The sequence below is a fragment of the Lysobacter sp. Root667 genome, assembly GCF_001427715.1.
GTDB lineage: Bacteria > Pseudomonadota > Gammaproteobacteria > Xanthomonadales > Xanthomonadaceae > Lysobacter.
The window spans coordinates 565,758-623,428 of the sequence record NZ_LMHF01000009.1 but is presented as its reverse complement, the minus strand read 5'-3'; the positions used below and the strand labels follow the sequence as shown (position 1 = coordinate 623,428).

Here is a 57,671-nt window from a genome sequence, read left to right as displayed (position 1 = left end):
AACTCGGCCACGAACTTGCGCTCGAGGTCGATCGGGAAGGTTTCGCCGTTGATGGTCAGCTGGGTGTCGCGCGGGATGTCGCGGCCGTAGATGCGCACCCGCGAGCCGTAGATCGGGATGTTCTGGATGCGCAGCGAGCTGCGGCCATAGATCGCGTTCTCGATGCCCTGCGATTCGGCTTCGTCGCCGTCCAGGACTTTGCCGAGCGTGCGCTGGTTCTCGTCGCGCAGCACCTGGATGCCGCGTTCGTAGTCTTCCGGACGCACCAGCTGCACGCGCTTGCCGACGGTTTCGTCGAAGGCGCCGTCCTTGCCGTAGGCGCGGGTGACGTAGATCAATTCGTCGCCCGGCTGCAGGTTGAGGTCGGCCGGCAGAGCGCCGTCCCACGCCTGGTCGGTGACGTTGGCCACCGGCAGCTCGATCCTGGCCAGCGGCGTGACCAGGTCGGCGTCGCTGCCGCGGTACACGGTGACTTCGATCTTGTCGATGAACGAGGCGTAGTTGGTGTAGCCGTGGAAGCGCAGCGGCTTGGCGATGCGGCCGTTCTCGAAGGGCACGGTCGAACCGCCCTGCACGTCGAGCACGGGACGGCCGAGGGTGGGATCTTCGGTCGCCCAGATCACGCCGCCATTGGGCAGATCGATGCTGAAGCGGCCGGCGATCTTGGCGCTGCCGGGCAGCACGTCCTCGCGCACCACATCGACGCGGCGGTTGCGCTGCAGGGCGTCGCTGTCCTCGCCTTGCGCGATCGGGCGTTCCTCGCCGCGGGTGCGGATGCGGAACAGCAGGCCTTCGTCGCTACGGCATTCGCCGCCGTCGCAACGCGCCGCATTGCCCTCGCCTTCGCCGGATTTCGGCGTCGCGTCCTGGGCCAGCGCGGAGCCGGCGCCGGCCGAGAGCAGGCCGATCAGGGTCATGTCCAGAAGCTTCATCTTCATCTTCATGGCCATGTCCTCAGCGCCCGCCCACGCCGACGGGGGCGTTGGTATCGTCAGTTATGTCCACACGCACCTTCTGTTTCACCTTCGGCTCGAGTTCGGCCGATATCGCCTCGAATACGGCCTTGGCGCGGCGCAGGCCGAGCTGGACGTTGTAGGCGTTGGCGCCGCGCGGATCGGCGCGGCCGACGATACCGATCACACCGCGGCCTTCGCGGTTGAGGGTCTTGGCGATTTCCGAGATCAGGCCGCGGTACTGCGGGCGGATCGTGTCCTGGTCGGTGTCGAACAGCAGTTCGCCGAGCTTGATCGCCTGGTCGAGGCTGACCAGCGCCGAGGCGTCGGTGCCGGCGACCACGTCGATGCGAACCTTGGCGGCCAGCGCCGGCTCCAGTTCCTTGCTCAGCGCCGCGCGCACCGCATGGGCGCGGGCGAAGGCCAGGGCCTCGGCTTCGGCCTGGGCGGCGATGGTGACGCTGCCGCCGTCGGCGTCGCGCAGGCTCTGGGCGATCTTGCCGAACATCGGCGCGTAATCGCTCTTCACCTGGTCGCTACCGGCTTCGAACATCACCTCGCCCAGTTCGACGTCGGTCTCGCTGCTGCCGCCGCGGATCTCGCCGGCCGGCAGCTTGACGCCGAAGTCGAAGCGGGTCGGCACGCCCTGAGTCACGCGGCGGACGCGCGGGTTTTCGGTGGTGAACACCGAGCCCGGCGGCAGCGTGGCCTGGTCGACCTTGAGGATGAAGTTGCGGCCGCGTGCGGCGTCGCCGCCCGAGATGCCCTCGAGGTGGTAACGGCCGTAGGCGTCGGTCTGCATGATCAGGCCTTCCACCGAGGCGATACGCACGCCGGGGATGCCGCGCTCGTCGATGCCTTCGTTACGGATGGTGTAGGACACCTCGTAGCCGTCGGCGACCTGGCTGACCTGGCGCGTGACCTGCAGGTCCTGCGCGGTCAGGCCCTTGGCGGCGTCGCCGCGGACGCGGTCGACCGTGGTCTGGCCGGCGGCGTTCATGCGGACGGAGCTGCCCTCGTCGGTGGTCAGGACGAAGTCGTCGCTGAAGTCGAGCGAGCGCAGGGTCTGGCGCACCACGACCTGATGACGCTGGGCGTCGTCGGCGCTGGAGCTGCGGCCGGCGATGTCGCCGATCGCGATGCCGTGCAGCAGCGGCGCGCTGGCGTCGGGCTCCGGTTGCGGCCCGGTGCCACGGTCGACCGTGGTCGAACCGGCGACGTAGGCACCCGGGGCGAAGCCGCCCTGCACGCGCACGCCGCCGGCCTTGGCCGGGTCCTGCCAGCCGTCGCCGTCGCGGTCGTCGTAGACCGAGCCCATGATCAGGCTGTCCTCGAGCAGCGGATCGCCGGCCATGTCGACATCGGCGGTGGCGACGTTGCCGATCGAACTGCCGTTGCTGTCGAGCGCGGTGACGCTGTTGCTGTGCACGCCCTTGCCCACGCCGGCGCCGACGCGCAGGAAGTAGACGATGGTGGCGCGCTGGCCGATGGCGACGTCGATGCCGTTGATGCGCAGCGGGTTGGTGCCGCCGATGCTGGCCGCGTCGTCCTCGTCGTCCACGCTGAGCGAGCCGTCGACGTAGGTGAAGCCCGCGGGCGGCGTGTCGACCAGGGTCGCGTTGCGCGCCGGCGAGTCGCCGACGTTCTCGGCGATCACGGTGTAGCGGACCAGGTCGCCGATCTTGACCGAGCGCTGGGCCGACTGCTTGCTCAGGCGCAGCACCGGGGCGTTGGCGGCCACGGTGATGGTGACCACGGCGATGTCGCAGACCGGGGTCGGCACCGAGGTGTCGCAGACGCGGTAGGTGAAGCTGTCGGTACCGGCGAAGAACTGGTTCGGCGTGTAGGTGCACACGCCCGCGGCGCAGTTCACGGTGCCGTTGGCCGGAGCGACGGTCACGAAGACCGAGGCGGGGTCCAGCGGCGCGCTGGTCACGGTGTCGTTGCCGAGCACGCTGATCGTCACCGGCACCTGCTGGTTGGTGGTGGTGACGTCGTCGGTGGCCACGACCAGGTTGGGCTGGACCAGCACCGAAACGGTGGCGGTGGCGCAGTTGGCCGGGTTGAGCTTCTCGCAGATCGTGTAGGTGTAGCTGTCGTTGCCGCTGAAGTTCGGGTTGGGCGTATAGACGATGGTGCCGTTGCTGTTGACCGTGACCGTGCCGTTCGCCGGGTTGCTGGCGATGGTGATGTTGATCAGGGTCGGGTCGATCGGCGCACCGTTGAGGGTGTCGTTGCCCAGCACGCTGGTGACCAGCGGGGTGTTCTGCGGGGTGACGCCGTTACCGCCGCCGACCGGGTCGTCGACCGCGGTGATCGCAGGAGCGACCACGGTGACCGTCGCCACTGCGGTGTCGCAGTTGCTCGGGTTCAGCACCTCGCAGATCTGGTAGGTGACGGTGTAGGTGCCAGCCGGAGTGTTCGGCGCGACATCGACCGTACCGTTGGCATTCACCGTCAGCGGGCCGCTAGTGACCGGCGTCAGGGTGACGTCGGCCGGGTTCACGGTGCTGCCGTTGAGCGTGTCGTTGCCGAGCACGTTGACCACGGCGGTCGCGCCGGTGCTGCCGTTGACCGGCGTGGCGACCACGTCGTCGACGGCGTCGATCGGTGCGGCGTTGACCGTGACCGTGACTAGGGCGGTGTCGCAGTTGCTCGGGTTGAGCACTTCGCAGATCCGGTAGCTGACGGTGTAGACGCCGGCCGGGGTGTTGGGCGCGACATCGACCGTGCCGTTGGCGTTGACCGTGAGCGGGCCGTTGCTGACCGGCGTCAGGACGACGTTGGTGGTGGTAGCCGCAGCACCGTTGAGGGTGTCGTTGCCGAACACGTTGATCACGCCCGTGCCGCCGGTGCTGCCGTTGACCGGCGTGGCGACCGGGTCGTCGACCGCATCGATCGGCGCGGCATTGACCACCACGGTGATCGTAGCCGGATCGCAGTTGCTGGGATGCAAGGTCTCGCACAGCTGGTACGGAATCACGTAGCTGCCGGCCGGAGTGCCCGCGGCGACCGAAACCGTACCGTCGGACGCGACCGCAACGCCATCGCCCGGGTTCGGGTCGTTGACGGTGAGGGTCACGAACGCCAGATCGATCGCGCCACCGTTGAGGCTGTCGTTGGTCAGGGCGTTGCCGACATTGGCCGAGCCGTTGGTGCCGTTGACCGGCGAGCCGCTGTAGTCGTCGTCGTTGGCGACGATCACCGCCTGCGCCACGGTGATGGTGACGGTGGCGTTCGCGCACACCGGCGTCGGCGTGGAGACGTCGCAGACGCGGTAGACGAAGCTGGTGTTGCCGCTGAAACCGGCGGTCGGCGTGTAGGTGCACAGGCCGGCGCTGTCGCAGCTCACGCTGCCGCTGGTCGGCGGAGTGACGACGCTGACCGAGGCCGGATTGAGCGGCGCGCCGGTGGTGGTGTCGTTGCCGATCACGCTGATGCCCACCGGCGTGTTCTGCGGCGTGCTGGCGCTGTCGTCGACCGCGGTGACGGTATTGCCGCCGACGGTTATGGTCACGGTCGCGGTGTCGCAGACGGTGCCGTTCGGCGCCGGCAGGCAGACGCTGTAGTTGAAGCTGTCCGGACCGCTGTAGTTGGCGTTCGGCGTGTAGACGTAGCTGCCGTCGCTGTTGAAGGCCAGCGTGCCGTTGGCGGTACCACCGACCAGGGTGTAGGCCGCGCCCGCCGGTGCGCTGTCGTTGCCGATCACGGTGGCGTTGAGCGCGGTGTTCTGCGGCGTGGTCTCGCTGTCGTCGCCGGCGTTCGGGCCGACCACGACGTCCACGGTCGCGGTGTCGCAAACGGTGCCGTTCGGCGCCGCCAGGCAGACGGTGTAGTCGTAGCTGTCGACGCCCGCGAAACCGGGGTTCGGCGAGTAGGTGCAGCTGCCGGCCGCGCAGGTCACGTTGCCGTTGGCGCCGTTGGTCGGAACCACCGAGGCCGGATCAATGACGCCGCCGCTGGTGGTGTCGTTGCCGACGGCGTTGGTCGCGACCGGGGTGTTGAAGTTCGTAGCCGCCGTGTTGTCCACGGCAACGATGGTCGCGGCCGCGATGGTGATGTTCACCGTCGCGGTGTCGCAGACCGTGCCGTTCGGCGCCGGCAGGCAGACGCGGTAGTTGAAGCTGTCGCTGCCGTTGAAGTTGGTGTTCGGCGTGTAGACGTAGCTGCCGTCGGCATTGAAGGTCAGCGTGCCGCTGGCCGGGCCGGACACCAGGGAGTAGACCGAGCCGGCGGACGCGGTGTCGTTGGTCGACGCGTTGCCGTTCAAGGCCACGTTCTGCGGCGTGGTCTCGTTGTCGTCGTCGGCGTTCGGGCCGACCACGACCGGCACGTTGGCGTCGTCGCAGGTCGCCGGCGTGGTGGCCGGCAGCGTGCAGATGCGATAGCCGACGGTGTACGCGCCCGGAGCCGTGCCGGCCGGCACGGTGAAGCTGCCGTCCGGGTTGGCGATCAGGCCGGTCAGGCCGCCGTTGCTGACGATGCTGGGCGCGGTGGCATTGACGCCGATGACCACGGCGACGCCGTTGGTGGTGTCGTTGACGGTGACGTTGGGCACGGTGCCGCCGGCGAACGGCAGCACGGTGGCCGCATCGTCGACGGCATCGATCGAGATCGACACCGGGGTGGTCTCGGTATCGCTGTCGTTGCCGCTGTTCGGGTCGGCGGTGGCGCTGCCGACGCTGGCGGTGTTGCTGATCGAGGACGCGCCTGCGTAATTGGCCGGCACGGCCAGGGTCAGGGCGATCGCCGCGTTGCTGCCGGCGGCCAAGGTCGGACGCGAGCACTCGACGGTACCGGCGTTGTTGACGCAGGCCCAGCCGGCGCCGGCGGCGCTGACGAAGTTGAGGCCGGCTGGGATCGGATCGCTGACCACGACGTTCGACGCCGCGGACGGGCCGGCGTTGGCGACGGTGATCGTGTAGGCCAGGTTGTTGCCCGGCACGACCGAGGCGCCGGCGTCGTCCTTGTCGATCGACAGGTCGGCCGAAGCGGTCGGGGTGGTGGTCGCGGTGCCGGTGTTGTTGGCCGGGGTCGGATCGTTAGTCGTGGAACTGACCGTGGCGGTGTTGAGGTAGGTGCCCGTGGCGTTGACGGTTGCGGTGATCTGCAGCGAGGTCGAGGCCGCGTTGGCGAGGCTGCCAATGGTCCACACGCCGGTGCCGGGCACGTAGGCGCCTGCACCGTTATCCGAAACGTAGGTGTAGCCGTTCGGCAGCAGGTCGGCGACCGAGACGCCGGCCGAGGCCGACGGACCGTTGTTGGTCACGGTCAGCGTGAACACGACGTTCGTGCCGACGACCGGATTCGCATTGTCGACCGACTTCGCCATGACCAGGTCGGCCGAAGCCACCGGGGTCGTGGTCGCAGTGCCGGTGTTGTTGCCCGGGGTCGGATCGTTGGTCGTGGAACTGACCGTCGCGGTGTTGAGGTAGGTGCCCGTGGCGTTGACGGTCGCGGTGATCTGCAGCGAGGTCGAGGCCGCGTTGGCGAGGCTGCCGATGGTCCATACGCCGGTGCCCGGCACGTAGGCGCCCGCAGCGTTGTCGGACACATAGGTGTAGCCGTTCGGCAGGAGGTCGGCGACCGAGACGCCGGCCGAGGCGGACGGACCGTTGTTGGTGACGGTCAGGGTGAACACGACGTTCGTGCCGACGATCGGGGTCGCGTTGTCCACCGACTTCGCCATGACCAGGTCGGCCGAAGCCACCGGGGTCGTGGTCGCAGTGCCAGTGTTGTTGGCCGGAGTCGGATCGTTGGTGGTCGAGCTGACCGTCGCGGTGTTGAGGTAGGTGCCCGTGGCGTTGACGGTTGCGGTGATCTGCAGCGACGTCGAGGCCGCGTTGGCGAGGCTGCCGATGGTCCACACGCCGGTACCGGACACGTAGGCGCCCGCGCCGTTGTCGGACACGTAGGTGTAGCCGTTCGGCAGGAGGTCGGCGACCGAGACGCCGGCCGAGGCGGACGGACCGTTGTTGGTCACCGTCAGGGTGAAGACGACGTTCGTGCCGACAACCGGGGTCGCGTTATCGACCGACTTCGCCATGACCAGATCGGCCGAAGCCACCGGAGTCGTGGTCGCCGTGCCGGTGTTGTTGCCCGGAGTCGGATCGTTGGTGCTGGACGAAACGGTCGCGGTATTGAGGTAGGTACCGGTGGCATTGACCGTTGCGGTGATCTGCAGCGAGGTCGAGGCCGCGTTGGCGAGGCTGCCGATGGTCCACACGCCGGTGCCCGAGGCGTAAGCGCCCGCACCGTTGTCGGAGACGTAGGTGTAGCCGTTCGGCAGCAAATCGGCGACCGAGACCGCAGCTGCAGCCGACGGACCATTGTTGGTGACCGTCAGGGTGAACACGACGGTCGTGCCGACGACCGGATTCGCGTTCGACACGCCCTTGACGATGGCCAGGTCGGCCGTCGGGACCGGGCCCGGCGTCGAGGTCGAGGTGTTGTTGCCCGGGTTCGGATCGTTGGTAGTCGAGCCGACCGTTGCGGTGTTCGCATACGGGCCGGCAGCGTTGACGGTCACCACGATGTTCAGCGCGGTGCTGGCGCCGCTGGCGAGGTTGCCGATGGTCCAGGCGCCGGTACCGGGCACGTAGGCACCCGCGCTGTTGTCGGACACGTAGGTGTAACCGGCCGGCAACAGGTCGGCGACGGACACGCCGGCCGCGGCCGACGGGCCGTTGTTGGTCACGGTCAGGGTGAAGGTGATGCTGTCGCCGACATTCGGGTTGGCGTTCGACACGCCCTTGACGATCGCCAGGTCGGCCGAAGCCACCGGGGTCGGGGTCGACGTCGAAGTGTTGTTGCCCGGCGTCGGGTCGTTCGTGGTCGACGACACCGTGGCGGTGTTGGCGTAGGTACCCGTCGCGTTGACCGTGGCGGTGATCTGCAACGAGGTCGAGGCCGCGTCGGCGAGACTGCCGATGGTCCACACGCCGGTGCCCGGCACGTAGGCGCCGGCGCCGTCGTCGGAGACGTAGGTGTAGCCGTTGGGCAACAGGTCGGCGACCGACACCGCCGCCGCGGCCGACGGACCGTTGTTGGTGACGGTCAGGGTAAAGACGACGTTGGTGCCGATAATCGGGGTCGCGTTCGACACGCCCTTGACGATCGCCAGGTCGGCCTGCGCCACGATATTGGTGATGGCCGAGCTGCTGTCGTTGCCCGGGGTCGGGTCGATCGCGCCAGCCGGCACCGCGACCGTGGCGGTGTTGGTGATCGTGCCCGGCGTGGTCGCCGTGCCGGTCACGGTGATGGTGACGAAGCTGGTGTCGGCGCTGGTGCTCGCGCCGGTATCGACCGGCAGATCGACGCCAATGTTGAGGTTGCCGGTGCCCGAGGGTGCGACGCAGTTCGCGCCGCCGGTGCCGACGCAGGTCCAGCTGACCGAGGTGATATTGGTCGGTACGGTGTCTTCGACGCTCGCGTTGGCGACTTCGCTCAGGCCGTTGTTCCAGACCCGGATCGTGTAGGTGACGGCGTCGCCCTGATTGACGGTCGCGGGGCCGGTCTTCTGGATCGCCAAATCCGCCGAAGCGGTCGGCGTGGTGGTCGCGGTACCGGTGTTGTTGCCTGGGGTCGGATCGGTGGTGGTCGAACTGACCGTCGCGGTGTTGAGGTAGGTGCCCGTGGCGTTGACGGTCGCGGAGATCTGCAGCGAGGTCGAGGCCGCGTTGGCGAGGTTGCCGATGGTCCACACGCCGGTACCAGACACGTAGGCGCCCGCGCCGTTATCCGAAACGTAGGTGTAGCCATTCGGCAGCAGGTCGGCGACCGACACCGCGGCCGCGGCCGACGGGCCGTTGTTGGTGACCGTCAGAGTGAAGGTGACATTGCCGCCGACGACCGGGGTCGGGTTGGACACGCTCTTGACGATCGCCAGGTCGGCGGAAGCCGCCGGCGTCGGCGTCGAGGTCGAGGTGTTGTTGCCCGGCGTCGGGTCGGTGGTCGTCGAGGTGACGGTCGCCGTGTTCGCGTAGGTGCCGGTCGCGCGCACGGTCGCGACGATCTGCAGCGCGGTCGAGGCGCCGTTGGCCAGCGCACCGATGGTCCACACGCCGGTGCCCGGCACGTAAGCGCCGGCACTGTTATCGGAGACGTAGGTGTAGCCGTTAGGCAGCAAGTCGTTGACCGAGACACCGGCCGAGGCCGACGGACCGTTATTGGTGACCGTCAGAGTGAAGGTGACATTGGTGCCGACGGTCGGAGTGCTGTTCGACACGCCCTTCACGATCGACAGGTCGGCCGAAGCCACCGGCGTCGGCGTAGAGGTCGAAGTGTTGTTGCCTGGGGTCGGATCGGTGGTGGTCGAGGTCACCGTCGCCGTGTTGGCGTAGGTGCCGGTCGCACGCACGGTGGCGACGATTTGCAGTGCGGTCGAAGCGCCGTTGGCCAGTGCACCGATGGTCCATACGCCGGTGCCCGAAACATAAGCGCCGGCGCCGTTGTCGGACACATAGGTGTAGCCGTTGGGCAGCAAGTCGGCGACGGAGACGCCGGCCGAAGCCGACGGACCGTTGTTGGTCACCGTCAGGGTGAAGGTGACATTGGTGCCAACGACCGGGGTCGCGTTGGACACGCTCTTGACGATCGCCAGGTCGGCCGAAGCCACCGGCGTCGGGGTCGAGGTCGAAGTGTTGTTGCCCGGGGTCGGGTCGTTGGTGGTCGAGGTGACGGTCGCCGTGTTGGCGTAGGTACCGGTCGCACGCACAGTCGCAACGATCTGCAGTGCGGTCGAAGCGCCATTGGCCAGCGCGCCGATGGTCCACACGCCGGTGCCGGGCACGTAAGCGCCGCCAGCGTTGTCGGAGACGTAGGTGTAGCCGTTGGGCAACAGGTCGGCGACCGAAACACCGGCCGAGGCCGACGGACCGTTGTTGGTGACGGTCAGAGTGAAGGTGACGTTGGTACCCACCGTCGGGGTGCTGTTCGACACGCCCTTSACGATCGACAGATCCGCCGAAGCCACCGGSGTCGGGGTCGAGGTCGARGTGTTGTTGCCCGGGGTCGGATCGGTGGTGGTCGAGGTCACCGTCGCCGTGTTGGCRTAGGTGCCGGTCGCACGCACGGTGGCGACGATCTGCAGTGCGGTCGAAGCGCCGTTGGCCAGAGCACCGATGGTCCACACGCCGGTACCAGACACGTAGGCGCCCGCCCCGTTATCCGAAACGTAGGTGTAGCCGTTGGGCAGCAGGTCGTTGACCGAGACACCGGCCGAGGCCGAGGGACCGTTGTTGGTGACCGTCAAGGTGAAGGTGACATTGGTACCGACGGTCGGGGTGCTGTTCGACACGCCCTTGACGATCGACAGATCCGCCGAAGCCACCGGSGTCGGGGTCGAGGTGCTGGTGTTGTTGCCCGGCGTCGGATCACCGGTGGTCGAGCTGACCGTCGCCGTATTGGCGTAGGTGCCGGTCGCGCGCACGGTGGCGACGATCTGCAGCGAGACCGAAGCGCCGTTGGCCAGGCTGCCGATGGTCCACACGCCGGTGCCGGACACATAGGCGCCCGCGCCGTTGTCCGAGACATAGGTGTAGCCGTTCGGCAGCAGGTCGGCGACCGACACGGCTGCCGCAGTCGACGGGCCGTTGTTGGTGACCGTCAGGGTGAAGGTGATGTTGGTGCCCACCGCCGGGGTCGCATTCGACACGCCCTTGGTGATCGCCAGGTCGGCCTGCGCCGCAATCGTGGTGTTGGCCGAACTGCTGTTGTTGGCCGGAGTCGGATCGGTCGTGCCGGCCGGCGCCGCAACGGTCGCGGTGTTGGTGATCGCACCCGGCGTGGTCGCCGTGCCGGTGACGGTGATGGTGACGAAGCTGGTGTCGGCGCTGGTGGTCGCGCCGGTATCGACCGGCAGGTTCGCGGTGAGGCCGATGCTGTTGCCGGTGCCGCTGGGCGCGCTGCAGGTCGAACCCGCACCGGTGCCGGCGCAGGTCCAGCTGACCGCGGTCAGGTTGGCCGGTACGGTGTCGGCGATGCTCGCGCCGGCGACCGCGCTCGGGCCGTTGTTCCAGACCCGGATCGTGTAGCTGACGGCACCGCCCTGGTTGACGGTCGCGGTGCCGGTCTTGGCGATCGCCAGATCGGCCAGCGCGGTGATGGCGGTGTTGGCCGAGCTGCTGTTGTTGCCCGGGGTCGGATCGGTCGCGCCGGCGGGCACCGCGATCGAAGCGGTGTTGGTGATCGCGCCCGGCGTGGTCGCCGTGCCGGTCACGGTCACGGTCACGAACGCGGTATCGGCCGTGGCGGCCGCGCCGGTGTCGACCGGCAGGTTCGCGGTCAGGCTGATGCTGTTGCCGGTGCCGCTGGCGGCGCTACAGGTCGAACCCGCGCCGGTGCCGGCGCAGGTCCAGCTGACCGAGGTCAGGTTGGCCGGCACGGTGTCGGTGATGGTCGCGCCGAGCGAGCTGCTCAGGCCGTTGTTCCAGGCGCGGATCGTGTAGGTGACGGTGCCGCCCTGGTTGACCGCGGCGGTACCGGTCTTGCTGATCGCCAGATCGGACGAAGCGGCCAGGGTGTTGGTGTCGGTCGAGGAGCAGACGCCGGCGCTGAAGACGCGGCCGGCGCCGGTGCACGAGGCGCCGCTGTTGGTGACGCCGCTGGGCGGCGAGATGCTCGCGGTATTGCTCAGCGAAGGCGGAAATGTCTGGGCCAGCGCCAGCGGCGCGGCGAGCATCAGCATCGCGGCCAGCGCGATACGCGACACGGTCCGGGACAAACGCGATCCGGCATGCTCCTCGCGGCAGTTCTGCTGCGGGCGGGCGGTCGGATGGGTGTTGACGGTCTTCATGCGTAAGCCCAGACAGGGTCAGTAAGCGCCGGCGTTGGCGTTGAACGCCACCGGTACGGTGATGGTGGCCGTGCCGTTCGCCAGCAGGTTCACGGTGAGCGAAACGGTGTTGCCGCCGACGGCGCCGCCGTTGGCGGCGCTGCAGCTGGAGCCGGCACTGGCCAGGCAGCTCCACGGACCCGACAAGGTCGCGCCGGCGGGCAGCGCGTCGCTGATCTGCGCGGCGCTGATCGTGACCGCGCCGAAGTTGCGCGCGATCAGCGTGTAGCTGGTGCCGCCGCCCGGCGTGTAGCTGGCGGCGACATCGCTCTTGGCGATCGTCAGATCGGACGTGGTCGCATTGACGAAGGTGCAGGTGATGTTCTGATTGGCGCGGTAGTTGGCCGCGGCGATGGTCAGCGCGTTGCCGGCCAGCGACGAGGTCACGACGGCGTTGCTCTGGTCGCGGCAGATCGCCGACTGCAGCGCGAAACCGGTGACCGCGGATTCGGTGACGGTGATCGGCTGGCTGTGATTGGCGATCGGGAAAACCGCGGACGTCGCCGGATTGAGGGTCGCGGTGTTGAGCGTCACCGGGCCCACTCCGTTGCTGCCGGTGAACGGGAAGCTGCCGGTGTTGGCCAGGGTCTGCTTGACGATGCGCAGGTCCGAGCCGGCGAGCGACCAGATCGCTTCCAGGCCGTCGCCGGCGCTGCCGCCGCCCGGATCGATGGCGGTCACGGTGAAGGTCAGGCTGGTGATGCCGGTACCGTCGAAGCGGATCGAACCGCAACCGGTGCCGTTGGCGGCCGTGGTGTTGCATTCGGTGCTGCCCGCGGCAGCGCCACCGGTCGTGCGCTGAAAGGTGTTGCCGGAGACGATGAAGACCGAGTTTCCGCTGAGCCGGGTCAGACCGACGCTGCCGCCGGTGGAGACGCTGCCGCTCAAGGTCCAAAGCGAGGAGTTGTTCTGACCGCCCGAAGAACCGCCGACGCGGTCCAAATGCAGCACCGGGTTGTCCACGGCTTTGCTGAAGGTGACGGTGATGGTGTAAGTGTTGGGCGGGATCGTCATGTTCAGCGCGTTGGCGCCGGCGACCGTGCCCGTGTAGGGGTTGTTCCAGAAGTTGGTGGTGTTGAACGTGCCGTTGCTATACGGATTGGCGCCGCCGATTGCGCCCGACCAGGTCACCGTGACCCCGACCGCAGGCGAAGTGACGGTCGTGCCGGTGGTGGTCCAGGTGCCGGTGGTCGCGGCCGAAACGCCGCCGGCGACGAGCAACAATGCCGACGACGCGCACAGCGCGATCAACCGGCGGATACGGCGATAGGCGCGTTCGCGAGCGACGGCGCCGGTGAGCACTGTATGGGTCATACGATTTCGAACCTGCGCGCCATCACGCCGACCACGCCCGACTTCCCGTCGCGCGTACTCGAGCTGTGTGACCTTTGCTTGATCCCCTGAGCACCAACCCGGTGCCCCACATATGCCAACGCCGTGCCCGACCCTGTGTTCGAGCTACGGAGCGCGCGGACGCTGCTAGCGACCTTTCCCTCGATCCCCTTCCGCACTGCGTGACCCCGTCAGCCTTGGCTTCGGAGGTCTCTTGCAAATAGTGTGCCATCCATCACATTACTTGCGCAACCAACCGCACACTACCGACCAGAACTGGGCCCCAAATCGAAACGCGCCCCGTTCGGGAGCTTTCGGGTCACATGCGGTCCTTGTACGTCACCTTTGTGTTCCGTTGAATCAGGGAATACCCCCATATCCCACCGATTGCGTAGAGCACGCGGGCGTCAATCGCACATATAAAGCGCATAGAGGACCCATAATCCGGCCGTAGGACCATGGCCCGCGACGGGCCCATGGCGGCCCGGTCATTCGGCTCAGCGCGGCCTCGCCCTATACTTTCTTCCCCCACCGTACCGGCCGTCCCATGCCTTCCAGCGCAGCATCCCTGTCCGTCCCAGACCTGGCGACCATCCAATCCCTGGCGCGAGACGACATGGTGGCGGTCGATGCCCTGATCCGACGCCGGCTGGCCTCGGACGTGGTCCTGGTCAACCAGGTCGCTGAATACATCGTCGGCGCCGGCGGCAAGCGCCTGCGCCCGATGCTGCTGTTGCTGGCCGCCGGCGCCCTCGGCCACCGCGGCCCGGATGCGCACCAGCTGGCGGCCGTGGTCGAGTTCATCCACACCGCCACCCTGCTCCACGACGACGTGGTCGACGAGTCCGACCTGCGCCGCGGCCGCAAGACCGCCAACGCGGTCTGGGGCAACGCCGCCAGCGTGCTGGTCGGCGATTTCCTGTATTCGCGCGGCTTCCAGCTGATGGTCGAACTGGACCGCATGGAAGTGATGAAGATCCTCGCCGACACCACCAACCAGATCGCCGAGGGCGAAGTCCTGCAGCTGCTGCACGTGCGCAACCCGGACACCGACGAGGCCGCCTACCTGCGCGTGATCGAGCGTAAGACCGCCGTGCTGTTCGCGGCCGCGACCCGGCTGGGCGCGCTGCTGTCCGGCGCCGACGTCGCGACCCAGCAGCGCCTGCACGACTGTGGCCTCAACCTGGGCTACGCCTTCCAGATCGCCGACGACGTGCTCGACTACGCCTCCGACGCGCAGACCCTGGGCAAGAATCTCGGCGACGACCTCGCCGAGGGCAAGGCCACGCTACCGCTGATCCATGCCATCGCCCACAGCGACGACATCACCCGTGCACGCCTGCGCGCGGCGGTCGAGCACGGCGACACCGACGCCATGCCGGAAGTGATGGCGGCGATCCACGCCACCGGCGGGCTCGAGTACAGCCGCAAGCGCGCGCACGACTACGCCAACGCCGCCGAAGCCGCGCTGGATGGGCTGGAAGAGAACGACTACACCGCCGCGCTGCGCGGCCTGGCCCATTACGCGGTCAGTCGCGATCACTGATCGCGGCGACGCGTTGCGGCGACGGCACTAACTAGCCGCACCCGGCTAAGCCGGCCGCTCCAGACCGCCACCCGCGACATACGCCCGCAGCGCCCCCAGGCGCCTGCGGGCATGCCGGAGAAACGACCGGTTCAACAGCGGCTGGATCAGCCAGGCCAGCGCACGCGGCCGGGCGACGACGCGGTACTTGAAGCTCACGCGCGTCTCCTGTTCCGAAACGCGCTTGAACGACCAGGCGCCGGCGAACGCCGCAATGAACCAGGGGCCATCGACCATGTCGATCGCGGCGGCGCGCGGGCGGTTGTAGCTGACATAGCGCACCGTCATGGACTGGCCGTTGTGCGCGCGCACCACCACGACCGCACCGACCTCCGGGCCGGTGGCCGGCGCGAGGAAGCGGTAGCTCTGCGGAAACGGATCCCAGCGCAGTCGCACCACGTAGTCCTGGGTCAGATCGAACAAGGCCTCCGCCGAACCAGGCAGCGTTTCGCTGTGCTCGATCACGCTCACCGGCCCGCCCACCCGGGGATCGGAACATGCGCATCGTTTTGCGCCTGCGCCGCGTCCATCGAGGTTACGGGCTCGCGAACCGCTCCGCGAAGAAGTCGCGCATCATGCGCTCGGCGCGCTTGGCCGCACGCTCGTTGTAAACGCAGCCCGGCGGATTGGCCGCTTCCGGCTCGGCGAAGCAGTGCACCGCGCCGCTGAAATTGACGAACTGCCAGTCGGCGCCGGCGGCGTCCATTTCCTTCTCGAAGTTGGCGATGTCCTGGTCGGTGATACCGCGGTCGTCGGCGCCGTTGAGCACCAGCACCGGCGTGCGCACGCCGTCGTCCTTGGCCGGCAGATCGGTCGCGAGGCCGCCGTGGAAGGTCACCACGCCGGCCAGCTCGCTGCCGCCGCGCACCAGTTCCAGTACCGTGCTGCCGCCGAAGCAGTAGCCCAGCGCGCCGATCCTGGACGCGTCCACCGGCGCCTTGCCCGCCTGCGCCTTGAGCACCTTGACCGCCTCCTCGATGCGAGCGCGCAGCTTGGGCCGGTCGGCGCGCAGCGGGGCTGCGACCTTGCCGGCTGCCTTGTCGTCCTTGGGGCGGATCTTGCTGCCGTAGACGTCCGCGACCAGGACCACGTAGTCGTCGCCGGCGATGTGCTTGGCGCGTTCGACGGCGGCCGGCGACACGCCTTTCCAGTTCGGCACCATCACCAGGCCCGGGCGCTTGATCGCATTGACGTCGTCGTAGACCAGCACGCCGGTGAAGGATTCCTTGCCGATCTTCCACGTGACCGGCTTGGCTTGCATCGCCGCGAACGCGGGCGAGGCGCACAGTACGAGAACGATCGCGGCTACGAGACGACGGCGCATGACGGATTCTCCCTGAGGTAAGCGCGCAGCCTACCCCGCGGGAATGACGCCGAGATGTGAAGGCGGTCGCGCCCGGCTCAGGCGATGCCCAGTCCCGGGATCGAGCTGATCGCGTCCGGGTCGAACCCGGCCAGCTCGGCGAAATGACGGCCGCGGGCGACGTAGTCGCGATACGGGCCGAAGCTGGGCGCGCCCGGCGACAGCAGCACGACGCCGTCGCCGGCCAGGGCCGCGCGCGCCTGCGCCATCGCTTCGGCCAGGTCCTGCGCCGCGCTCAGGCGGAAATCGGATTGCGCCGCCAGCGGCGCCAGCAGCTCGTGGATGCGCGGGCCGTTCTCGCCCATGGTCGCGATCGCCAGCGGCGGTTTGCGCCGGATCGCATCGGCGAAGGCGCCCCACTCCACGCCGCGGTCGTGGCCGCCGACCAGGATCGCGATGCGGCGGCCGTCGTAGCAGTCCAGCGCCGCCAGGCTCGCGTGCGGCGTGGTGCTGATCGAATCGTTGACGTAGGTGATGCCGTCGCGCGTGCCCAAGGGCTGCAGGCGGTGCGGCAGCGGCCGGAAGCTGGCGGCGTGCGCAGCGAGCGGCGCGGCGTCCAGGCCCAAGGCTTCGATCGCGGTCAGCACGGCGCACAGGTTGCCGCGGTTGTGGCGGCCCGGCAGCGGCAGCGCGGCGGTGTCCATGATCGGCACGTCGCCGCGATACAGCAGATCGCCGCGCAGGTGCCAGCCGTCCTCGCGACCGAACCAGCGCACTTCGCTGTCGGGCAGGGTCAGCGCGGCCAGGGTCGCGTCGTTGGCATTGAGCACGGCGATGCGCGGCTTGGCCTCGGTCAGCAGGCGCAGCTTGTCCTCGACGTAGCGCGCGTGCGAACCGTGCCAGTCCAGATGTTCGGGAAACACGTTGAGCGCGATCGCGACCTCGGGCCGCACGCCGCCGGCGGCGACGTCGCCGGTCTGGTAGCTGGACAGCTCGATCGCCCAGAACTCGGGCGGCTGCGGCGGCGCCATCAGCTCCAGCAAGGGCAGGCCGATGTTGCCGGCCAGCGCGGTGCGATGCCCGGCCGCGCGCAGCAGATGGGCGAGCAGCGAAGTGGTGGTGCTCTTGCCTTTGGTGCCGGTCACGCAGACCGTGCGCGCATCGGGATGCTCGCCGAACCACAGCGCGGTGCCGCCGAGGAAACGCGTGCCCTGCTCCGCCGCGGCCATGGCCTCGGCGCGATACGGGCTGATCCCGGGCGACTTGATCACGAACTCGAACGCTGCCAAGCGCTCGGCGTTGGCCGCGGTCTCGATCAGCAGGCGCGCATCGCCCAGCCCGCGCGCATCGGCGGCCTCGTCGTGCGAACAGAACAGGGTCAGGGTCTGTTCCGGCAGCGCCGAACGCAGCGCGCGGTAGGCGGCGCGGCCTTCGCGGCCCCAGCCCCACAACGCGGTGCGGCGCCCCTCAAGCTGCGAGATACGCACGCAGGCGCTCCCACAGTTTGGGCGGAATGCGTTGCTCGTCGTCGATCACCAGCAGCGGTTCGATGCGCAGCTCGGCGGCGTCGAGCTGAGGCCGGATCTCGCGCGCGAAACGCTCGACCAGGGTGTCTTCGCGCCATTCGGGGCGCTCGGTCAGCGCCGCCATCGCGGCGCGCGACTCGCGGCCTTCGCCCACGCATTCGAACGGCTTGTGGTCCTGGTATTCCAGCAGGGCGTCGTAGCCGCCGATCTGGCCGGCGTCGTCGAGCAGGTTGCGGCCGAAGATGCCGACCAGACGCGGCTTGGGCATGAACGGCGCCAGCGCCAGGAACACGAAGTGACACTTCGGACAAACGCCGCACCAACGGTTGGCCGGGCGCTCGCCGAGGATATGGAAGTTGCGGTTGCAGCTGCTGAAGTGGGCGTCGTAGCGGTCGCTGCGCGCGAACTGGCGCGCCACCGCGAGCTCGCTCAAGGGACGCAGCAGCGAGTAGTAACGCAGGTCGGCCGCGACATGGCGTTGCAGGTGGTCGCCGAACGCCTGCTCGCAGGCCCAGCCCTTCGACCATTGATGATTCACCTCGCCCGTGCCTTCGATGAGGCTGCCGTAACTGGCCGAGCGCTCGTTCGAGAACACCACCTGATCGACGCCGTGCAGCAACGCGGCCAGCGCCATGATCGCCGAGTTCACCACCGTGACCGGGATATGGCCGTTCCAGGCGCCTTCGCGGTTGTAGTCGAACAATTGCGGCGCCAGCGCGCGGCCGAGGTTCAAGGTGGGCAGGCCGGTGCGCTGCGCGCAGGCGGCGATCAGTTGCGAGCCGCCGATCCAGGTCACGGTCTGCTCGACGTCGAGCGCGCGCAGGGCTTCGATGCTGACCAGCGAATCCTTGCCGCCGCCGATCGCGACCAGGGCATGCTCGCGCAGGCCGAGCGCGGGCGCGGAGGCGTCCGCCGCGGCGTCGACCGGGAAGCGGATCTTGCCGTGCAGGTTCAAGCCGTTGCGATAGGCGAACTCGCCCAGGCCGTTGACGTAGATCAGTTCCAGCAGCGCGGCGGTGTCGGCGTCGATCGCGTAGGAATCGATGCGGATCTGCTCCGGCACCGCTGCCTTGTAGTAGCTCACGCCTGCGATCAGATGCAGCAGCCGCAGCGCGCGTTCGACCGCGGCCGCGCGCGCGCCGTCGAGCGCGAACGGCGCGCCGGGCACGGTGATCGTCTCGATCAGTTCCGGGCCGTCGTCGAACGCGTACACCAGCTGCGCCACGCCGCTCGCCGCGTCGAAACCGCAACGCACGAAACGGAATGCGCGGATCGCATCGCGCTGGAAACGCCAATCAGTCATTACAGATCACCTTCTTGCAGAACTTGCTCGGCGGGCAGCGCCCGCTGGTTGTAGGTGTGCGCCATCGCCATGCCGTAGGCGCCGGCGTCGGCGACCAGCAGCACGTCGCCCTCGGCGGTCGCGCGCGGCAGCGGACGGCCGCGGCCGAGCACGTCGCTGCTCTCGCAGATCGGGCCGACCACATCGAAGACGGCGCTGTCGGCGTCGTCCAGGCGGCTGAGGTTGTGGATGCCGTGGTAGGCCTCGTACATGGCCGGACGCATCAGCGCGTTCATGCCGGCGTCGCCGCCGACCCGGCGCACGCCGTCCTTTTCGACCACCTGGGTCGTGGTCAGCAGCAGCACGCCGCTCTCGGCGACCAGGTAGCGGCCCGGCTCGACGATCAGCCCGTAGCGCGGATACGCGGCCTTGATCTCGGCCAGGCCGGCACGCCAGGCAGCGAGGTCGAACTCCGCCGCCTCCGGGGTGTAGGCGATCGGCAGGCCGCCGCCGATGTCGATGGTTTCGATGGTGCCGATGCCGTCGGCGAGCCCGGCCAGCTGCGCATACACGCCGCGCCAGTGCTGCGGATCGTCGATGCCGCTGCCCAGGTGCGCGTGCAGACCGGCGATGCGCACGCCCAGGCGGCGCGCCTGGTCGACGAAGGCATCGAAACGCGACATCGGCAGGCCGAACTTGGCCGCGACGCCGCCGGTGCGGACCTTTTCGTGATGGCCTTCGCCGTGACCCAGGTCGATGCGCAACCAGATCGCGCGGTCGCGGAATACCTCCGGCCAGCGCTGCAGGGCCTCGATATTGTCGAGGGTGACGGTGACGCCGCGCGCGAACGCGGCCTCGTACTCGCGGCGAGGAGCGAAGCTGGGCGTGAACAGCACCCGCGCCGGTTCGATCTGCGGCAGAGACTCGAACACGCGTTCGATCTCGCCCAGCGACACGCATTCCAGGCCGAAGCCTTCGTCGGCGATCGTACGCAGCACCTCGGGATGCGAATTGGCCTTGATCGCGTAGTAGCAGCGATCGATCGCCGGCGTCTCGCGCAGCGCACGCGCGCGTTCGCGCACCGTCGCCAGGTCGTAGACGTAACGCGGGGTGCCCGCCGCGGCGGCTTCGAGCAGGCGCTCGCGTGCGCCGCGCCACCAGGCCGGCGCACGTGTGGGCTTGCCGTGCGCGATCTCCCGCCAGCTCGGCCCGAACACGCTGCCGTCGCGCACCGGCATCGCGCCGCTGCGGATCAGCTCGTGGTGCAGGTGCGGCAGCAGGCCGTCGGCGTCGGCCTCGTCGATCACGAAGGTCAGGTTGAGGTCGTTGGAGGACTGCGAGATCAGGTGCACGCGCTCGCGCCCGAACGCGGCCCAGATGTCGGACAGGCGGTGCAGCAGCGAACGCATGCCGCGGCCGACCAGGGTGATCGCCGCGCAGGGCGCGATCACCTTGACCCGGCAGACTTCGGCCAGGTCGGCCGACAGCGCTTCGAGCACGTTGCTGTTGACCAGGTTCTCGCTCGGATCCAGCGACACGGTGACGTTGGTCTCCGAGGAACCGATCAGGTCGATCGACAGGCCGTGGCGCTTGAAACGCTCGAACACGTCGGCCAGGAAGCCGACCTGCTGCCACATGCCGATGCTTTCCATCGATACCAGCACGATGCCGTTGCGGCGACTGATCGCCTTGACCCCGGGCACGGTCGCGGCGCTGGCGTCGATGCGGGTACCGGGCAGGTCGAAGCGCTCGGTGTCGAGGATCGCCATCGGCACGCCGGCGTCGCGGCAGGGCGCGATCGAACGCGGATGCAGCACCTTGGCGCCGGTGGTGGCGATTTCCTGGGCTTCGGCGTAGTCCAGGCGGGCGAGCAGGCGCGCGTCCGGCACTTCGCGCGGATTGGCGCTGAACATGCCGGGCACGTCGGTCCAGATCTCCACGCGCTGAGCCTTGAGCAGCGCACCGAAGTACGCGGCCGAAGTATCCGAGCCGCCGCGCCCCAGGACGGCGGTGCCGCCGTCGCCGTGGCGGGCGATGAAGCCCTGGGTCAGCAGCATGCGCGCCGGCTGTTGCGCGAAGCGCGCGGCGAATTCCGGGTCGGGCTCGCGCCGGCAGTTCACCGACAGGCGTCGCGCCCATGCGCTCTGGTTGGGCAGCGACACCGCATCCAGCCAGTCGCGTGCGTCGCACCAGCCGAAGTCGTACCCCTGGCTGCGCAGGTAGGCGGTGCCGATGGTCGAGGACAGCAGTTCGCCCTGCGCCAGTACTTCGGCCTGCCAATCCAGCGCGCGGCTCGCGGCGCGCGCATCCGTGCCCAGCGCCTGCAGCGCCGCCAGACGCGCGCCCAGCACGACGTCGGGATCGAGGTCGAGTTCGGCGCAGAAGGCGCGGTGGCGTTCGACCAGCGCCTGCACGCGTGCGGCGATGTCGGCCTCGGCGCCCGGCGGCGCGCTGGCGATCGCCTGAAGTTCGTTGGTTACGCCCGACAAGGCCGAGACCACGACGACGACGCGAACGCCGTCCTCGTGCATGCGTTTGGAGGCGAGGCGTCCGATGGTGTCCCAACGGTTGCGGCGGGACACCGAAGTGCCGCCGAACTTGAGTACTACCCAACGAGTTGCTTCCGCCACCGCCACTATCCTCGGTTGTTGTCGCTCTTGATCGATGCCCGGCGGTCGCCGGGCGTGTTTTGGGGACCATGCCGCGGCCGGCGGGCGCGACGACCGGGCCCGCGGGCGTGCCAGGGCAGCCGTACTGGGTCGGAGTCGGGAAGTTCGCGCTCGCCCGCATCGCGGGCATGAAGCTGCGATTCTAAACGGATTGTCCAAACGGGATTGCACCGGCGCAGGCCGGCCACGCTTACGCCACACTGGAACCACCGCAGCGGAACGGTTCTACTGACCCGCCCACCCCACGCCCGATGCCACGATGACGCTGCGCCGCTATCTGCAACTGGACGTGTTCGCCGACCGGCCCGGCGCCGGCAACCCGCTGGGCGTGGTGCTGAACGCCGACGGCCTGGACTCGGCCGCGATGCAGGCCTTCGCGGCCTGGACCAACCTCTCGGAAACCATCTTCCTGCTGCCGCCGGTCGAGGGCGCGGACTACCGGGTGCGGATCTTCACCCCGCGCCAGGAGCTGGCCTTCGCCGGCCACCCCAGCGTCGGCGCCGCCTGGGCCGCGATCGATGCCGGCCTGGCCACGCCGCGCGAGGGCGCCCTGGTGCAGGACTGCGCCGCCGGCCTGCTGCCGGTCAAGGTCGCCGGCACCGGTCCGCGCGCCCTGGTCTCGGTGCGGGCGCCGCGCTCGCAGCGCATCGAGGTCGCCGACCTGGCCGATCCGGCCGCGGTCGAGGCCGCCCTGGCCGCGGTGACCGCGCCGCTGCCCCTGGGCGGGCGGCCGCCGGCGCTGTGGGACAACGGCGCGCGCTGGTGGGTGCTGGAGCTGAGCGACGCCGCCGCGGTCCGCTCGCTGAGCCCCGACCTGCCCGCGATCGCTACCCTGAGCCGCGCCTGCAACGCCGTCGGCCTGGCGGTGTACGCGACCGCCGACGCGAGCGACCACCAACTCGCCGTGCGCGCGTTCTGCCCGGCCGACAACATCCCCGAGGACCCGGTCACCGGCAGCGTCAACGCCTCGATCGGCGCGCAATTGGCGGCCAGCGGCGGCCTGCCCGGCGGCGGGTCGCGCTATGTCGCCAGCCAGGGCCGCGAACTCGGCCGCGACGGCCGGGTCGAGGTCGCGCTCGACGACGACGGCGAGATCTGGATCGGCGGGCGGGTGCAGGCGGTTATCCGCGGCCGCGCCGATTGGTAAGCTGCGCGGCCCAGCGGACCCCACGCCGCGACGCGATCTCATGATGAAACGCCGCTACCTGCAACTGGATGTATTCGCCGACCGGCCTGGCGCCGGCAACCCGCTCGCGGTCGTGCTGGACGCCGAAGGCCTGGACGACGCCGCGATGCAGGCGATCGCGCGCTGGACCCGCCTGCCCGAGACCACCTTCGTGTTCGCGCCGGACGCACCGGGCGCGAGCTACCGCATCCGCATGTTCAGCCCGCGCCGCGAGGTGCCGTTCGCGGGACATCCCAGCGTCGGCACCGCGCACGTGGTGCTGGACGCCGGCCTGGCCGCGCCGGTCGACGGCCGTCTGCTGCAGGAAGGCGTGGCCGGCCTGCTGCCGCTGGCGGTGGACGGCGCAGGCGCCGCGCGCACCATCGCCGTGCGCACGCCGCGCGCACGAGTGCTGGAAACCGCCACGGCGGCCGACCCGCGCCTGGCCGCGGCCTTGCGCGACCTGCCCCTGGGCGCCCTGCCTCCGGCCCTGATGGACGGCGGCCGGCGCTGGTGGCTGGCCGAACTGCGCGACGAAACCGCGCTGCGCAACGCCAGCCCGGACTGGGCCGCGATCGGCGCGCTCGCCGAATCCACAGAAAGCATGGGCCTGTGCGCATTCGCGCGTGCCGACGCCGGCCGCGACTACGACCTGGTGGTGCGCGCCTTCGTCGGCGCACCGGCGCAGTTCGAGGACGCCGCCTCCGGCGCGGCCAACGCCACCCTCGCCGCCTGGCTGCAGCACAACGGCGCCCTGCCCGGCCGCGACGGCCGCTACACCGTCAGCCAGGGCCGCGAGGTCGGCTTCGACGCACGCCTGCAACTGCACGTGGATAGCGAGGGCGACGTCTGGTCCGGCGGCCAGGTGCATCCGATCGTGAGCGGGCATATCGATTGGTGAGTCGGCGCAAGGCTCCCGTCGGTCATCCGAGGGGACGCCGACGACCCGATCGACTGCACAGAGCGCTGCCGTGATCCGCAATCGCAGCCCCGGCAAACTCGCTGGCTTTCTCGGCGCGCTGTTGGGAGCCTTCGGTTGGGTGGTTATCAGCGATCGAGCCATCACCGTGCTGCAAAACAACGGCGGCTCTTACGGAAGCGCCGGCATGGCTGCGGCCGTTTGCATACTCGTCGCCGCGGCAGCCTTGGCCCTTGGCATGTGCTTCGGCTCGCGCTGGCGGCAGGCGCGCGTGGAGACTACAGGCGCGTTGCTGGGTCTGACCGTGGCCCTAGTCCTGGTCGTGTGCGTTCGATATGGCGCCTGACCTGTCGCCCGATCCGAGGCAGCAGCGGCGTAGCGAATCCGCGCCGCGGACAAAAAAGGGCCAGCTCGCGCTGGCCCTCGCTCTGTAGCTGATTTAACGGTCGCAGCTGCGTCGCCGCATCCGACCGTCGCGGCGGCCTTACTCCGGACGCACGTCCACGCGCACGCGGATCTTGTCGCCGGGGTGGTAGTTGGTGCGGGTGCGGTAGCTGCGGCCGGCGTACTCGTAGGTCACGTCGTAGGCGCTGACCGCACGGTCGTCGCCGCCGTAGCCGGTGTTCTGCACCGGGTCGCAGACGCGCACCGTGCCGACGCGGTCGCGGCTGCTGTTGCGCTTGTTCTGCTCGTACACGCTGCGGCCGGCCATGCCGCCGACCATCGAGCCGATCGCCGAGGTCGCGTAGCGCGCGCTGCCGCCGCCGACCTGGCTGCCGACCGCGGCGCCGAGGATGCCGCCGATCACGGTCGCCACGGTGCGTCCGGTTTCGGTACCGGCTGAACGGCGGTAGCTGCCGTACTGGTCGTAATAGCCGTCGTCGCGGCGAGCGCTGCCGTAGCCGTCGCTGTAGCCGCGATCGTCGTAGTAGCCGTCGTCGCCGCCGTTGACGTAGGTCGGGCGCTCGTAGCAACGCTGACCGCCGTACTGGTTGTTGGCGTAGGAATCGAACACCGGATCCACCCGCAGCACGCGCGCGTAGTCGTATTGCGAGCCCGAATTGGACGGGTACGAATCCGGATAGGCCGAGCCGTAACCGTTCTGCGGGTAGGACTGCGCCGAAGCGACGCCGGTGGCGGCGGCGAGGACCAGGCTCAGGGCGGTAACGGACAGGCGCTTCATGGCGGGCTCCACACGCCGGGATGGCGTGGATCGCATCCTCGGATCGCAGCGGTCAACGCTGGCTGAATCGGGACGGGGTTTCGGTGCCGGAGCTGGCGGCGTTTACCTGGCCGACAGCCAGTCGGCCACCCGGCCCGCCAATTCGACCGCGCCGCGCCCGAGCAGCGGGCCGACATGGCTGGGCGACGGCGCCCGCAACAGCTCTGCGCCCCAGGCCTGCGCCAGTTCTGCGCTGAGTTCGGGCGGCACGTCCTCGTCCTGGGCCGAAGCCACGCATAGGGTCGGACAGGCCGGCGCGGCGACGGTGACGCCGGCCTGGGCGGCGCGCAGCACTGCGCCGGACTCGTCGCGCCAGCGGCGGTAGGCGTACAGCGCGGTCGCGGCGTCGACGTCGGGCAGGGCGCGTCGGGTCGAGGCCAGGCGCGCATCGCGGCGCCAGGGCACCAGCGCCGGCCAGTCGCGCGCCGGCAAGCGCGTCGACCAAGGCGCGGGCGGCAGCGGATTGACCAGCACCAAGGCGTCGGCGGCCGCGGCGCAATGCAGCGCGAGCAAGCCGCCGAGGCTGGCGCCGATCAGCGCGCGCGGTCGCGGCAGCGCAGCGAGCGCGGCGCGCACCTGGGCGGCGTAGTCGTCGAAACCGGTCGCGGCCAGTCCGGCGGCGACCGGCTGCAGGTCGGGCGCGTGCGCAGCCAGCCCGCGCGCGCGCAGCAGTTCGCACCACAGGTTCCATTCCCAGCCGCCACCGCCCGCGCCGTGGATCAGCAGGACATGGCGGATCGGGGTATCGCGCTCGGGAGGCAAACCTAGGCAGTCCAGCGGATCGAGGTGGTCCTGCCCGCCCGCGACGTCGCGCGGGCAGGCCGCTTGAGGAACCCGACGCCGGCTCAGGCCAGCGTCGCCTCCAGACTGATCGGCACCGCGCTCAGCGCCTTGGATACCGGGCAGTTGGCCTTGGCGTCCTCGGCGATCGCCTGGAACTTGGCCGCGTCGATGCCGGGCACCTCCGCGCTCACCTTGAGCCGGATCTGCGAAAGGCTGGGTCCGCCCTCCATCGACAGGTCGACCTCGGCGCGGGTGTCCAGCCGTGCCGGCGGGTGGCCGGCCTCGGTCAGCTTGGCCGACAGCGCCATGGTGAAGCAGCCCGCATGCGCGGCCGCGATCAGTTCTTCCGGGTTGGTGCCCTTCTCGTCGCCGAAGCGGCTGTTGAAGGCGTAACGCGTGTTCTCCAGCACACCGCTCTGGGGCGTGCTGAGGCGGCCCTGCCCGCTCTTGAGGTCGCCTTCCCAATGCGCGGTGGCGTGACGCGAAATGCCCATGACCTGACTCCGGTGGATGAGGGGCGCCCAGGGTAACCGCGGGTTCGTTAGTTCCACATCGCGAGCGGGCAGCCGTCCCGATTACGCGATGCTGCACCGCAACCCGGACGCGCCGGGCTTGACCCGTCCGCACGCCTGCGGGAGTCTTGCCTCCCGGCCCCCCGAACGCCGGCACCCGCCATGACCGCCCGCCGAGCGCTCCACGCTCGGGCGCGCAGCGCGGACAGCCATGACGGCCTTCCCACCCTCACCCAGGGAGAAGTCCGCTCATGTCCTACAGCACACAATCCATCCGCAACGTGGCCTTGGCAGGCCACCCCGGCGCCGGCAAAACCACGCTCTTCGAAGCCCTGCTGCAAGCCGGCGGCGCACTCCAGACGGCAGGCAGCATCGAACGCGGCAGCACCGTTTCCGATTTCGACCCGATCGAAAAACAGCGCGGCCATTCCCTCGACGCCGCCATCGCCAGCATCGATCGTGCTGCGGGCTCCGATAAGCATGTCCACGTCAACCTGATCGACACCCCCGGCTACCCCGACTTCCGCGGCCCGACCCTGTCGGCGCTGGCGGCGGTGGAAACGGTCGCGATCGTGGTCGATGCCGACACCGGGGTCGAATACGGCACCCGCCGCATGATGGAGCACGCCAAGGCGCGCAATCTCTGCCGGGTGCTGGTGGTCAACAAGATCGACCACGAAGGCGCCGACGCGGCGCGCGTACTCGACGACCTGCGCGAGACCTTCGGCCCCGAATGCCTGCCGCTGAACCTGCCCGCCGATGGCGGCCAGCGCGTGGCCGACTGTTTCGGCGCCTCCGCCGCCGGCAGCAGCGAGACCAGCGATCTGGGTGCGGTCGCCGACTGGCATCAGAAGATCATCGATCAGGTCGTGGAGATCAACGAAACGGTGATGGAGCACTACCTCGACCTGGGCGAAAGCGGCCTGTCCGGCGCCGAGCTGCACGATGCGTTCGAGCAATGCCTGCGCGAAGGCCACCTGGTGCCGGTGCTGTTCTGCTCGGCGCGCAGCGGGGTCGGGGTCAAGGAACTGCTGGACGCGGCCGAGGCTTTGTTCCCGAACCCGGCCGAGGCCAACCCGCCGCCATTCGTGAAGGGCGTGGGCGAGGACGCGCAGCCGATCGTGGCCGCGCCCGATCCCGCGGCGCACGTGATCGCCGACGTGTTCAAGATCATCAACGACCCCTTCGTCGGCAAGCTCGGCGTGTTCCGGGTCTATCAGGGCACGCTCAAGCGCGACACTCAGCTGTTCGTCGACGACGGCAAGAAACCGTTCAAGGTCGGCCACCTGTTCAAGCTCAAGGGCAAGGACCACATCGAGATCGATCAGGCCATACCCGGCGACATCGCCGCGGTGGCCAAAGTCGAGGATCTGCACTTCGACGCGGTGCTGCACGACAGCCACGATGAGGATCAGATCCATCTGGCGCCCCTGAACTTCCCCAAGCCGATGTTCGGCCTGGCGGTGGAAGCGGCCAGCAAGGGCCAGGAGCAGAAGCTGGCGACCTCGCTGTACAAACTGTCCGAGGAAGACCCCTGCTTCCACGTCGAGCACGAGACCGAGACCAACGAAACCGTGGTGCGCGGCCTGTCCGACCTGCACCTGCGGATCAACATCGATCGCCTGCGCGACAAGTACGGGGTCGAGGTGACGTCGCGGCCACCGCGCATCGCGTATCGGGAAACCGTCAGCGGCAAGGCCGAGGGCCACCATCGCCACAAGAAGCAGACCGGCGGCGCCGGCCAGTTCGGCGAAGTGTTCCTGCGCGTCGAACCGCTGCCGCGCGGCAGCGGCTTCGAGTTCGTCGACGAGGTCAAGGGCGGCACCATCCCCGGCCAGTTCCTGCCGGCGGTGGAGAAAGGCGTGCGCCAGGTGCTGCACCACGGCGCCCTGGCCGGCTACCCGATGCAGGACGTGCGGGTGATCGTCTACGACGGCAAGCACCATCCGGTCGACAGCAAGGAGGTCGCGTTCGTCGCCGCCGGCAAGAAGGCCTTCCTGGACGCGATCAGCAAGGCTCGCCCGCAAGTGCTGGAACCGATCGTCGACCTGGAGGTCAACGCGCCCGAGCAGCACATGGGCGACATCAGCGGCGGTCTGGCCAGCAAGCGCGCGCGCATCAACGGCACCGACGCGGCGCGCGGCCACGAGATCGTGGTCAAGGCGCAGGTGCCGCTGTCGGAACTGGAAGGCTACGCCGCCGAGTTGAAATCGGTGACCGCCGGCCGCGGCCGCTATTCGCTGGATTTCAGCCACTACGAGCCGGTGCCGGCGAACGTGCAGCAGAAACTGGTCGAGGCCTTCAAGCCGCGCGCCGAGGAAGACTGAGCGCAGCGCCGGCGCGGTACGGCTTACCGCGCCGGACCGCCGGGGCCGGACGATGCGGAGCGCAGCGCCGGTCGCCGTCGCGGCCGGCGCCGGCTGGGGCATTCCCATCGCCGCTTCCGGCCGAGCTCCGCACGTCGCCCGACCACAGCGAACCAGCAGCGCCCGAGCGCGCCGCGTCGCCGCCGGGGCGCCACGCACAACCCGAATGCGGGAGTAGGATGGCCGCGTGAGCGACACCACCATCCCGCGCTTTTTCTGGACCTTCCCGATGCGGCTGGTGCGCGAGACGAGGCTGGACGAGGCCTTGCCCGACGACGGCTTGCTGCGGATCCTGTTCCTGTGGGGCAAGGACTGCCCGAACTGCGATATCGCCAAGGGCCAGATCCTGCTCGCGCCCGAGCGCTTCCGTTGGCCCGATGTCGAATGGCTGCACGACAACGTCTACGAAGACGCGCAGATGGGCACCCGCTTCGGCCTGCACGGCATCCCCGCCTTCCTGGTGTTCCGCGGTTCCAGAAAGCTGGGCCGGATCGGCCAATGGCCGGGCAGCGACGCCTTCGTCGCCGCGATCGAGAAACTACGCGCCGCCGAACCCGCCAGCCCCGCTTTGGGGTAGGAGCGGCGTGAGCCGCGACCGCCGGCTGCGCGGGCCGACGGTGTTTCGATGGGATGCGAGGGTTCACGGTCGCGGCTCACGCCGCTCCTACCCCAAGGCAATGCGGTGCGCGCAACGCTGCATCCCGCATCGGAGCGCATCGCGCACTTGGCGCCCATGGATGCGCGGCGCAGACTGCAAGTCCGCAACCCCGACCACGCCGCCATGTTCGACACCGCCACCCTCGCCGCCTATCTGGTCGCCGCCGCCGTGCTGGTGCTGATTCCGGGCCCGGGCACGGCCTGGATCGTGACCCAGGCCGCGACCGGCGGCACCGCGCGCGGGGTGCGTGCCGCGTTCGGCCTGGAGACCGCGACCCTGATCCACGCCCTGGCCGCGGGCCTGGGCCTGTCGGCGCTGCTGGCGACCTCGGCGATGGCCTTCGAGGTGCTCAAGTACGCCGGCGCCGCGTATCTGATCTGGCTGGGCATCAAGGCCTGGCGCAGCAAGGAGGACGCCGCGCCGACCGCCGCCGAAACCGACGCGCCGGCCGTCGCCACGTCCGACGTCTACCTGCGCTCGGTGATCACCGGCGTGCTCAACCCCAAGGTCGCGCTGTTCTTCCTGGCTTTCCTGCCGCAGTTCGTGCATCCCGAGCGCGGCTACGTCTGGCTGCAGTTCCTGGTGCTGGGTGCGCTGCTGTCGTTGATCGGCTTCAGCCACAGCCTGATGCTGAGCTTCGCGGTCGGCCGCTTCGGCCGGCGCTTCGGCCGGCATTTCTCGTCCGGCGCCGGACGCTGGAAACAACGCGTGACCGGCAGCGTGTTCATCGCCCTGGGCCTGCGTCTGGCGGTGCAGCAGCGCGGCTGAGCGCATCCGTTGAAGTGAACCGAAGCCGCGCCGCATTCGCCCGGCGCGCTTGAAGCTCGGCACGCGCGCCCTCAACTCGTGGATTCATGACCTAATCCACGGAGTTGCGCGCATGAAGACCCAGGGTTTGCTCGACCAATTGCTGAAAACCGCCCAGAACAGCCTAGGCGGCGCCGGCGGGCTCGAGGGACTGCTGGGCGGCGGCAAACCGCCGGCGCGCTACGATGGCAAAGAGGAAAAGCGCGGCCTGCTCGACGCCGGCTTTCCCGGAGGAGATTTCGGCAAGGGCGCGCTGGCCGGCGGTGCGCTCGGCCTGCTGCTGGGCAACAAGAAGATGCGCAAGATGGGCGGCAAGCTGGCCCTGTACGGCGGCGTCGCCGCGGTCGGCGTGCTGGCCTACAAGGCTTACGGCGAATACCGCAAGCAGCAGGACGGCAGCGCCGCCGAGCCGCAGACCGTCGATCGCCTGCCGCCGCCGCAGGCCGAACTGCACAGCCAGGCCATCCTCAAGGCCCTGGTCGCCGCGGCCAAGGCCGACGGTCATATCGATCAGCGCGAACGCGAGGTGATCGAAGGCGAGTTCACCCGCATCGACAACGACCCAGCCCTGCGCCAATGGCTGCACGCGGAACTGGAAAAGCCCTTGGACCCGGCCGAAGTCGCGCGCGCGGCGAGCACCCCGGAAATGGCCTCCGAGATGTATCTGGCCAGCCTGCTCGCCGCCGACGAGCAGAGCTTCATGGAGCGCGCCTACCTGGACGAGCTCGCGCGCCAGCTCAAGATCGACGATGCGCTCAAGGCGCGCCTGGAAGCGCAGTTGCAGGGCGCTCGCGAGGGCTGAGCCCCGTCCCACGGCGACCTGCCTTGGGGTAGGAGCGGCGTAAGCCGCGACCGCAAGCCGCGCAAACCGGCGTCGTTTGCGTCGGCGACTTAAGGTGAGTGGCCGCGGCATACGCCGCCCTACCGCAGCGCAAGCCGTCGCCCCTGTGTCGCCGTTCACACGGTCCGGGTATCGTGCGCGAATCGACCACGGAACCTGCCGATGCCCGCCCGACCGCGCTTTCGCTCCACCCTGCTGCGCTCCCTGCTGCTGGCCGCCGCCGCCCTGCTGGCGCTGGCGGCCTGCTCGACCCTCAACGCGGTCAGCGCCTACCTCGGCAACGAGGTCGCGTTCACCGCGCCGCAGTTGCAGCAGTCGCTGAGCCGCAACTTCCCCAAGCGCTACGAGAAGCTCGGCGGCCTGGTCGCGGTGACCCTGATGAACCCGCGCCTGTCGATCCCCGACGACGGCGAGCGCCTGCGCCTGGACTTCGACATCGCCTTGGCCGCGCTCGGCGCCGGCTCCTCGCAGCGTCCGTCCGGACGCTTCACCCTGACCAGCGCGCTGCGCTACGACGCGACCACCCAGGGCCTGCACCTGCTCGATCCGCGCATCGACTACGTCGACGTGCCGCAACTGGGCGGCATGATGACCGGCGCCTCGCGCGAACTGCTCAATGCCTGGCTCGGCGACTACGCGCGCCAGGAACCCGTCTACCGCTTCGACAACAGCCTGCTCGACAAGCTGGGTTCGCGCCGCATCGGCAGCACCCAGATCGAACACGGCCGCGTCGTCGTCCATCTCGACCGCTGACATGCGCACGCTCCGTCACGCCAGCCTGCTGCTCGCCGCCGCGCTCGCGCTCGCCGCCTGCGGCAAGGACGACGACCCGCAGGCGCGCGCCGCCAAGGGCGAGCCCGGCGAACTGCTGCCGGCGCCGCAGGGCGCCAGCGGCGGCGTCACCGGCATGCCTACGCAGCCCGGTCCCGGTCAGGTCGGCCCGCCCAGCGGCGCCGAGCTGTCGACGGAAGTGACGCTGGACGAGAACGGCAATCCGATCCTGCCGGCCACGCCCGAGGACGGCACCGAGGCGGCGCTCGTCCAGGACGGTACCGCGCCGGTCGAAGACGGAACCCAAGCCCCGGCCGACGAACCCACGCCGGAGGACGCGGTCGCGGTCGTGCGCGACTACTACGCCGCGATCAACGCCCGCCAGTATGCCCGCGCCTACGCGCTGTGGTCCGACGGCGGCCGCGCCAGCGGCCAGTCGTCGCAGCAGTTCGCCGACGGCTTCGCCGATACCAACGGCGTCTCGGCCGAGATCCTGCCGCCGGGCCGGGTCGATGCCGGCGCCGGCTCGCGTTACCTGGAAGTGCCGGTGGCGCTGACCGCGACCCAGCGCGACGGCAGCCAGCGCAAATACATCGGCGCCTACGTGCTGCGCCGCGCCGTGGTCGACGGCGCGACGCCGGAACAGCGCGCCTGGCGCATCGGCAGCGCCGACCTGAGGGAAGTGAAGCCATGAAGCTGCGCGCGCTGGTGTCGTCCTCGTTGATCGTCCTGGCGCTGGGCGCCTGCGAGCCTTCCGCGCCGACCGCGGGCACGACGGCGCCGGCGCTCTCCGCCGCGAACGCGCCACGGAACGCGACGCCAGCGCCCGCTGCGCCGGCCGCGACGGACAACGTCGCCGCACCGGCGACTGCCGCCTTGATGCTGCCTGGCGATTTCGCTCCCGACACCAGCCCCGACGAACTGCGCAAGCGCTACGGCGCCGCCAACGTGCGCCTGGGCAAGGTGCCGGGCGCTGAGGGCGAGGAGTTCCCGGGCGTGATCCTGTTCCCCGACGATCCGACCCGGCGCGCCTATCTGTACTTCCAGAACGACCAGACCCTGCAGGGCCTGTCGCTGGTGCGCGTGCTCGACCGCGAATCCAGGTGGACCCTCGACAACGGCCTGCGTATGGGCATGCCGCTGGCCGAGATGGTCGAGCTCAACGGCAAACCGATTTCGTTCTACGGCCTGGAGTGGGACTACGGCGGCACCATCGTCGACTACCACGGCGGCAAGCTCGACGCGCGCAAGGACGAACAGGTCGGCCGCAGCGCCAGCCTGGGCCTGCTCGACAACGGCGGCCAGGGCATTCCGCAGGGCAAGACGCCGGTCGGCGAAGGCACCTATTCCAGCGACGACCCCAAGTACCCCGAGCAGGGCAAGTGGATCGTGATCTCGGAGCTGTCGGCGTCGTTTCCGGGCGAAGACGATCTGTAAGCGGCGGAGCCTGCGATGACGACGCCGCGGCTGGTGCTGGACACCAACGTCTGCCTCGACCTGTTCGTGTACCGCGACCCGCGCGCGAGCGCGCTCGCCGACGCGCTCGCGAGCGGGCGCTACCGGGCGGTCAGCGATAGCGACTGCCGCGACGAGTGGCAGCGCGTGCTCGCCTATCCGCAGCTCGGCCTGGACTCGCAGGCGCAGGCCCAGGCGCTGCAGGCCTACGACGCCCTCGTGCCGGTATTGCCGGAAGCCGAGCGCCGGCCGCCGCCGCAGACCGCGCTACCGCGCTGCGCCGATCCGGACGATCAGAAATTCCTGGAACTCGCCTACGCCGCCGACGCGAGCTGCCTGCTCAGCCGCGATCATGCCCTGACCATGCTCGGCCGGCGCAGCGCGCGCGCCGGCCTGTTCGAGATCATGACGCCGCAGGCCTGGGCCAGCGTGGAAGCGCTCCGCAACGGCAATCCCTAACCCCGCGCCGGCCGCCGATCTGGCGATGTGGCGGCGCATGCGATACTCGATTCCATGCAAGGCGTACCCGCGCAATTCGCCCACGTCCACGACGCCGCCGAGTTCCGGCAGCCCGCGCATCGCGGCGGCATCGAGCTCTACCGCGCGCATATCGTCCGCCACGCCTTCGAGCCGCACACCCACGAAGCCTACGGCCTGGGCGCGATCGAATCGGGCGTCGAGCGCTTCCGTTACCGCGGCAGCGATCACCTCGCGCCTCCGGATTCGCTGGTGATGATGAATCCCGACGTGCTGCACACCGGCCGCGCCGAAACCGAGGGCGGCTGGCGCTACCGCATGGCCTACGTCGATCCCGATCTGGCCGCGGAGGTCACCGGCGAGTCCGGCTGGTGGTTCGACGATGCGGTGCGCCACGATCCGGCGCGCGCGCGCCGGATCAGCGCGCGCCTGGACGCGCTGTGGCAGGCGCGCGAACCGCTGGCCTTCGACAGCCAGCTTGCCGCGCTGCTGGACGAATTCCGCGACCACGCCCGCGTGCCCCACCGCAATCGCGCCGAGGCGAAGCCGCGCTTCGCCCCGGTGCTCGACTACCTGCGCGCGCACCTGGCCGAACGGCTCAGCCTGGAGCAACTGGCGGCCGTCGCCGGCCTCAGCCCGTTCCACTTCCTGCGCCGCTTCCGCGATCACTACCACGTCACCCCGCAGCAGATGCTGATGGCGCTGCGCCTGCACCAGGCCAAGCGCCGGCTCGCCCAGGGCATGGCGCCGGCGCAGGTCGCGGCCGAGACCGGGCTGGCCGATCAGGCCCACCTCACCCGCGCCTTCGCCCGCCGCTACGGCGTCACTCCGGCGCGCTATCGCAAGCAGCTGCGCGGCTGAGCAGGTCCGCGAGCCGCAAGCCGCAAACCGGCATCGCAATCTCGTACAAGAACCGCGGCCGCGCTTGCGACACCCTGCAGCCATGCTGATCGGAACCCTCTACGCGCTGTTGGCCGGCCTGATCTGGGGCCTGGTCTTCGTCGGCCCGCTGCTGCTGCCCGAATACCCCGCCGCGCTGCAGTCGGTCGCGCGCTACCTCGCCTTCGGCCTGATCGCCTTGCCGCTGGCCTGGCTGGACCGCGCGGCGCTGCGCCAGTTGAGCCGCGCCGACTGGATCGAGGCGCTCAAGCTGTGCGCGATCGGCAACCTGCTTTATTACCTGTGCCTGGCCAGTGCGATCCAACGCGCCGGCGGACCGCTGCCGACCATGATCATCGGCACCTTGCCGGTGGTGATCGCGATCGCCGCCAACCGCCGCAATGCCCGGCGCGACGGCCGCCTGCCGTGGGCGCGGCTGGCGCCGTCGCTGCTGCTGATCGCCGCCGGCATCGCCTGCGTCAACCAGGTCGAACTCGACGCGCTGCTCAGCGACGGCCGGGCGGATCTGCGGCGTTACCTCAGCGGCGGCCTGCTCGCGCTCGGCGCCCTGGCCTGCTGGACCTGGTACCCGCTGCGCAACGCCGACTGGCTGCGCGCGCATCCCGGCCGCAACCCGCGCACCTGGGCCACCGCGCAGGGCCTGGCGACCTTGCCGCTGGCCTTGCTGGGCTACGCCGTGCTTTGGACCGGCATGGCCGCTAGCGACAGCGAATTCGCGATGCCGTTCGGCCCCAGGCCAGGTTTCTTCATCGGCCTGATGGCCGCCATCGGCCTGCTCGCGTCCTGGGTCGGCACGCTGTGCTGGAACGAAGCCAGCCAGCGGCTGCCGACCGCGCTGGCCGGGCAGCTGATCGTGTTCGAGACCCTGTTCGCGCTGGCCTACGCCTTCATGCTGCGCGGCGCGATGCCGCGTCCGCTGACGTTCCTGGGCATCGGCCTGCTGATCGCCGGCGTGCTGTGGGCGCTGCGGGTGAAACCGGTGCCGGTCGCACCGGCGCCGTGAGCGCCGACGCCGGCCGCCGGCTCAGATCTCGAAGCGATACGACAGCTTGACCAGCAGCTGTTCGCTGTCGCGCAGATCGAACGCGTCGCGGAACTCGCGTCCGGCGCTGCCTTCCTGGTTCAGGCCTTCTTCGAACAGATCGCCGCCGCGCACGTAGGCGATGTACAGGTGCGACAGCGGCGCCAGCTCGTAGCGGTAGCGGATCTGGAAACCGAGGTTGCGCAGATTGAAGTCCGGAATCGACTCGGCGACCTTCAGCGGCCGGCCGTCGGCGGCGACGCGGTAGGCCTGGCGGCTGTGCGCGTCCAGGCCGATCGCCTCCAGCCGCACGCGCAGCTCCTGCTTGTCGTCGATCAGCCACACCGAACCGGCATTGAGCGTGATCATGTCGGAGCGGAAGCTGCCGAGCAGGTTGCCGCCGCGCCACAGCAGCCAGTCCGGGTTGTGCGAGACCTCCATGCCGCTGAAGAAGCTCAGACGGTCGCTGACGTGGTAGCGCGGCTCGAAGTACAGCCGCGACTTGCCCTCGTCCATGCCGCCCAGGCCTTCGGCCGCGTACTGGGCTTCGCCGTAGAACGCCCAGCGCCCGCCGTTCTGGCGCGGGCGGAAACGTTCGTAGTACAGGTACAGCTTGGACGGCACGTCGACCACGCCGTTGCCGCGGGTGATCAGGTCGTCGTGGCCGGAACTCCAGGCCGCGATTTCGGCGAATTCGTTGCCGCCGTCGCGCAGATCGCTGCGGCGGTTGATCGCGAAGGCGTCGGCGATGTGTACGCCCTGATCGTTGTAGCGGCGCGAAACCGCGTAGTGGAAATCCTTGCCGGCGTAGGCCGAGTCGGCCGGCAGATCGGTGACTCGGTGGCCGAGGTCGTAGCGCAGGTAGTTGAAGTTGTTGCGCTCGAGGTAGCCGAAGTCGTTGAGCTGCAGGTCGCGCCCCAGGTGCAGCGCGTACAGTTGCTGGCGCCAGCCTTTGCCCATGTCGTAGTCCATGCGCAGTTGGGCGCCGCTGTCGCGGCTGCTGCGGCCGGCCTGGTCGACGTCGGAACCGACCAGGGCGCTGCGGATCGACCACTGCGAATTCGGGGTCCAGCGGTGGTCGAACTCGTACACCGTCGCCTCGCGGTCCAGGAACGGCCGGTTCACCCGGGTGACCATCGCGCCCAGGCCCTGCGCGGCGAAGTCGCGGGTGGCGCGCACGGCATAGAAGTCGCGGCCGATGTCGTCGGCTTCGGTGGCCGCGAATACGCCGTAGTTGAAACCGGCGGCGCTGCCGTTGACCTTGACCGCGGCGGTGACGTCTCCGGAACCGACGCCATCGTCGTTCCTGCCGCCGACGCGGCGGGTGTAGATCAGGCGGCTGTTGTTGTTGAGCGCGCCGAAGGGCACGTCGAAGAAGCCCTGGTTCTCGGTGAAGAACGGGCGCTTGTCGCTGAAGAAGGTTTCGGTGGCGCTGAAGTTGACCGTAAGTTCGTCGCTCTCGACCTGACCGAAATCCGGGTTGAGCGTGGCACTGAGCTGGAAACGGCCGTTCGGCTTCCAGAACAAGTCGACGCCGCCGTCGAAGTCGCTGCCCCGGCCGACCGCGTCGTAGATGCCGGATACGTAGGGCGTGATCGCGAGCAGCGACTGGCTGTAGGCCGGCACCTGGATGCGCTCGAGCGCGGTCAGGAAGCGGCTTTCGTTGAAGCTCACCGCCGGCCATGAGGCGCGCTCGCCGGTGGCGCCGATCACCCGGTCCAGCGACAGTCCCAGCGTGCGCTTGCCGTCGGCGCTGGCCGCGCGCATCGGCGCTATATGCCAGGGAATCAGCATCTCGACGTACCAGCCCGTCTCGTCCTCGCTGGTGGCGTGGCGCCAGTCGCCGTCCCAGTCGTCGTTGAACTGGTTCTCGTTGCCGATCGTGGTGTCGTTGATGCTGTTGGACAGCAGCACGGTGAAGTTGTAGCCGTTGCGGCCGTCGCCGTCGAAATCGACGTACAGGTTGACCCGGTCGACCGGGCCGCCCTCATCGCGCTGGGCAAACTGGCGCGTGCGCGGAATGCTCTGCGCCTGGGTATTGCGGAAGCCGATCGCCAGGCCCTGCGGCGTGGCCAGCACCAAGGCCTCGGTCGGCTGCGGCGCCGGCGTCCGCGACAGCGGCTGGGTCAGGCGGAAGTCGGTGATGCGTTGCGCGCCGTCCCATTCGGCCGGGTCGATGCGGCCGTCGATTTCGACCGCCTGCGCGAGCGGTGCGACGGCAAGCGCGGCGAGGATGGACAGAGTCAGGGGTGCGCGCATCGCGGGTGCCTCGGTACTGATGGAGATGCCGGCACGAACCGCCGCGCGGACGTTCGGCATCGGTGGGATGCGAACGCCGACCGAAAGGTTGCGTGTGGAGCGGGCCCCGGCGGTCGCGGCACCCGAGCGTGGCGAAGCCTAGACGGCGCGCGCGCAGTTACCGAATGGCAAAAGTCATGGCAACCCTTCGCAGTCGTTGCGCATCCGCTGCAGGCAGGGTTTTTGCCGCGCATTCGCGCGCGCATGGTCGGGAAATCCGCGGCATCGCGTTCAGGGGAATTTCATCCCCGCCCTCATCCGGCGCTGCGCGCGCCCTTCTCCCGCGGGGGGCAGGGAAGATTGCAGGCCAGGGACTCAGGCGGTCGCGTCGTGCGAAACGAAGGCAGCCTCGCCGGTCGGCAGTTCCAGCCATTCCGGATGGGCCAGCGCGCGTGCGATGTCGGCCTGGCCCGACAGCCAGTGCTCGCGCATCGCGACCCGGCCGAACTGGTAGTCCTTGAAGTGCCCGATCCGGGCGCGATCGCGGTAGATCAGGTGGATCACGCTGTAGCGGCGGTCGCAGGCCAACTGCGCCGCGTACTGCGCCCAGGGATTGCTGCGGCGCACGTCCTCGGGGATTTCCTCGAGCAGCTCGCGCAGCAGCCGGCGGTAATGCTGGGCCACGCGCTGGGTCTCGGTGATCAGGCGGGTGCGGCTGGAGTACTGGATCTCCTTCTGGCGCTCGGCGACGTCCAGCAGGGTCTGCGGCAACTCGCCCCGCGCGCTCCACAGGTCGACCTGGAACACCAAGGTGTCGCGGCGTGGCTCGCTGGCCAACACCTGCGACAGCGGCGTGTTCGAGACCAGACCTCCGTCCCAGTAGTACTCGCCGTCGATCTCGACCGCCGGGAACGCCGGCGGCAGCGCGCCGGAGGCGAGGATATGGCGTGCGTCCAGGCGCATCTGGGTGTTGTCGAAGTATTCGAGATTGCCGGTACGCACATTGACCGCACCGACCGAGACCCGGATGCCGCCGTCGTTGAGGCGATCGAAATCGACCATGCGCTCCAGGGTCGCGATCATCGGCGAGGTGTCGTACCAGCTGGAGTCGCCGGGGCCGGGCGCCAGCGACTCCAGGCCGCGCGGTCGGTAGAAGCCGCGCTGGCCCTCGACCAGGGCGCGCCAGGCCTCCCAGGTGTCGAGCCAGGCGCGCAGGTCGTCGCCGAGGCCGGCATAGCGCGCTTCCTGCCCCAGCGTGGTCGCCGGCAGCAGGGTCGGCTGCGAGATCGTGTCCCAGAACTCGCGCAGGGCCTCGACCCGGCGCCCGGGCGCGTTGCCGGCCACGATCGCGGTATTGAAGGCGCCGATCGAGGTGCCGGCCAGCCAGTCCGGTGCGATCCCCGCTTCGTCCAGTCCCTGGTAGACGCCGGCCTGGTAGGCGCCGAGCGCGCCGCCGCCCTGCAAGACCAGGGCGGTGCGCTCGGGCCGGCGCTGCGGCGGCGGCACCGCCGCGGGATCGGGTTTCGCGGGCCTGGGTTTCGCGGCCGCGCGCTTGCGCGGCGCGGAGGAAGCACGCTTGCCGGGAGTCGTCGCCATGCCCCGACCTTACTGCATGTACCAGCCGTGGCTGACCACGATGCTCTGCCCTGTCAGGGCCGCGCTCGGGAACTCGGACAGGAAGCGCACGGTCTTGGCCACGTCTTCGACCGTGGTGAACACGCCGTCGACGGTGTTGCCCAGCATCACCTTGCGGATCACCTCGTCCTCGCTGATGCCCAGTTCCTTGGCCTGCTCCGGAATCTGCTTGTCGACCAGCGGGGTGCGCACGAAGCCCGGGCAGACCACGTGGCTGCGCACGCCGTGCTTGGCGCCTTCCTTGGCCAGCACCCGCGCCAGGCCCAGCAGGCCGTGCTTGGCGGTGACGTAGGCCGACTTCAGCGGCGAGGCCTCGTGCGAATGCACCGAGCCCATGTAGATCACGGTGCCGCCCTTGTTGTCCTTGTACATATGCGGCAACGCCGCCTTGGTGGTCAGGAAGGCGCCGTCGAGGTGGATCGCCAGCATCTTCTTCCAATCGCCGAAGGCGTAGTTCTCGATCGGATTGACGATCTGGATGCCGGCGTTGGACACCAGGATGTCGATGCCGCCGAGCTCGGCCACCACGCGCGCGATGCCGGCGTCGACCGCGGCCTCGTCGGTGACGTCCATGGCCACGCCGATCGCTCGGCCCCCTGCGGCGACGATCTCGTCGGCCACGGCCTGGGCACCGGCCTGGTTGAGATCGGCGATCGCGATCGCGGCGCCGGCGCGGGCCAGTTCGTGGGCGATTTCCTTGCCGATGCCGCTGGCGGCTCCGGTGACGACGGCGACCTGGCCTTGGATCGAACTCATGGCGACTCCTGGGGATGCTATGCGGATGGGGGGACGCGGCCGCGGCGGGCGCGTGGGCGGCCATTGTCGCCGCCGTGCGTTATCGCGGTGTTGCGGCGCGGGACCGCAGTGTCCCGCGGGCACAGCCGCGGCGGCCATCGGCCATTGGTACCAGCCGGCCCTGCGACGGATGCTCCCTGTAGGAGCGGCGTGAGCCGCGATCGCTTCCTGTGGGAGCGGCGTGAGCCGCGAAGGGCTTCCTGTGGGAGCGGCGTGAGCCGCGATCGCGACATCGAGAGGGCGTCGCAGGCGGAGGGCGCGGTCGCGGCTCACGCCGCTCCTACCCCAAAGCCGTCCGATCCCAGCCGCCGCGCCCGTGCTAACGGGCGCGAGGCCTCAATCCTTCTTGGACTTCTTCTTGTCCTTCTTTTTCTTCTTGTCCTTGTCCTTCTTCTTATTCTTCTTGTCTTTCTTGTCCTTCTTCGGCTGCAGCATGGTGCCGGTGCAGTTTTCCGCGCCGCAGCGGCATTCCCAGATCTTCTTCAGACGCTTGGTGTGCTTCTCGGCCAGGGTGATGCCGTAGTTGTAGGACAGCTCCTCGCCCGGCGCGATGGCGCGAATCGCCTCGATGAATACCCGGTCCTTGCGGCGGTCGTCGCCCTCGTCCTCGTCCAGCACGGCTTCGCAGTTCGGCGCGCAGCTGTGGTTGATCCAGCGCGCGCTGTTGCCTTCGAAGTTGGCGTCGATCACGTACTCGTCGTTGAGCGTGAACAGGAAGGTGTGACCGGAGTCGGTGTCGCCGGAATCGCCCGCATCGACCTCTTCGTGGGTACGGCGGCTACCCTTGTATTCGATTACGCGTTCGCCCTTGGCGATCGGATTGACGGCGAAGACGCCGTTACCGTGGATGGCGGAACGGCGGGCGGCGATCTTGCGCGGCATGCGGTAATCCAGAAGAGACGAGCCGGCATTTTGACCGCAAATGCAGGTCCGCGGCCATCGCCCGCATGCACCGGCCGCGACGACTGTTCCGCTTTCGTCGCGACGCTCGGCGCAACTCGCCTGCTCCGCGGGCCTGTGCTGTGCACGGCATCGCCCAAGGCCCGATGCCCGCTCCGTTCGGCCACGCCACGCACGCCATCCTGTGCCGGAGACCCGTCGCTTTCAGACGCCTCGGCTCGGGTCACGCAATAAGTGCCGGCCACGACCGATACCGGCCCCCTCCCGGCCGGGTCGAACGCCCGCCCCGGAGAATCCCTCGCACCCGGCCACCCCAACCCGCCCACCTCGACCGGACCCGTCCCGCAGCCCAGGCTCGCCAACCCCGCCCTACCTGAATGCGGGTGCTGGCCCTGGCCGGCCTTAAACCGTACAATTCCGGTACGGATTAAACCGACCCCACGCCGATGCTCCGCGTCACCAAACTCACCGACTACGCGACGGTCGTCCTGACCGTGCTCGCCGCCCAATTGGAAGGCGTGCCCGATGCCGTGCTCAGCGCCTCGGAACTGGCCGAGCGCGCCGGCCTGGAAACGCCGACCGTGAGCAAACTGCTCAAGCCGCTGGCCCAGGCCGGCCTAGTCGAGGGCTTCCGCGGCGCCAACGGCGGCTATCGCCTGGCGCGCCCGGCCCAGGAGATCGGCCTGATCGAAATCGTCGAGGCCATGGAGGGTCCGCTCGGCATGACCGAGTGCAGCGTCCACGCCGGCAACTGCGGCATCGAGCAGCAGTGCGGCGTGCGCGCCAACTGGCGCCGCATCAACGACGTCGTGGTCGAAGCCCTGCGCAGCGTGACCCTGGCGCAGATGCTGGCGCCTCCCGCGCCGCCGCCCGAACCCGAAACCAGGCGCATCGCACTGCACCTGGCCAACGCATAGACAGTAGGCAGCCCCATGGCCACCGACATCATCGAAAAGACCGCCCCCATCGCCGCGCCCGCCACCGACCTCGCCGACCGCCCGCTCCAGAACGAAGCGATCCACGAGCAGCTCGGCCGCCGCTACGAGGCCGGCTTCGTCACCGACATCGAATCCGACAGCCTGCCGCCCGGGCTCAGCGAAGACATCATCCGTGCGCTTTCGGCCAAGAAGGAAGAGCCGCAGTGGATGCTGGACTGGCGCCTGGCCGCGTACCGGCATTGGCTGACCATGCCGATGCCGCACTGGGCCAAGCTCAACATCGCCCCGATCGACTTCCAGGGCGTGAGCTACTACTCCGCGCCCAAGGCCAAGTACGCCTCGCTGGACGAGGTGCCGCAGGAACTGATCGACACCTACGACAAGCTCGGCGTGCCGCTGCACGAACGCGCCAAGCTCGCCGGCGTCGCGGTCGACGCGGTGTTCGACTCGGTTTCGGTCGGCACCACCTTCCGCAAGGAACTGGCCGAGAAGGGCGTGATCTTCTGCTCGATGTCCGAGGCGATCCGCGAGCACCCCGAATTGGTGCAGAAGTATCTCGGCAGCGTGGTGCCGACCCACGACAATTACTTCGCCGCGCTCAATTCGGCGGTGTTCTCCGACGGCAGCTTCGTGTTCATCCCCAAGGGCGTGCGCTGCCCGATGGAGCTGAGCACCTACTTCCGCATCAACGCCCTCAACACCGGCCAGTTCGAGCGCACCCTGATCGTGGCCGAGGATAAGAGCTACGTCAGCTACCTCGAAGGCTGCACCGCGCCGATGCGCGACGAGAACCAGCTGCACGCGGCGGTGGTCGAGCTGGTCGCGCTGGAAGACGCCGAGATCAAGTATTCGACCGTGCAGAACTGGTACCCCGGCGACGAGAACGGCGTCGGCGGCATCTACAACTTCGTCACCAAGCGCGGCGAATGCCGTGGCGCGCGCAGCAAGATCAGCTGGACCCAGGTCGAAACCGGTTCGGCGATCACCTGGAAGTATCCGTCCTGCGTGCTGATCGGCGACGATTCCAGCGGCGAGTTCTATTCGGTGGCCCTGACCCATCACCGCCAGCAGGCCGACACCGGCACCAAGATGATCCACGTCGGCAAGCGCACCAAGTCCAAGATCGTCAGCAAGGGCATCAGCGCCGGCCGCGGCCAGAACACCTACCGCGGCCTGGTCAAGGTCGAGCGCAGCGCCGAAGGCGCGCGCAACCACACCCAATGCGACAGCCTGCTGATCGGCAAGAAGTGCGGCGCCCACACCTTCCCCTACATCGAAGTCCGCCACCCCAACGCCACCGTCGAGCACGAGGCTACCACCTCCAAGATCAGCGACGACCAGCTGTTCTATTGCCGCAGCCGCGGCATCGGCCAGGAGGACGCGGTGTCGATGATCGTCGACGGCTTCTGCAAGTCGGTGTTCAAGGAACTGCCGATGGAGTTCGCGGTCGAGGCCAAGAAGTTGCTGGAAGTCAGCCTGGAAGGTTCCGTCGGCTGACGATTCTGCTGTGCCTGCTCCCGCGAGCAGGAGTTTGCTTTGCCCTTCTCCCGCGAGCGGCGCCCGAAGGGTGTGCAAGGCTGAGAAGGTGCCCGAAGGGCGGATGAGGGCAAGCGGACCGCCGCGACCCTCACCCCAACCCCTCTCCCGCACGCGGGAGAGGGGCTATAAGCGGCTCCCGGCAACCGGGATGCCGCTCCACCACTGGATACGAAGAAGATGCTCAAGATCGAAAACCTCCACGTCCGAGTCGCCGGCAAGGACATCCTCAAGGGCCTCTCGCTGGAACTGCAGCCGGGCCAGGTGCACGCGGTCATGGGGCCCAACGGCGCCGGCAAGTCGACCCTGGGCAACGTTATCGCCGGGCGCGAAGGCTACGAGGTGGTCGAGGGCTCGGTGACGTTCCAGGGCCGCGACCTGCTCGCGCTGGAGCCGGAAGAACGCGCCGCCGAAGGCGTGTTCCTGGCCTTCCAGTACCCGGTCGAGATCGCCGGCGTCAACAACACCTACTTCCTGCGCGCCGCGCTCAACGCCCAGCGCAAGGCGCGCGGCCAGGCCGAACTGGACTCGATGCAGTTCCTCAAGCTGGTGCGCGAGAAGCTGGCAGTGCTGCACCTGAAGGACGAACTGCTCAACCGCGGCGTCAACGAAGGCTTCAGCGGCGGCGAGAAGAAGCGCAACGAGATCTTCCAGATGGCCGTGCTGGAACCCAAGCTGGCGATCCTCGACGAGACCGACTCCGGTCTCGACATCGACGCGCTGAAGAACGTCGCCGAGGGCGTCAACGCCCTGCGTGCGCCCGACCGCGCGTTCCTGGTGATCACCCACTACCAGCGCCTGCTGGACTACATCAAGCCCGACGTGGTGCACGTGCTCGCCGACGGCCGCATCGTCGAGAGCGGCGGGCCGGAGCTGGCGCTGGAGCTGGAAGCGCACGGCTACGCCTGGCTCAAGGACCGCATCGCGCCGACCGCGGTGGCCTGACATGAGCGCACTGCTCGATTCCTTCTCCGAAGCGCTGAACCCGCTGCTGCAACGCCAGCGCCTGCACGGCCCTGCGCGCGTGCAGGCCATGGAAAGCGCGCTCCAGGCCGGCCTGCCGCATGCGCGCAGCGAAGCCTGGAAGTACACCCCTCTGCGCAATCTGGAGCGTCGCAGCTACGCGCAGCCGCAGGCCGGCGCCTTCGACGACGCGCTGCTTGCGACGATCCCGGCGCCGCGGCTGGTGTTCAACAACGGCCGCTACGACGCCGCGCACTCCGACCTCGACGGCCTCGCCGCCGGTGTGTCGCTGCGCCCGCTGTCGCAGCTGCTGGCCGGCGACGACGCGCGCGCATCCAATTTCCTGGAACGCCGCTTCGAGCGTCCCGAAGAGATCTTCGCCCGGATCAACGCCGCCCTCGCCGACGACGGCGCCGTGCTGCGGGTCGAGGCCGGCGTGCAGGCCGGCACCGTGCACCTGGTCTTCGTCGGCGCGCCTGTCGCGGGCGACATCGCCTGGCACCTGCGCAACCTGATCGAACTGCAGGAAGGCGCGGCCCTGACCCTGATCGAGCATACGCTCGGTGCCGGCAGCCACAGCCATCTCGGCAACAGCCTCAGCCACGTGCATCTGGCGCCGCGCGCGACGCTCTCGCATGCACGCGTGCAGGACGAGGCCGCGAGCGCCGTCGCGATCGCACGCACCGACGCGGTGCTGTCGCGCGAATCGGTCTACCGCCGCCTCGACCTGGAACTGGGTGCCGCGCTGTCGCGGCACGAGCTCAACGTCGCCCTGCACGGCGAGGCCGCGCAGTTGCACGCCAACGGCGTGCTGCTGGCGACCGGCAAGCGCCACCTCGACACCCGCCTGGGTATCGACCACGTCGGCCGCGACAGCCGCTGCGACCTGGTCTGGCGCGGCATGGGCGCAGGCCGTTCGCGCGCTGCGTTCCACGGCGGCATCCTGATCCGCGAAGGCGCCGACGGCACCGCCGCGATGCTGTCGAACAAGAACCTGCTGTTGTCCGAAGGCGCGGAGATCGACACCCAACCGGTGCTGGAGATCCACGCCGACGAAGTCCAGGCCGCGCACGGCGCCACCGTCGGCCAACTCGACGGCAACGCCCTGTTCTATCTGCGCTCGCGCGGCCTGCCCGCCGAGCAAGCGCGGGCGCTGCTGACCGCCGCGTTCTGCCGCGAAACCCTGTCCGTGTTCGAAGACCCGCAATTGCGCGCGACCCTGGAAGCGCGCCTCGACGCCGCACTGACGGCGCTGGAAGAGGTCGCAAGCGCATGAACGCCCCAGCCGCCGCAATCGACTGGGCCGCGGTCCGCGCCGACTTCCCGCTGCTGAGCCGCGAAGTCCACGGCAAGCCGCTGGTGTATCTGGATTCGGCCAATACCGGACAGAAGCCCGAGGCCGTGATCGCCGCGGTCGACGACTTCTACCGCCACCACAACGCCAACGTCAGCCGCGCGGTGCACGCGCTAGGCACCGAAGCCACCGAGGCCTACGAGGGTGCGCGCGGCAAGCTCGCCAGGTTCCTCAACGTGCGCGCCGACGAGCTGGTGCTGTGCAGCGGCACCACCTTCGCCCTGAACCTGGTCGCCTATTCCTGGGCGCTGCCGCGGCTGCGGCCGGGCGACGCGATCGTGCTCACCCGCATGGAGCACCATGCCAACATCGTGCCCTGGCAGTTGGTCGCCCAGCGCACCGGCGCCATCATCAAGGTCGCCGAGATCGACGAGCTCGGCCGGCTGGACCTGGCGCAGCTGTATTCATTGCTGACCCCGGAAGTGAAGCTGCTCGCCCTGACCCACGTCTCCAACGTGCTGGGCACGGTCAATCCGGTGCGCGAGATCTGCCGCGAAGCGCGCAAGCGCGGCATCGTCAGCGTGGTCGACGGCTCGCAGGCCGCGCCGCACCGTGCACTCGACATCGCCGCGATCGGCTGCGATTTCTACGCCATCACCGGCCACAAGATGAGCGGCCCGACCGGCACCGGCGCGCTATGGGCGCGCCGCGAGCACCTGGCCGAGATGCCGCCCTTCCTCGGCGGCGGCGAGATGATCAAGGAAGTGCGCTTCGAAGGCACCGTGTTCAACGACGCCCCGCACAAGTTCGAAGCCGGAACGCCCAACATCGCCGGTTTCATCGGCCTCGGCGCGGCGGTCGACTATCTGTCGGCGCTGGGCATGCACCACGTCGAAGCGCGCGAGCAGGCCCTGCTCGACCACGCCACCCGCGCGTTGTCCCAAGTGCCCGGCCTGCGCATCTTCGGCCAGGCTCCGGACAAGGCCGCGGTGATCAGCTTTCTGGTCGAGGGCGCGCACGCGCACGATCTGGCGACCCTGCTCGACCTGGAAGGCGTCGCGATCCGCTCCGGCCATCACTGCGCGCATCCGCTGATGCATCATTTCGGCGTGCCCGCGACCTGCCGCGCCTCGCTGGCGTACTACAACACCTTCGACGAGGTCGACGCCTTCGTCGCCGCCTTGAATAAAGTCCGCAAACTGCTCGCATGAACGACACGACCCTAAGTTTCCGTCCCGCCACCCACGCCGACACCGACGCCCTGGTCGCGCTGGTCGAGTCCGCCTACCGCGGCGACAGCAGCCGCGCCGGCTGGACCACCGAAGCCGACTACCTCGACGGCCGCCGCACCGGCGCCGACGATATCGCCGAGTGCATCGATCGCCCGCAGAGCGTGCTGCTGATCGCCGAGCGCCCGGGAGCCGACGGCGCTGCGCCGGAACTGCTGGCCTGCGCGCATGTCGCGATCGAGGACGGCGCCGGCTACTTCGGCATGTTCTCGGTGCGCCCGAACCTGCAGGGCGGCGGCATCGGCAAGATCGTCATCAACGAGGCCGAACGCATCGCGCGCGAGGACTGGAAGCTGCCGGCGATGCGCATGACCGTGATCGACATCCGCAGCGAACTGATCGCCTACTACGAACGCCGCGGCTACCGCCGCACCGGCCAGATCAAGCCGTTCCCGTACGGCGATACGCGCTTCGGCCTGCCCAAGCGCGACGATCTGCGTTTCGAGGTTCTGGAAAAAACGTTCTAAGCGTCGGGAGCCGGGATTCGCCGAGCGAGTCCGCCGCCGATCCCGCATCCCCAACCCCGGATTTTCGAGAGCACGCCATGGGCGACTGGGTTTTCGTTTGCGCCACCTCGCAGCTGCTGCCGGGCGAGTCCACCGTGGCCTGGGACGGCGACACGCCGATCCTGGTCTGCAACTACGACGGCGACTACTACGCGCTGGAGGACAAGTGCTCGCATGAGGACTTCGAACTCTCGGCCGGCAACTACGACGGCGAGGAAGCCACGGTCGAGTGCGTGCTGCACGGAGCCAAGTTCGACATCCGCGACGGTCGCCCGCTGTGCGCGCCGGCCTATAGCCCGGTGACCAAGTTCCCGGTCAAGGTCGAGAACGACGGGATCTGGACCCGCGACGACCGCGCCTGATGCGTTCCCCGGGCCCCGGCACCGTCTCCCGATCGGCGGCTGCCCGCTCGCGTCCTGGCCTCACTTAGTCCACGCGCGAGGCGCGCGACAGCGCGCAATCCGGCCGGCCGTGCGTCCGCGCAAGGTCGGGTTTTAGCCACGGCCGCTCGCCGAATGGCTTCGTCGCGATAGCTCTCCGACAGTCGGCAGAGCACCTCCCCAATGCGTCCTTGGGTCGGACCGCCGCTCCTGGAGCTATTCCGCTCCGCTCGCTGCGATTCGCCCGTTCACTTTCCGTTGCAAATGCGAATCGATCTCATTAATATTCCCGGTTGACGCGGCCCAGGCCGCCGCACCCCTCGGTTCACGGAAATCCCCCATGTCGACCACGAAGTTCGTCGTGTCGCCGCTCGCCGGCGCACTTGCTCTCGCTCTCAGCCTTCCCGCCGCCGCCGCACCGGCGCCCGACCCCCAGGCCAAGGACCTCGACGGCGTCGAAGTCCGTGGCGTGAAGGTCCAGAAGGCCAGCTCGGGCAAGTACACCGCGCCGCTGCGCGACACGCCGCAGACGATCACCGTGATCGACCGCAGCACCATCGACGGCCAGAATCTGCTGTCGTTGCAGGACATCATGGCCACCCTGCCGGGCATCACCTTCGGCGCCGGCGAAGGCGGCGGCGGTTTCGGCGACAAGATCAACCTGCGCGGCTTCGACGCCAGCAACGACATCACCGTCGACGGCGTGCGCGACAGCGGTCTGTACAGCCGCACCGATCCCTTCAACCTGGAGTCGGTCGAGGTCATCAACGGCGCCAACTCGGTGTATTCGGGCGCGGGCTCGGTCGCCGGCACCATCAACCTGGTCAGCAAGACGGCCGGCGCGACCGAGTTCAAACACGCCAGCATCGCCGCCGGCACCGACAGCTACGCTCGCGTCACCGCCGACAGCAACTTCCTGATCGGCGACAGCAGCGCGTTCCGCATCAACGTGATGGCGCACCAGAACGACATCCCGGGCCGCGACGTCGAGCGCAACGAGCGCTGGGGCATCGCGCCCTCGCTGAGCTTCGGCCTGGGCAGCAACACCACCTGGACCCTGAACTACGTCCACCAGGAAGACGACAACATCCCCGAGTACGGCGTGCCCTTCTTCAACGGCGGTCCGCTGCCGGGCATCGATCCGTCGACCTACTACGGCTACAAGAACATCGACAAGCAGGAAATCGAGTACGACTCGCTGACCTCGATCCTGGAGCACAACTTCAGCGACACCATGAAGGTGCGCAACCTGACGCGCTGGCAGCAGGTCGACCAGTTCTCGCTGGTGGACGCGGTCCAGGGCACCTGGTGCATGCCCAACAGCCTCACCCCGCTCGGCGTCGCCTGCCCGGCCGGCGTGGGTCCGGGCCGTTACCTGCCCAGCGGTCCGCGCGGTTTCGGCCGCGACACCCGCAACACCACGCTCTACACCCAGACCGACCTGACCACCGAGTTCAACACCGGCGCGGTGCAGCACACTTTGGTCGCGGGTTTCTCGGTGATGCACGAGAGCTTCGACCTCGATACCACCAGCGATTTCCGCAACGCCGACGGCACCAACCCGTACATCGCCGGCCTGCCGACGATGGACATGTTCAATCCGGACAACGTCTACCGCGGCCCGATCAACCGCACCCTGACCGGCCGCACCGAAGGCGAACTGGACAACCAGGCCCTCTACGTTTTCGACACCATCAAGTTCAGCGAGCAGTGGCTGCTGAGCCTGGGCGCGCGCTACGAGCACAACGAAGGCAAGACCAACACCGCCACCGTCGTGCTGGCGCCGACCACCGTGGGCGCGCCGCTGCCGGCGCAGCCGATCGGCACCGTCACCGGCTACGGCGTACCGGCCAAGAACACCGACGACCTGTTCTCCTACCGCGCCGGCCTGGTCTACAAGCCGGTCGAGAACGTGAGCGTGTACGCCGCCTACGGCAACTCGAAGACGCCGTCCAAGGCTTCGGTCAACGGTTCGTGCACGCTCATCAGCACTACCGGCACCGCCAACTGCACGGTCGATCCGGAAACCGCGGTCAACTACGAAATCGGCACCAAGTGGGATCTGTTCGACGGCCGCCTGGCGCTGACCGGTTCGCTGTTCCGCAACGACCGTAAGAACTACAAGGTCTCCGATCCGGGCAACCCGAGCAATCCGACCGGCACGCAGCAGCTCGACGGCCGCGCGCGCGTCGACGGCGCGATGCTCGGCGTGTCCGGCCTGATCACCGATCGTTGGGCGGTCTACGCCAACTACGCCTACCTGGACAGCGAAGTGCTGCAGGGCGTGTCCGACCGCCAGGCCGGCCTGGGTCTGGACTACGCCAAGGGCGACCGCCTCCTGAACGTGCCGGAGCATTCCTTCAGCCTGTGGACCACCTACGACCTGTCGCCGAAGTGGCAGATCGGCTACGGCGCGACCTACCAGGGCAAGATCTGGCTGACCCAGCACAGCGCGACCAACCCCAACGGCGCCCTGGTCACGGCCGACAGCTACTGGACCCACCGCGCGATGGTCAACTACAAGATCAACCGCAATGCCGCCCTGCAGCTCAACGTCAGCAACCTGGCCGACGAGGAGTACTACACCCGCATCCGCAACAACGGCTGGGCGACGCCGGGCGAAACGCGCCAGGTGGTATTGAGCGCCAACTTCACGTTCTAATCCCGGACGTCATACTCTCGGACCCACCGTCCGCGCGCGCCGCCCGGGACCTCCCGGGCGGCCGCATTGAGGAAAATCATGCTGCTGCACGTGCCCAAAGTCCTCAGCGTCGAACAGGTCGCGCATTGCCGCGAGCGGCTGGCGCAGGCCGGTTGGGCCGACGGCCGGATCACCGCCGGCTACCAGTCGGCCAAGGCCAAGGACAACGCGCAACTGCCCGAGAACGATCCGGTCGCGCGCGAGCTCGGGGCGATCATCCTCGATGCTCTGGCCAAGAACCCGACCTTCTTCTCCGCGGCCTTGCCCCAGCGCGTGTTCCCGCCGCTGTTCAACCGCTATGAAGGCGGCCAGGCGTTCGGCTTCCACGTCGACAACGCGATCCGCTACGACCGCAGCCGCGGCGGCATGGACACGGTGCGCACCGATCTGTCGGCGACCTTGTTCCTGAGCGCGCCGGAGGACTACGACGGCGGCGAGCTGGTCATCGAGGACACCTACGGCAGCCACAGCATCAAGCTGCCCGCCGGCGATCTGGTGCTGTACCCCGGCACCAGCCTGCACAAGGTCACTCCGGTCACCCGCGGCGCGCGCCTGGCTTCGTTCTTCTGGATCCAGAGCCTGCTGCGCGAGGACGCGCAACGCCGGCTGATGTTCGAACTCGACGTGTCGATCCGGCGCCTGACCGCGGATGTGCCCGAGCACCCCGCGCTGGTGCAGCTGACCGGCGTCTACCACAACCTGCTGCGGCGCTGGAGCGAGCCTTGAACGCCAGCGACGCCGCACGCGCGCGCGAACCCGCGAACCAGGCCGGCGATCCGAACCGGCGCGCGTACTGGCTCAAGACCCTGCACCGCTGGCATTGGATCAGCGCCGCGCTGAGCCTGTTCGCGCTGCTGGTGTTCGCCGCGACCGGCATCACCCTCAACCATGCCGCGCAGATCGAAGCCGAGCCGCAGGTGGTCACGGTCAAGGACACCCTGCCCGCGAGCGCCCTGCGCAGCCTGCAGGGCGAGCGTGCGACGGATGCGCCGCTGCCGGCCGGCGCGCGCGACTGGCTCACGGCGCAGTTGGGCGTGAACACCGAAGGCCGCAGCGTGGAATGGTCGGACGGCGAGGTCTACGTCTCGCTGCCGCGCCCCGGCGGCGACGCCTGGCTCAGCATCGACCGCGAGAGCGGCGCCATCGAATACGAAGTCACCCGTCGCGGCTGGATCGCCTGGTTGAACGACCTGCACAAGGGCCGCAACACCGGCGCGGTCTGGCGCTGGTTCATCGACCTGTTCGCGGTCGCCTGCCTGCTGTTCGCGCTGACCGGTCTGTGGCTGCTGCAGTTGCACGCGCGCCAGCGCGGCAAGACCTGGCCGCTGGTCGCGGCCGGCCTGGCGCTGCCGGCGCTGCTGATCGTCCTTTTCATGCATTGACCCTTTGGAGCCTGCGATGAAGTTGTTGCCCCGTACCGCACTGATCGTCGCCCTGGCGATGCCGGTGGCGGCGATCGCCGCCGACCTCGAGCTCAGCATCGAGATCCCGCGCCTGAAAGTCGCCGAGTACCACCGCCCCTACGTCGCGGCCTGGATCGAGCGCCCCGACAACAGCGTCGCCGCCGACCTCGCGGTCTGGTACGACGTCGACATGAAGAACGGCGAAGGCAGCAAGTGGCTGAAGGACATCCGCCAGTGGTGGCGACGCAGCGGCCGCAGCCTGAAGATGCCGGTCGACGGCGTCAGCGGCGCGACTCGCGCGGTCGGCCAGCACAGCCTGAACTTCAAGGGCGGCAGCAAGCCGCTGGCCGGGCTGGCGCCGGGTCAGTACACCCTGGTGGTCGAAGCCGCGCGCGAAGTCGGCGGCCGCGAACTGCTCAGCATCCCGTTCCAGTGGCCGGCCAAGGGCGGCGCGCAGACCTTGTCGGCGCAAGGCAAGACCGAGCTGGGCGCGGTGCGCCTGGCGGTGAAACCCTGATCCGCAGCGAGGCAGCGCGCGCCCGCGCCGCTACCTCGCGCCTGTTTCGCTTACGACGAACCATCACCATTTCAGGAGCTGCGCCATGAAGATCAAACTCGCCGCCGTCGCGCTCGCCGCGCTCGGCTTCGCCACCTCCGCGCAGGCGCACAAGGCCTGGCTGCAGCCGTCGCAGACCGTGTTCTCCGACAAGGGCGCCTGGCTCACGGTCGATGCGGCCGTATCCAACGACCTGTTCTACTTCAACCACGTGGCGCTGCCGCTGGAACGCCTGCGCATCACCGCGCCGGACGGCAGCGCGGTGCAGCCGCAGAACGCGTCCACCGGCAAGCTGCGCAGCGTGTTCGACGTCGAGCTGGCGCAGGAAGGCACCTACAAGATCGCGATGGTCAACGAAGGCATGTTCGCCAGCTACAAGCTCGACGGCGAAGCCAAGCGTTGGCGCGGCAAGGCCGAGGATTTCAAGACCGGCATCCCGGCCGGCGCCACCGAAATCAGCGCGTCGGAAAGCCTGGGCCGGGTCGAGACCTTCGCCACCGTCGGCTCGCCGACCACCACCGCGTTCAAGACCAGCGGCAAGGGCATCGAGCTGGTCCCGGTCACTCACCCGAACGATCTGTTCGCGGGCGAGAAGGCGACGTTCCAGTTGCTGGTCGACGGCAAGCCGGCCGCGGGCCTGAAGATCGAAGTGGTGCCGGGCGCGACCCGCTACCGCGATCAGCAGAACGACATGCAGCTGACCACCGGCGCCGACGGCAAGTTCGAACTGACCTGGCCGCAGGCCGGCATGTACTGGCTGGAAACCGCCAGCGAAGACGCCAAGACCACGCTGCCGGACGCCAAGCAGCGTCGCCTGAGCTACGTCGCCGTGTTCGAAGTGCTGGCGCAGTAAGCCGCGACACGCCGTGCGACCGCCCACCATCCGCATGACATGGAGCGGCACGAGCTGGGGCGTCGCGCCCCAGCCCGCCGCAGCCCGGGCGGCCACGGCCACGACCGGGGTGCATGCGCTGGCCGGGCGCAGCATGGGCACGCAATGGTCGGTGAAGCTGGTCGCCGACGCGGCCGCGCTGCCGGAACTGGAGCACGGCATCCAGGCCCGCCTGGACGGAGTCGTCGCCCAGATGAGCACCTGGGAAGCCGACTCCGAGATCAGCCGCTACAACCGCGCCGAGGCCGGCACGGTGCAGGCGCTTCCCGACGGCTTCTACGCGGTATTGGACGCGGCGCTGAAACTCGCCGCCGACAGTGGCGGCGCCTACGACCCCACGATCGGGCCGCTGGTCAATCTGTGGGGCTTCGGCCCCGACGGCGCGCGCGCTGCGGCGCCGTCGGACGCAGCCATCGCGCAGGCGCAGTCGCGCGTGGGCTGGCAACGGGTGGGCTTCGATCCGCTCGCGCGCACCGCGACCCAGAGCGGCGGCCTCTATCTGGATTTTTCCTCGATCGCCAAGGGTTACGGCGTGGACCGCGTGGCCGAGTGGCTGGGCGAACGCGGTGTCGCTGCGTTCCTGGTCGAAGTCGGCGGCGAACTTTACGGACGCGGCCGCAAACCCGACGGCAGCGCCTGGCGGATCGCGGTCGAACGCCCCGCGGGCGACGCGCGCGACGACGACGGCGCCGCGGCGCTGACGCTGGACGGTTATGCGATCGCGACCTCAGGCGACTACCGGCGTTACTTCGATCATGACGGCCGGCGCTATTCGCACACCGTCGATCCGCGCAGCGGTCGCCCGGTGACGCACGCGCTGGCCTCGGTCAGCGTCTTGCACCCGCAATGCATGCAGGCCGACGGGCTGGCCACGGTGCTGGCGGTGCTCGGGCCGCAGGCCGGCATGGCCTACGCCAACCGCCGCCAGCTCGCGGCGATGTTCGTGCTGCACGACGGCGACGGCTTCCTGACCCGGAAGACGCCGGCCTTCATCGCGCGCCAGCGCGCGGCCTGAGCACGCGAGCACCGTCGCAGATGCAAGCGTCCGAATCCTCCTCCGCCATGCGGCGCATCGACGCCGGCACCGTCGGCAACGCAGTGGTGCTGCTCGCGCTGATCGCGCTCGCCTGCCTGCTGCTGCATTGGCAGGCCGAACCGGTGCGCTGGCTCGCGCCGGGGCGCGACCGTCTGCTATGGGCGGCGGGACTGGCGACGGCCTACGCCGGCTTCGTCGGCGGCGTCGCCTGGGTGCGCGCGCGCCGCCGGCGCGCGCAGGCGCTGCCGCGCGCGGCCGCCGACGGCGCCAACCAATGGCTGGTCGCGTTCGCCAGCCAGACCGGGCACGCCGAATTCCTGGCGCGCCGCAGCTGGCAGACCCTGGCCGACAGCGGCGTCGGCGCCGACCTCCTCATGCTGGGCGCGCTGGACGCAAACGCGCTCGCGCGCTACCGCCAAGTCCTGTTCGTGGTCAGCACCACCGGCGAGGGCGACGCGCCGGACTCGGCTGCGCGTTTCGTGCGCGTCGTGCTGGGCGCCTCGGCCGCCCTGCCCGGCCTGCGCTATGGCGTGCTGGCATTGGGCGACCGCCAGTACGAACAGTTCTGCAGCTTCGGCCACCGCCTCGATCATTGGCTGCGCCATGCCGGCGCCGAATCGATGTTCGACCTGGTCGAAGTCGACGACGGCGACGCCGGCGCGCTGCGCCATTGGCAGCATCACCTGGGCCTGCTCGCCGGGCATACCGAACTGCCCGACTGGAGCGCGCCCTCGTACCGACCGTGGCGGCTGAGCGAGCGCGTGCACCTCAACGCGGGCAGCGCCGGCGGCCCCGCGTTCCATGTCGCGCTCACACCGGAAGACGCGGCCGATCTGCAGTGGTTGGCCGGCGACATCGCCGAGATCGGCCCACGCAACGGCGAGGCGGACGTGGCGGCATGGCTGCTCGCGGCGAACCAGGACGGCGCGGCCGCGGTCGGCATCGGCAATGAAACCGACACGCTCGCCGCGCTGCTGCGGCGCTCGCGCCTGCCCGATCCGGCGACGATGCGCGCATCGTCGCCGCAGGCCATCGTCGCGGCGCTGCAGCCGCTGCCGCATCGCGAGTATTCGATCGCATCGCTGCCGGCCGACGGCAGTCTGCAATTGCTGGTGCGGCAGATGCGTCAGCCCGATGGACGCCTGGGCAGCGGCAGCGGCTGGCTGAGCGCGCACGCCGGCCACGGCGAACGCATCGACCTGCGCATCCGCCGCAACCCGTCCTTCCATGCGCCCGCCGACGCGCGGCCGATGATCCTGATCGGCAACGGCACCGGCATCGCCGGCCTGCGCGCATTGCTCAAGACCCGCGTCGCCGCCGGTCATACGCGCAACTGGCTGCTGTTCGGCGAGCGCAGCGCGGCCCACGATTTCCACTACCGCGACGAGCTCGAGGGCTGGCTGCGCGAAGGCCGCATCGAGCGCATCGACCTGGCGTTCTCGCGCGACAGCGCCGAGCGCGTGTACGTGCAGCAGCGCCTGCGCGAGCAGAGCGCGCGCCTGCGCGAATGGCTGGACGCAGGCGCGGCGGTCTACGTCTGCGGCAGCCTGGAAGGCATGGCGCCGGGGGTCGATGCGGTGCTGCGCGAAACGGTGGGCCTGGAAACGCTGGAGGCGATGGCGCTGGATGGGCGTTACCGGCGCGACGTGTACTGAGCGAGCGCTTTGCGCGGGCTGTGGGACCGGTTGAACATGCCCGCAACAGGCCACGGACATCGATGTCCATCTCCGCTGGCGGGAGAAGGCGCCCGAAGGGCGCATCCCAAAGAGTGGATGAGAGCGACACGATTCCGGTGAGTCCGCACGCGTGCGACGTGCGCTCACCCACACCCGCAGCCGCGAGCGGGAGCAGGCCTAAGCGGGCCTAAGCGGGCAAGGGATTCAAGCCGGAGAGAGGCCCCGCCTGTTCGGCGACCGCAGCCACCCGCACCAGCAACACCTCGCCACCGCCTTCCAGCACCGCGCGCAGGCGTTCCCCGCCCGCGGCCAGCACCGCGGTGTCGCCCGCCGCCAGCGGCGGCAGGCCGGTGTCGTCGGCGAAACGCGCATGGCCGGCCATCAGGTGCACGGCCCAGGTCTGGCCGGGCTCGGCGAAGATCACCATCGGCCCGACCAACGGCCGGTGCCAGAGCTGCGCCTGCACGCGCTCGCGCCGCCACATCAGGTTGAAGTCGTGGGTGGTGCCGTCGACCAGTTCGCCGTGCACGCCGCGTTCGCCGGCGAAGCGCAGCTTGTCGTGCGGCGGATGCAGCTCGTGCAGTTCGCCGTCGTCGAAGCGCAGGCGCAGGCCGTTGCCGCTGAGCAGCACCAGCTCGCGCTCGATCCCGGGAAACGCGGAGAACGCGGCATCCTGCTCGATCTCGGCGATCGACAGCCGCCAGTCCCAGTCGTCGCCGGCCGCGGGCCGCGCGGCGGCGTCCAGGCGCAGGATCTCGCGGGTCCAGCCGAGCTGGTTGCGCCAACGCTCGCGCCGGTACTCGTTGGCGGGGATCACCCAGGAACGGCTGCCGCCGTCCGCTTCGTTGCTCTGTGCCATGGCGCTTCGTCTGCCGGGATGGCCAGAGTCTAACCAGCGATGGCCACGCGCAGCAGGCCGGAGCGCGGGGCCTGGCGGGGCAGGCCTTTGTCCATGCCCAAAAAAAGCGCCGCCGCCCGCGGATCCTTCCGCGAACGGGCGGCTCACATCCTTGTCCAGGGTCTCCCCCTGCATTCGTCGGGCGTCCCTGCCCGTGCGTTGCCGGTCCGCGCATCCATGCGGGGCCGACGGTCCGTCAGCGGCGGCTGGCCGCGCGCTGGGCGTTGCCGCCACCGGCGGCGGCAGGCGCGGCCGGCTTGGGAGCGGGGCCGGCGCCGCCGACCACGATGCGGTCGCGGTTCTTCTCGACGGTCTTCAGGCCGATGCCCTTGACCTCGGCCAGCTGTTCCGGACTGCGGAAGGCGCCGTTGGCCTTGCGGTAGGCGACGATGGCCTCGGCCTTGGAGGCGCCGACGTTCAGCAGGACGCGGTCCAGAGTGGCGGCGTCGGCGCTATTGATGTTCACCTGTTCGGCGGCATAGGCGCTGCCGGCGAGCAGCAGGGACAGGACCAGCGAGCGGGCGGCGATTGCGAAAGATTTCATATTGTTCAGCTCCTTGAGGTGGGATTCCGTTCCGGTGCCGGCGGGGCTTTCCGTAGGTGTCCGCCGGTGGAAACAGTCTCCGCAACTCGACGGGGCCAGCGTATCGCCGC

The 57,671-nt window shown here is 69.3% G+C and carries 44 protein-coding genes and 1 pseudogene (1 of these 45 only partly in view); 28 read left to right on the top strand and 17 right to left on the bottom strand.

The annotated features are described in order from the left end of the window. The 3 genes in view from ASD78_RS06465 to ASD78_RS06455 are tightly spaced (at most 18 nt apart) and all read right to left on the bottom strand, a layout consistent with a single transcriptional unit that may run on beyond the window. A protein-coding gene (locus tag ASD78_RS06465; RefSeq protein ID WP_200944129.1) for a hypothetical protein crosses the window boundary here: on the bottom strand, window positions 1-944 show its 5' end (the start). Its footprint begins 2,740 nt before the window's first position; the window shows 944 of its 3,684 coding nt (coding positions 1-944); it begins with the start codon at window positions 942-944; its stop codon lies beyond the left edge, outside the window. Window positions 945-954: 10 nt separating this feature from the next. Further along, window positions 955-11,748 carry a CARDB domain-containing protein gene (locus tag ASD78_RS20575; protein ID WP_056099294.1) on the bottom strand — a complete coding sequence of 3,598 codons (10,794 nt, stop codon included), beginning with the start codon at window positions 11,746-11,748 and terminating at the stop codon, window positions 955-957. 18 nt (window positions 11,749-11,766) lie between these two features. Beyond that, window positions 11,767-13,101, bottom strand: a complete 1,335-nt coding sequence (locus tag ASD78_RS06455; protein ID WP_056099291.1) for a DUF11 domain-containing protein — start codon at window positions 13,099-13,101, stop codon at window positions 11,767-11,769. A 565-nt stretch (window positions 13,102-13,666) separates the two neighbouring features. Here ASD78_RS06455 and ASD78_RS06450 point away from each other — a divergent pair. Beyond that, window positions 13,667-14,665 carry a polyprenyl synthetase family protein gene (locus ASD78_RS06450; RefSeq protein WP_056099288.1) on the top strand — a complete coding sequence of 333 codons (999 nt, stop codon included), beginning with the start codon at window positions 13,667-13,669 and terminating at the stop codon, window positions 14,663-14,665. A gap of 45 nt (window positions 14,666-14,710) precedes the next feature. Here ASD78_RS06450 and ASD78_RS06445 read toward each other — a convergent pair whose 3' ends face one another. The 5 genes from ASD78_RS06445 to ASD78_RS06425 form a co-directional block, all read right to left on the bottom strand. Further along, window positions 14,711-15,175, bottom strand: a complete 465-nt coding sequence (locus ASD78_RS06445; protein ID WP_056099285.1) for an SRPBCC family protein — start codon at window positions 15,173-15,175, stop codon at window positions 14,711-14,713. Window positions 15,176-15,239: 64 nt separating this feature from the next. Continuing rightward, a complete protein-coding gene (locus ASD78_RS06440; protein WP_056099282.1) occupies window positions 15,240-16,028 on the bottom strand; it encodes a dienelactone hydrolase family protein in 789 nt (262 codons plus the stop codon). Between the two features lie 77 nt (window positions 16,029-16,105). Continuing rightward, entirely contained in the window at window positions 16,106-17,494 is a 1,389-nt protein-coding gene (gene murD / locus ASD78_RS06435) for a UDP-N-acetylmuramoyl-L-alanine--D-glutamate ligase (protein WP_056099280.1), read from the bottom strand. Continuing rightward, window positions 17,475-18,836 carry a UDP-N-acetyl-alpha-D-muramoyl-L-alanyl-L-glutamate epimerase gene (gene murL, locus ASD78_RS06430; RefSeq protein ID WP_056099277.1) on the bottom strand — a complete coding sequence of 454 codons (1,362 nt, stop codon included), beginning with the start codon at window positions 18,834-18,836 and terminating at the stop codon, window positions 17,475-17,477. The genes murD and murL overlap by 20 nt, the downstream gene beginning before the upstream one ends. Next, on the bottom strand, window positions 18,836-21,451 hold the full coding sequence (locus ASD78_RS06425; protein ID WP_082575456.1) for a bifunctional aspartate kinase/diaminopimelate decarboxylase: 2,616 nt from the start codon (window positions 21,449-21,451) through the stop codon (window positions 18,836-18,838). Before ASD78_RS06425 ends, murL begins: the two co-directional genes overlap by 1 nt. 292 nt (window positions 21,452-21,743) lie before the next feature. Here ASD78_RS06425 and ASD78_RS06420 point away from each other — a divergent pair, with 292 nt between their 5' ends. The 3 genes from ASD78_RS06420 (at window position 21,744) to ASD78_RS06410 (ending at window position 23,914) form a co-directional block, all read left to right on the top strand. Next, a complete protein-coding gene (locus ASD78_RS06420) occupies window positions 21,744-22,631 on the top strand; it encodes a PhzF family phenazine biosynthesis protein (RefSeq protein ID WP_056099273.1) in 888 nt (295 codons plus the stop codon). A gap of 40 nt (window positions 22,632-22,671) precedes the next feature. Further along, on the top strand, window positions 22,672-23,550 hold the full coding sequence (locus ASD78_RS06415; protein WP_056099268.1) for a PhzF family phenazine biosynthesis protein: 879 nt from the start codon (window positions 22,672-22,674) through the stop codon (window positions 23,548-23,550). Window positions 23,551-23,620: 70 nt separating this feature from the next. Then, on the top strand, window positions 23,621-23,914 hold the full coding sequence (locus ASD78_RS06410) for a hypothetical protein (RefSeq protein ID WP_056099265.1): 294 nt from the start codon (window positions 23,621-23,623) through the stop codon (window positions 23,912-23,914). Window positions 23,915-24,052: 138 nt separating this feature from the next. Here ASD78_RS06410 and ASD78_RS06405 read toward each other — a convergent pair whose 3' ends face one another. The 3 genes from ASD78_RS06405 to ASD78_RS21085 all read right to left on the bottom strand — a co-directional run bounded on the left by ASD78_RS06405 (window position 24,053) and on the right by ASD78_RS21085 (window position 26,067). Beyond that, window positions 24,053-24,751: a hypothetical protein gene (locus ASD78_RS06405; protein WP_056099262.1), complete on the bottom strand. Its 699-nt coding sequence runs from the start codon at window positions 24,749-24,751 to the stop codon at window positions 24,053-24,055. Between the two features lie 102 nt (window positions 24,752-24,853). After that, on the bottom strand, window positions 24,854-25,552 hold the full coding sequence (locus tag ASD78_RS21090) for an alpha/beta fold hydrolase (RefSeq protein WP_056099259.1): 699 nt from the start codon (window positions 25,550-25,552) through the stop codon (window positions 24,854-24,856). An 83-nt stretch (window positions 25,553-25,635) separates the two neighbouring features. After that, window positions 25,636-26,067, bottom strand: coding sequence for an OsmC family protein (locus ASD78_RS21085; RefSeq protein ID WP_055903137.1), 432 nt, complete (start codon window positions 26,065-26,067; stop codon window positions 25,636-25,638). A 269-nt stretch (window positions 26,068-26,336) separates the two neighbouring features. Between ASD78_RS21085 and fusA the strand changes: the two genes are divergently transcribed. The 10 genes from fusA (at window position 26,337) to ASD78_RS06345 (ending at window position 35,363) form a co-directional block, all read left to right on the top strand. After that, complete coding sequence (gene fusA, locus ASD78_RS06390) at window positions 26,337-28,412, top strand: elongation factor G (protein WP_055903140.1); 2,076 nt, start codon at window positions 26,337-26,339, stop codon at window positions 28,410-28,412. A gap of 226 nt (window positions 28,413-28,638) precedes the next feature. Then, window positions 28,639-29,028: a thioredoxin family protein gene (locus tag ASD78_RS06385; protein ID WP_055903142.1), complete on the top strand. Its 390-nt coding sequence runs from the start codon at window positions 28,639-28,641 to the stop codon at window positions 29,026-29,028. 204 nt (window positions 29,029-29,232) lie between these two features. Continuing rightward, on the top strand, window positions 29,233-29,877 hold the full coding sequence (locus tag ASD78_RS06380; protein WP_162250133.1) for a LysE family translocator: 645 nt from the start codon (window positions 29,233-29,235) through the stop codon (window positions 29,875-29,877). 112 nt (window positions 29,878-29,989) lie between these two features. After that, window positions 29,990-30,718, top strand: coding sequence for a tellurite resistance TerB family protein (locus ASD78_RS06375; protein ID WP_056099254.1), 729 nt, complete (start codon window positions 29,990-29,992; stop codon window positions 30,716-30,718). A 201-nt stretch (window positions 30,719-30,919) separates the two neighbouring features. After that, window positions 30,920-31,510 (top strand): DUF1439 domain-containing protein, encoded by a 591-nt coding sequence (locus ASD78_RS06370; protein WP_056099251.1) that lies wholly within the window; start codon window positions 30,920-30,922, stop codon window positions 31,508-31,510. Window position 31,511: 1 nt separating this feature from the next. Then, window positions 31,512-32,222: a hypothetical protein gene (locus ASD78_RS06365; protein ID WP_056099249.1), complete on the top strand. Its 711-nt coding sequence runs from the start codon at window positions 31,512-31,514 to the stop codon at window positions 32,220-32,222. Then, window positions 32,219-32,965, top strand: coding sequence for a hypothetical protein (locus tag ASD78_RS21175; protein ID WP_056099246.1), 747 nt, complete (start codon window positions 32,219-32,221; stop codon window positions 32,963-32,965). Before ASD78_RS06365 ends, ASD78_RS21175 begins: the two co-directional genes overlap by 4 nt. A 15-nt stretch (window positions 32,966-32,980) precedes the next feature. Next, the gene (locus ASD78_RS06355; protein ID WP_056099242.1) at window positions 32,981-33,442 is read left to right on the top strand and encodes a putative toxin-antitoxin system toxin component, PIN family; all 462 of its coding nucleotides are present in this window, start codon (window positions 32,981-32,983) and stop codon (window positions 33,440-33,442) included. 54 nt (window positions 33,443-33,496) lie between these two features. Beyond that, a complete protein-coding gene (locus tag ASD78_RS06350; RefSeq protein ID WP_056099239.1) occupies window positions 33,497-34,321 on the top strand; it encodes an AraC family transcriptional regulator in 825 nt (274 codons plus the stop codon). An 82-nt stretch (window positions 34,322-34,403) separates the two neighbouring features. Next, window positions 34,404-35,363: a DMT family transporter gene (locus ASD78_RS06345; RefSeq protein WP_056099237.1), complete on the top strand. Its 960-nt coding sequence runs from the start codon at window positions 34,404-34,406 to the stop codon at window positions 35,361-35,363. A 21-nt stretch (window positions 35,364-35,384) separates the two neighbouring features. Here the strand turns inward: ASD78_RS06345 and ASD78_RS06340 are convergent, their stop codons facing one another. The 4 genes and pseudogenes from ASD78_RS06340 to ASD78_RS06325 all read right to left on the bottom strand — a co-directional run. Further along, the gene (locus ASD78_RS06340; protein WP_056099899.1) at window positions 35,385-37,640 is read right to left on the bottom strand and encodes a DUF5916 domain-containing protein; all 2,256 of its coding nucleotides are present in this window, start codon (window positions 37,638-37,640) and stop codon (window positions 35,385-35,387) included. A gap of 354 nt (window positions 37,641-37,994) precedes the next feature. Continuing rightward, entirely contained in the window at window positions 37,995-39,215 is a 1,221-nt protein-coding gene (locus ASD78_RS06335) for a patatin-like phospholipase family protein (RefSeq protein WP_056099234.1), read from the bottom strand. A gap of 9 nt (window positions 39,216-39,224) precedes the next feature. Continuing rightward, window positions 39,225-40,010 (bottom strand): 3-hydroxybutyrate dehydrogenase, encoded by a 786-nt coding sequence (locus ASD78_RS06330; RefSeq protein WP_056099232.1) that lies wholly within the window; start codon window positions 40,008-40,010, stop codon window positions 39,225-39,227. A 456-nt stretch (window positions 40,011-40,466) separates the two neighbouring features. After that, window positions 40,467-40,931, bottom strand: a pseudogene (locus tag ASD78_RS06325) (SET domain-containing protein-lysine N-methyltransferase); the annotation flags it as partial. A gap of 464 nt (window positions 40,932-41,395) precedes the next feature. Here ASD78_RS06325 and ASD78_RS06320 point away from each other — a divergent pair. The 14 genes from ASD78_RS06320 to ASD78_RS06255 all read left to right on the top strand — a co-directional run bounded on the left by ASD78_RS06320 (window position 41,396) and on the right by ASD78_RS06255 (window position 56,098). Then, window positions 41,396-41,866, top strand: coding sequence for an SUF system Fe-S cluster assembly regulator (locus ASD78_RS06320; RefSeq protein WP_056099229.1), 471 nt, complete (start codon window positions 41,396-41,398; stop codon window positions 41,864-41,866). Between the two features lie 15 nt (window positions 41,867-41,881). Continuing rightward, window positions 41,882-43,384 carry a Fe-S cluster assembly protein SufB gene (gene sufB, locus ASD78_RS06315; protein WP_055903165.1) on the top strand — a complete coding sequence of 501 codons (1,503 nt, stop codon included), beginning with the start codon at window positions 41,882-41,884 and terminating at the stop codon, window positions 43,382-43,384. A gap of 219 nt (window positions 43,385-43,603) precedes the next feature. Then, entirely contained in the window at window positions 43,604-44,368 is a 765-nt protein-coding gene (gene sufC, locus ASD78_RS06310) for a Fe-S cluster assembly ATPase SufC (RefSeq protein ID WP_055903167.1), read from the top strand. An 88-nt stretch (window positions 44,369-44,456) separates the two neighbouring features. Beyond that, window positions 44,457-45,662, top strand: coding sequence for a Fe-S cluster assembly protein SufD (gene sufD, locus ASD78_RS06305; protein WP_235566465.1), 1,206 nt, complete (start codon window positions 44,457-44,459; stop codon window positions 45,660-45,662). Next, entirely contained in the window at window positions 45,659-46,891 is a 1,233-nt protein-coding gene (locus ASD78_RS06300; protein WP_055903171.1) for a cysteine desulfurase, read from the top strand. The genes sufD and ASD78_RS06300 overlap by 4 nt, the downstream gene beginning before the upstream one ends. Then, window positions 46,888-47,436 carry a GNAT family N-acetyltransferase gene (locus ASD78_RS06295; RefSeq protein ID WP_055903172.1) on the top strand — a complete coding sequence of 183 codons (549 nt, stop codon included), beginning with the start codon at window positions 46,888-46,890 and terminating at the stop codon, window positions 47,434-47,436. Before ASD78_RS06300 ends, ASD78_RS06295 begins: the two co-directional genes overlap by 4 nt. A 77-nt stretch (window positions 47,437-47,513) precedes the next feature. Then, window positions 47,514-47,837 carry a non-heme iron oxygenase ferredoxin subunit gene (locus tag ASD78_RS06290; RefSeq protein WP_055903174.1) on the top strand — a complete coding sequence of 108 codons (324 nt, stop codon included), beginning with the start codon at window positions 47,514-47,516 and terminating at the stop codon, window positions 47,835-47,837. A gap of 358 nt (window positions 47,838-48,195) precedes the next feature. Beyond that, window positions 48,196-50,517: a TonB-dependent siderophore receptor gene (locus ASD78_RS06285; protein WP_056099223.1), complete on the top strand. Its 2,322-nt coding sequence runs from the start codon at window positions 48,196-48,198 to the stop codon at window positions 50,515-50,517. 78 nt (window positions 50,518-50,595) lie between these two features. Further along, complete coding sequence (locus ASD78_RS06280; RefSeq protein ID WP_055903179.1) at window positions 50,596-51,282, top strand: Fe2+-dependent dioxygenase; 687 nt, start codon at window positions 50,596-50,598, stop codon at window positions 51,280-51,282. Next, complete coding sequence (locus tag ASD78_RS06275) at window positions 51,279-51,938, top strand: PepSY-associated TM helix domain-containing protein (protein ID WP_056099220.1); 660 nt, start codon at window positions 51,279-51,281, stop codon at window positions 51,936-51,938. The genes ASD78_RS06280 and ASD78_RS06275 overlap by 4 nt, the downstream gene beginning before the upstream one ends. A gap of 16 nt (window positions 51,939-51,954) precedes the next feature. Further along, window positions 51,955-52,476, top strand: coding sequence for a DUF2271 domain-containing protein (locus ASD78_RS06270; protein WP_055903183.1), 522 nt, complete (start codon window positions 51,955-51,957; stop codon window positions 52,474-52,476). A gap of 85 nt (window positions 52,477-52,561) precedes the next feature. Beyond that, window positions 52,562-53,368 (top strand): DUF4198 domain-containing protein, encoded by an 807-nt coding sequence (locus ASD78_RS06265; protein ID WP_056099218.1) that lies wholly within the window; start codon window positions 52,562-52,564, stop codon window positions 53,366-53,368. 13 nt (window positions 53,369-53,381) lie between these two features. After that, window positions 53,382-54,422 carry an FAD:protein FMN transferase gene (locus tag ASD78_RS06260; RefSeq protein ID WP_235566451.1) on the top strand — a complete coding sequence of 347 codons (1,041 nt, stop codon included), beginning with the start codon at window positions 53,382-53,384 and terminating at the stop codon, window positions 54,420-54,422. 47 nt (window positions 54,423-54,469) lie between these two features. Further along, window positions 54,470-56,098 (top strand): sulfite reductase subunit alpha, encoded by a 1,629-nt coding sequence (locus tag ASD78_RS06255; protein ID WP_056099213.1) that lies wholly within the window; start codon window positions 54,470-54,472, stop codon window positions 56,096-56,098. A gap of 208 nt (window positions 56,099-56,306) precedes the next feature. Here the strand turns inward: ASD78_RS06255 and ASD78_RS06250 are convergent, their stop codons facing one another. Both ASD78_RS06250 and ASD78_RS06245 read right to left on the bottom strand, forming a co-directional pair. After that, a complete protein-coding gene (locus ASD78_RS06250; RefSeq protein ID WP_055903191.1) occupies window positions 56,307-56,978 on the bottom strand; it encodes a HutD family protein in 672 nt (223 codons plus the stop codon). Between the two features lie 235 nt (window positions 56,979-57,213). Further along, a complete protein-coding gene (locus ASD78_RS06245) occupies window positions 57,214-57,561 on the bottom strand; it encodes a ComEA family DNA-binding protein (RefSeq protein ID WP_055903193.1) in 348 nt (115 codons plus the stop codon). Window positions 57,562-57,671 lie beyond the last annotated feature (110 nt).

What these genes read in the sequence shown, in the direction of transcription:
- ASD78_RS06455 (WP_056099291.1), bottom strand. Translation starts at nt 13,101, where the DNA reads ATGACCCATACAGTGCTCACCGGCGCCGTCGCTCGCGAACGCGCCTAT.
- ASD78_RS06450 (WP_056099288.1), top strand. Translation starts at nt 13,667, where the DNA reads ATGCCTTCCAGCGCAGCATCCCTGTCCGTCCCAGACCTGGCGACCATC.
- ASD78_RS06440 (WP_056099282.1), bottom strand. Translation starts at nt 16,028, where the DNA reads ATGCGCCGTCGTCTCGTAGCCGCGATCGTTCTCGTACTGTGCGCCTCG.
- murL (WP_056099277.1), bottom strand. Translation starts at nt 18,836, where the DNA reads ATGACTGATTGGCGTTTCCAGCGCGATGCGATCCGCGCATTCCGTTTC.
- ASD78_RS06420 (WP_056099273.1), top strand. Translation starts at nt 21,744, where the DNA reads ATGACGCTGCGCCGCTATCTGCAACTGGACGTGTTCGCCGACCGGCCC.
- ASD78_RS06415 (WP_056099268.1), top strand. Translation starts at nt 22,672, where the DNA reads ATGATGAAACGCCGCTACCTGCAACTGGATGTATTCGCCGACCGGCCT.
- ASD78_RS06405 (WP_056099262.1), bottom strand. Translation starts at nt 24,751, where the DNA reads ATGAAGCGCCTGTCCGTTACCGCCCTGAGCCTGGTCCTCGCCGCCGCC.
- ASD78_RS21085 (WP_055903137.1), bottom strand. Translation starts at nt 26,067, where the DNA reads ATGGGCATTTCGCGTCACGCCACCGCGCATTGGGAAGGCGACCTCAAG.
- fusA (WP_055903140.1), top strand. Translation starts at nt 26,337, where the DNA reads ATGTCCTACAGCACACAATCCATCCGCAACGTGGCCTTGGCAGGCCAC.
- ASD78_RS06380 (WP_162250133.1), top strand. Translation starts at nt 29,233, where the DNA reads ATGTTCGACACCGCCACCCTCGCCGCCTATCTGGTCGCCGCCGCCGTG.
- ASD78_RS06375 (WP_056099254.1), top strand. Translation starts at nt 29,990, where the DNA reads ATGAAGACCCAGGGTTTGCTCGACCAATTGCTGAAAACCGCCCAGAAC.
- ASD78_RS06370 (WP_056099251.1), top strand. Translation starts at nt 30,920, where the DNA reads ATGCCCGCCCGACCGCGCTTTCGCTCCACCCTGCTGCGCTCCCTGCTG.
- ASD78_RS06365 (WP_056099249.1), top strand. Translation starts at nt 31,512, where the DNA reads ATGCGCACGCTCCGTCACGCCAGCCTGCTGCTCGCCGCCGCGCTCGCG.
- ASD78_RS21175 (WP_056099246.1), top strand. Translation starts at nt 32,219, where the DNA reads ATGAAGCTGCGCGCGCTGGTGTCGTCCTCGTTGATCGTCCTGGCGCTG.
- ASD78_RS06355 (WP_056099242.1), top strand. Translation starts at nt 32,981, where the DNA reads ATGACGACGCCGCGGCTGGTGCTGGACACCAACGTCTGCCTCGACCTG.
- ASD78_RS06350 (WP_056099239.1), top strand. Translation starts at nt 33,497, where the DNA reads ATGCAAGGCGTACCCGCGCAATTCGCCCACGTCCACGACGCCGCCGAG.
- ASD78_RS06345 (WP_056099237.1), top strand. Translation starts at nt 34,404, where the DNA reads ATGCTGATCGGAACCCTCTACGCGCTGTTGGCCGGCCTGATCTGGGGC.
- ASD78_RS06340 (WP_056099899.1), bottom strand. Translation starts at nt 37,640, where the DNA reads ATGCGCGCACCCCTGACTCTGTCCATCCTCGCCGCGCTTGCCGTCGCA.
- ASD78_RS06335 (WP_056099234.1), bottom strand. Translation starts at nt 39,215, where the DNA reads ATGGCGACGACTCCCGGCAAGCGTGCTTCCTCCGCGCCGCGCAAGCGC.
- ASD78_RS06330 (WP_056099232.1), bottom strand. Translation starts at nt 40,010, where the DNA reads ATGAGTTCGATCCAAGGCCAGGTCGCCGTCGTCACCGGAGCCGCCAGC.
- ASD78_RS06320 (WP_056099229.1), top strand. Translation starts at nt 41,396, where the DNA reads ATGCTCCGCGTCACCAAACTCACCGACTACGCGACGGTCGTCCTGACC.
- sufB (WP_055903165.1), top strand. Translation starts at nt 41,882, where the DNA reads ATGGCCACCGACATCATCGAAAAGACCGCCCCCATCGCCGCGCCCGCC.
- sufC (WP_055903167.1), top strand. Translation starts at nt 43,604, where the DNA reads ATGCTCAAGATCGAAAACCTCCACGTCCGAGTCGCCGGCAAGGACATC.
- sufD (WP_235566465.1), top strand. Translation starts at nt 44,457, where the DNA reads ATGGAAAGCGCGCTCCAGGCCGGCCTGCCGCATGCGCGCAGCGAAGCC.
- ASD78_RS06300 (WP_055903171.1), top strand. Translation starts at nt 45,659, where the DNA reads ATGAACGCCCCAGCCGCCGCAATCGACTGGGCCGCGGTCCGCGCCGAC.
- ASD78_RS06295 (WP_055903172.1), top strand. Translation starts at nt 46,888, where the DNA reads ATGAACGACACGACCCTAAGTTTCCGTCCCGCCACCCACGCCGACACC.
- ASD78_RS06290 (WP_055903174.1), top strand. Translation starts at nt 47,514, where the DNA reads ATGGGCGACTGGGTTTTCGTTTGCGCCACCTCGCAGCTGCTGCCGGGC.
- ASD78_RS06285 (WP_056099223.1), top strand. Translation starts at nt 48,196, where the DNA reads ATGTCGACCACGAAGTTCGTCGTGTCGCCGCTCGCCGGCGCACTTGCT.
- ASD78_RS06280 (WP_055903179.1), top strand. Translation starts at nt 50,596, where the DNA reads ATGCTGCTGCACGTGCCCAAAGTCCTCAGCGTCGAACAGGTCGCGCAT.
- ASD78_RS06270 (WP_055903183.1), top strand. Translation starts at nt 51,955, where the DNA reads ATGAAGTTGTTGCCCCGTACCGCACTGATCGTCGCCCTGGCGATGCCG.
- ASD78_RS06265 (WP_056099218.1), top strand. Translation starts at nt 52,562, where the DNA reads ATGAAGATCAAACTCGCCGCCGTCGCGCTCGCCGCGCTCGGCTTCGCC.
- ASD78_RS06255 (WP_056099213.1), top strand. Translation starts at nt 54,470, where the DNA reads ATGCGGCGCATCGACGCCGGCACCGTCGGCAACGCAGTGGTGCTGCTC.
- ASD78_RS06250 (WP_055903191.1), bottom strand. Translation starts at nt 56,978, where the DNA reads ATGGCACAGAGCAACGAAGCGGACGGCGGCAGCCGTTCCTGGGTGATC.
- ASD78_RS06245 (WP_055903193.1), bottom strand. Translation starts at nt 57,561, where the DNA reads ATGAAATCTTTCGCAATCGCCGCCCGCTCGCTGGTCCTGTCCCTGCTG.